General features: G+C 71.9%; 54 protein-coding genes, 1 other RNA gene and 3 riboswitches (1 of these 58 running past the window's edge). Of the genes, 33 read left to right on the forward strand and 22 right to left on the reverse strand.

From position 1 onward, the window contains the following. Positions 1–64: 64 nt before the first annotated feature. A complete protein-coding gene (gene yaaA / locus ACZYRU_RS11620) occupies positions 65–844 on the reverse strand; it encodes a peroxide stress protein YaaA (protein WP_488957255.1) in 780 nt (259 codons plus the stop codon). A gap of 24 nt (positions 845–868) precedes the next feature. On the opposite strand from yaaA, the gene ACZYRU_RS11625 reads away from it, so the two are divergent. Next, positions 869–2,302, forward strand: a complete 1,434-nt coding sequence (locus ACZYRU_RS11625; protein WP_488957256.1) for an RNB domain-containing ribonuclease — start codon at positions 869–871, stop codon at positions 2,300–2,302. 8 nt (positions 2,303–2,310) lie between these two features. Further along, on the forward strand, positions 2,311–2,844 hold the full coding sequence (gene cobU / locus ACZYRU_RS11630; protein WP_488957257.1) for a bifunctional adenosylcobinamide kinase/adenosylcobinamide-phosphate guanylyltransferase: 534 nt from the start codon (positions 2,311–2,313) through the stop codon (positions 2,842–2,844). 3 nt (positions 2,845–2,847) lie between these two features. Here the strand turns inward: cobU and ACZYRU_RS11635 are convergent, their stop codons facing one another. Genes ACZYRU_RS11635 through cobT form a run of 3 tightly spaced genes read right to left on the reverse strand, consistent with a single transcriptional unit; the run spans position 2,848 to position 5,508 of the window. Further along, positions 2,848–3,708 (reverse strand): hypothetical protein, encoded by an 861-nt coding sequence (locus ACZYRU_RS11635; protein WP_488957258.1) that lies wholly within the window; start codon positions 3,706–3,708, stop codon positions 2,848–2,850. After that, positions 3,701–4,468 carry an adenosylcobinamide-GDP ribazoletransferase gene (locus tag ACZYRU_RS11640; protein WP_488957259.1) on the reverse strand — a complete coding sequence of 256 codons (768 nt, stop codon included), beginning with the start codon at positions 4,466–4,468 and terminating at the stop codon, positions 3,701–3,703. Before ACZYRU_RS11640 ends, ACZYRU_RS11635 begins: the two co-directional genes overlap by 8 nt. Beyond that, positions 4,465–5,508, reverse strand: coding sequence for a nicotinate-nucleotide--dimethylbenzimidazole phosphoribosyltransferase (cobT, locus tag ACZYRU_RS11645; RefSeq protein WP_488957260.1), 1,044 nt, complete (start codon positions 5,506–5,508; stop codon positions 4,465–4,467). The genes ACZYRU_RS11640 and cobT overlap by 4 nt, the downstream gene beginning before the upstream one ends. Positions 5,509–5,606: 98 nt before the next feature. Here cobT and ACZYRU_RS11650 point away from each other — a divergent pair, with 98 nt between their 5' ends. Beyond that, the gene (locus tag ACZYRU_RS11650) at positions 5,607–6,131 is read left to right on the forward strand and encodes a 2'-5' RNA ligase family protein (protein ID WP_488957261.1); all 525 of its coding nucleotides are present in this window, start codon (positions 5,607–5,609) and stop codon (positions 6,129–6,131) included. Here ACZYRU_RS11650 and ACZYRU_RS11655 read toward each other — a convergent pair. After that, positions 6,115–6,429: a DMT family transporter gene (locus ACZYRU_RS11655; protein WP_488957262.1), complete on the reverse strand. Its 315-nt coding sequence runs from the start codon at positions 6,427–6,429 to the stop codon at positions 6,115–6,117. The genes ACZYRU_RS11650 and ACZYRU_RS11655 overlap by 17 nt on opposite strands. Positions 6,430–6,442: 13 nt before the next feature. Then, positions 6,443–6,507: riboswitch (guanidine-III (ykkC-III) riboswitch) on the reverse strand. Positions 6,508–6,726: 219 nt separating this feature from the next. Here ACZYRU_RS11655 and cspE point away from each other — a divergent pair. Then, a complete protein-coding gene (gene cspE, locus ACZYRU_RS11660) occupies positions 6,727–6,930 on the forward strand; it encodes a transcription antiterminator/RNA stability regulator CspE (protein WP_218234288.1) in 204 nt (67 codons plus the stop codon). Positions 6,931–7,002: 72 nt separating this feature from the next. Here the strand turns inward: cspE and ACZYRU_RS11665 are convergent, their stop codons facing one another. Beyond that, the gene (locus ACZYRU_RS11665; RefSeq protein ID WP_488957263.1) at positions 7,003–7,233 is read right to left on the reverse strand and encodes a hypothetical protein; all 231 of its coding nucleotides are present in this window, start codon (positions 7,231–7,233) and stop codon (positions 7,003–7,005) included. A 178-nt stretch (positions 7,234–7,411) separates the two neighbouring features. Continuing rightward, positions 7,412–8,209, reverse strand: a complete 798-nt coding sequence (locus ACZYRU_RS11670) for a DEAD/DEAH box helicase family protein (RefSeq protein ID WP_488957264.1) — start codon at positions 8,207–8,209, stop codon at positions 7,412–7,414. A gap of 89 nt (positions 8,210–8,298) precedes the next feature. Between ACZYRU_RS11670 and ACZYRU_RS11675 the strand changes: the two genes are divergently transcribed. From ACZYRU_RS11675 to glyA, 12 genes are all read left to right on the forward strand, one after another. Next, positions 8,299–8,829, forward strand: a complete 531-nt coding sequence (locus tag ACZYRU_RS11675; RefSeq protein WP_488957265.1) for a glycine cleavage system transcriptional repressor — start codon at positions 8,299–8,301, stop codon at positions 8,827–8,829. Between the two features lie 145 nt (positions 8,830–8,974). After that, positions 8,975–10,426, forward strand: a complete 1,452-nt coding sequence (locus tag ACZYRU_RS11680) for an APC family permease (RefSeq protein WP_488957266.1) — start codon at positions 8,975–8,977, stop codon at positions 10,424–10,426. Next, on the forward strand, positions 10,423–11,121 hold the full coding sequence (locus ACZYRU_RS11685) for an SDR family NAD(P)-dependent oxidoreductase (RefSeq protein ID WP_488957267.1): 699 nt from the start codon (positions 10,423–10,425) through the stop codon (positions 11,119–11,121). The genes ACZYRU_RS11680 and ACZYRU_RS11685 overlap by 4 nt, the downstream gene beginning before the upstream one ends. After that, positions 11,121–11,900 carry an SDR family NAD(P)-dependent oxidoreductase gene (locus tag ACZYRU_RS11690; RefSeq protein ID WP_488957268.1) on the forward strand — a complete coding sequence of 260 codons (780 nt, stop codon included), beginning with the start codon at positions 11,121–11,123 and terminating at the stop codon, positions 11,898–11,900. The genes ACZYRU_RS11685 and ACZYRU_RS11690 overlap by 1 nt, the downstream gene beginning before the upstream one ends. Before the next feature lie 31 nt (positions 11,901–11,931). Next, on the forward strand, positions 11,932–12,828 hold the full coding sequence (locus ACZYRU_RS11695; RefSeq protein WP_488957269.1) for a polysaccharide deacetylase family protein: 897 nt from the start codon (positions 11,932–11,934) through the stop codon (positions 12,826–12,828). A 19-nt stretch (positions 12,829–12,847) separates the two neighbouring features. After that, on the forward strand, positions 12,848–14,374 hold the full coding sequence (locus ACZYRU_RS11700) for a PucR family transcriptional regulator (RefSeq protein WP_488957270.1): 1,527 nt from the start codon (positions 12,848–12,850) through the stop codon (positions 14,372–14,374). A 138-nt stretch (positions 14,375–14,512) separates the two neighbouring features. Next, positions 14,513–16,135, forward strand: coding sequence for a GMC family oxidoreductase (locus ACZYRU_RS11705; RefSeq protein ID WP_488957271.1), 1,623 nt, complete (start codon positions 14,513–14,515; stop codon positions 16,133–16,135). A gap of 30 nt (positions 16,136–16,165) precedes the next feature. Next, positions 16,166–16,573, forward strand: coding sequence for a hypothetical protein (locus ACZYRU_RS11710; protein WP_488957272.1), 408 nt, complete (start codon positions 16,166–16,168; stop codon positions 16,571–16,573). After that, entirely contained in the window at positions 16,570–18,003 is a 1,434-nt protein-coding gene (locus ACZYRU_RS11715; RefSeq protein ID WP_488957273.1) for an aminobutyraldehyde dehydrogenase, read from the forward strand. Before ACZYRU_RS11710 ends, ACZYRU_RS11715 begins: the two co-directional genes overlap by 4 nt. 25 nt (positions 18,004–18,028) lie before the next feature. Next, a complete protein-coding gene (locus ACZYRU_RS11720; RefSeq protein WP_488957274.1) occupies positions 18,029–19,438 on the forward strand; it encodes a purine-cytosine permease family protein in 1,410 nt (469 codons plus the stop codon). Beyond that, positions 19,435–20,403 (forward strand): agmatinase, encoded by a 969-nt coding sequence (gene speB, locus ACZYRU_RS11725; protein ID WP_488957275.1) that lies wholly within the window; start codon positions 19,435–19,437, stop codon positions 20,401–20,403. The genes ACZYRU_RS11720 and speB overlap by 4 nt, the downstream gene beginning before the upstream one ends. Before the next feature lie 43 nt (positions 20,404–20,446). Continuing rightward, a riboswitch (glycine riboswitch) is annotated at positions 20,447–20,540 on the forward strand. Further along, positions 20,541–20,640, forward strand: a riboswitch (glycine riboswitch). It begins immediately after the preceding riboswitch. A gap of 26 nt (positions 20,641–20,666) precedes the next feature. Continuing rightward, positions 20,667–21,944, forward strand: coding sequence for a serine hydroxymethyltransferase (gene glyA / locus ACZYRU_RS11730; RefSeq protein ID WP_488957276.1), 1,278 nt, complete (start codon positions 20,667–20,669; stop codon positions 21,942–21,944). 76 nt (positions 21,945–22,020) lie between these two features. On the opposite strand, the gene ACZYRU_RS11735 is transcribed toward glyA, so the two are convergent. From ACZYRU_RS11735 to ACZYRU_RS11760, 6 genes are all read right to left on the reverse strand, one after another. Continuing rightward, the gene (locus tag ACZYRU_RS11735) at positions 22,021–23,673 is read right to left on the reverse strand and encodes an ABC-F family ATP-binding cassette domain-containing protein (RefSeq protein WP_488957277.1); all 1,653 of its coding nucleotides are present in this window, start codon (positions 23,671–23,673) and stop codon (positions 22,021–22,023) included. 193 nt (positions 23,674–23,866) lie between these two features. Continuing rightward, positions 23,867–25,672 (reverse strand): ABC transporter ATP-binding protein, encoded by a 1,806-nt coding sequence (locus tag ACZYRU_RS11740; protein ID WP_488957278.1) that lies wholly within the window; start codon positions 25,670–25,672, stop codon positions 23,867–23,869. Continuing rightward, positions 25,669–26,502, reverse strand: a complete 834-nt coding sequence (locus ACZYRU_RS11745) for an ABC transporter permease (protein ID WP_488957279.1) — start codon at positions 26,500–26,502, stop codon at positions 25,669–25,671. Before ACZYRU_RS11745 ends, ACZYRU_RS11740 begins: the two co-directional genes overlap by 4 nt. After that, positions 26,499–27,458, reverse strand: coding sequence for an ABC transporter permease (locus tag ACZYRU_RS11750; RefSeq protein WP_488957280.1), 960 nt, complete (start codon positions 27,456–27,458; stop codon positions 26,499–26,501). Before ACZYRU_RS11750 ends, ACZYRU_RS11745 begins: the two co-directional genes overlap by 4 nt. Position 27,459: 1 nt before the next feature. Beyond that, positions 27,460–29,400 carry an alpha/beta hydrolase family protein gene (locus ACZYRU_RS11755; protein ID WP_488957281.1) on the reverse strand — a complete coding sequence of 647 codons (1,941 nt, stop codon included), beginning with the start codon at positions 29,398–29,400 and terminating at the stop codon, positions 27,460–27,462. Then, positions 29,397–31,058: an ABC transporter substrate-binding protein gene (locus ACZYRU_RS11760; RefSeq protein WP_488957282.1), complete on the reverse strand. Its 1,662-nt coding sequence runs from the start codon at positions 31,056–31,058 to the stop codon at positions 29,397–29,399. Before ACZYRU_RS11760 ends, ACZYRU_RS11755 begins: the two co-directional genes overlap by 4 nt. Positions 31,059–31,157: 99 nt before the next feature. Here ACZYRU_RS11760 and ACZYRU_RS11765 point away from each other — a divergent pair, with 99 nt between their 5' ends. From ACZYRU_RS11765 to ACZYRU_RS11775, 3 genes are read left to right on the forward strand one after another with little or no spacing between them, the layout of a single operon-like run. Then, on the forward strand, positions 31,158–31,406 hold the full coding sequence (locus ACZYRU_RS11765) for a glutaredoxin family protein (protein ID WP_488957283.1): 249 nt from the start codon (positions 31,158–31,160) through the stop codon (positions 31,404–31,406). Next, positions 31,403–32,539, forward strand: a complete 1,137-nt coding sequence (locus ACZYRU_RS11770; protein WP_488957284.1) for a PLP-dependent cysteine synthase family protein — start codon at positions 31,403–31,405, stop codon at positions 32,537–32,539. The genes ACZYRU_RS11765 and ACZYRU_RS11770 overlap by 4 nt, the downstream gene beginning before the upstream one ends. After that, a complete protein-coding gene (locus ACZYRU_RS11775; protein ID WP_488957285.1) occupies positions 32,539–33,138 on the forward strand; it encodes a helix-turn-helix domain-containing protein in 600 nt (199 codons plus the stop codon). The genes ACZYRU_RS11770 and ACZYRU_RS11775 overlap by 1 nt, the downstream gene beginning before the upstream one ends. Positions 33,139–33,181: 43 nt before the next feature. Here the strand turns inward: ACZYRU_RS11775 and ACZYRU_RS11780 are convergent, their stop codons facing one another. The 6 genes from ACZYRU_RS11780 to rnpB all read right to left on the reverse strand — a co-directional run bounded on the left by ACZYRU_RS11780 (position 33,182) and on the right by rnpB (position 38,976). Beyond that, a complete protein-coding gene (locus ACZYRU_RS11780; protein ID WP_488957286.1) occupies positions 33,182–33,433 on the reverse strand; it encodes a DUF3099 domain-containing protein in 252 nt (83 codons plus the stop codon). Between the two features lie 5 nt (positions 33,434–33,438). Beyond that, a complete protein-coding gene (locus tag ACZYRU_RS11785; RefSeq protein ID WP_488957287.1) occupies positions 33,439–35,157 on the reverse strand; it encodes a DEAD/DEAH box helicase in 1,719 nt (572 codons plus the stop codon). A gap of 9 nt (positions 35,158–35,166) precedes the next feature. Continuing rightward, positions 35,167–36,369: an FAD-dependent monooxygenase gene (locus ACZYRU_RS11790; RefSeq protein ID WP_488957288.1), complete on the reverse strand. Its 1,203-nt coding sequence runs from the start codon at positions 36,367–36,369 to the stop codon at positions 35,167–35,169. A gap of 411 nt (positions 36,370–36,780) precedes the next feature. Beyond that, the gene (locus ACZYRU_RS11795) at positions 36,781–37,326 is read right to left on the reverse strand and encodes an AAA family ATPase (protein ID WP_488957289.1); all 546 of its coding nucleotides are present in this window, start codon (positions 37,324–37,326) and stop codon (positions 36,781–36,783) included. A gap of 371 nt (positions 37,327–37,697) precedes the next feature. After that, positions 37,698–38,498, reverse strand: a complete 801-nt coding sequence (locus tag ACZYRU_RS11800; RefSeq protein ID WP_488957290.1) for a nuclease-related domain-containing protein — start codon at positions 38,496–38,498, stop codon at positions 37,698–37,700. 114 nt (positions 38,499–38,612) lie between these two features. Continuing rightward, an RNA gene (rnpB, locus tag ACZYRU_RS11805) (RNase P RNA component class A) lies at positions 38,613–38,976 on the reverse strand. Between the two features lie 51 nt (positions 38,977–39,027). Between rnpB and ACZYRU_RS11810 the strand changes: the two genes are divergently transcribed. From ACZYRU_RS11810 to ACZYRU_RS11830, 5 genes are read left to right on the forward strand one after another with little or no spacing between them, the layout of a single operon-like run. Further along, complete coding sequence (locus ACZYRU_RS11810; protein WP_488957291.1) at positions 39,028–39,450, forward strand: tetratricopeptide repeat protein; 423 nt, start codon at positions 39,028–39,030, stop codon at positions 39,448–39,450. A gap of 43 nt (positions 39,451–39,493) precedes the next feature. Further along, the gene (locus ACZYRU_RS11815; RefSeq protein WP_488957292.1) at positions 39,494–39,691 is read left to right on the forward strand and encodes a hypothetical protein; all 198 of its coding nucleotides are present in this window, start codon (positions 39,494–39,496) and stop codon (positions 39,689–39,691) included. Positions 39,692–39,728: 37 nt separating this feature from the next. Continuing rightward, complete coding sequence (locus ACZYRU_RS11820) at positions 39,729–40,007, forward strand: hypothetical protein (protein ID WP_488957293.1); 279 nt, start codon at positions 39,729–39,731, stop codon at positions 40,005–40,007. Between the two features lies 1 nt (position 40,008). Next, on the forward strand, positions 40,009–40,614 hold the full coding sequence (locus ACZYRU_RS11825) for a TetR/AcrR family transcriptional regulator (protein WP_488957294.1): 606 nt from the start codon (positions 40,009–40,011) through the stop codon (positions 40,612–40,614). Positions 40,615–40,662: 48 nt separating this feature from the next. After that, positions 40,663–42,606 carry a glycoside hydrolase family 5 protein gene (locus tag ACZYRU_RS11830; protein ID WP_488957295.1) on the forward strand — a complete coding sequence of 648 codons (1,944 nt, stop codon included), beginning with the start codon at positions 40,663–40,665 and terminating at the stop codon, positions 42,604–42,606. A gap of 18 nt (positions 42,607–42,624) precedes the next feature. On the opposite strand, the gene ACZYRU_RS11835 is transcribed toward ACZYRU_RS11830, so the two are convergent. Both ACZYRU_RS11835 and ACZYRU_RS11840 read right to left on the reverse strand, forming a co-directional pair. Further along, positions 42,625–43,869, reverse strand: coding sequence for an NADH:flavin oxidoreductase/NADH oxidase family protein (locus tag ACZYRU_RS11835; protein WP_488957296.1), 1,245 nt, complete (start codon positions 43,867–43,869; stop codon positions 42,625–42,627). Beyond that, on the reverse strand, positions 43,866–44,726 hold the full coding sequence (locus tag ACZYRU_RS11840; protein ID WP_488957297.1) for an SDR family NAD(P)-dependent oxidoreductase: 861 nt from the start codon (positions 44,724–44,726) through the stop codon (positions 43,866–43,868). The genes ACZYRU_RS11835 and ACZYRU_RS11840 overlap by 4 nt, the downstream gene beginning before the upstream one ends. Before the next feature lie 83 nt (positions 44,727–44,809). Here ACZYRU_RS11840 and ACZYRU_RS11845 point away from each other — a divergent pair, with 83 nt between their 5' ends. The 5 genes from ACZYRU_RS11845 (at position 44,810) to ACZYRU_RS11865 (ending at position 50,456) form a co-directional block, all read left to right on the forward strand. Beyond that, positions 44,810–45,442: a TetR/AcrR family transcriptional regulator gene (locus ACZYRU_RS11845; protein ID WP_488957298.1), complete on the forward strand. Its 633-nt coding sequence runs from the start codon at positions 44,810–44,812 to the stop codon at positions 45,440–45,442. A 93-nt stretch (positions 45,443–45,535) separates the two neighbouring features. Beyond that, a complete protein-coding gene (locus tag ACZYRU_RS11850) occupies positions 45,536–46,759 on the forward strand; it encodes an MFS transporter (RefSeq protein ID WP_488957299.1) in 1,224 nt (407 codons plus the stop codon). Next, positions 46,714–47,280: an HhH-GPD-type base excision DNA repair protein gene (locus tag ACZYRU_RS11855; protein ID WP_488957300.1), complete on the forward strand. Its 567-nt coding sequence runs from the start codon at positions 46,714–46,716 to the stop codon at positions 47,278–47,280. The genes ACZYRU_RS11850 and ACZYRU_RS11855 overlap by 46 nt, the downstream gene beginning before the upstream one ends. A 152-nt stretch (positions 47,281–47,432) precedes the next feature. Beyond that, the gene (locus tag ACZYRU_RS11860) at positions 47,433–48,920 is read left to right on the forward strand and encodes an RNA polymerase sigma factor (protein WP_488957301.1); all 1,488 of its coding nucleotides are present in this window, start codon (positions 47,433–47,435) and stop codon (positions 48,918–48,920) included. Positions 48,921–49,043: 123 nt separating this feature from the next. Continuing rightward, the gene (locus ACZYRU_RS11865) at positions 49,044–50,456 is read left to right on the forward strand and encodes a cellulase family glycosylhydrolase (protein ID WP_488957302.1); all 1,413 of its coding nucleotides are present in this window, start codon (positions 49,044–49,046) and stop codon (positions 50,454–50,456) included. Positions 50,457–50,539: 83 nt separating this feature from the next. Here the strand turns inward: ACZYRU_RS11865 and ACZYRU_RS11870 are convergent, their stop codons facing one another. Further along, the gene (locus ACZYRU_RS11870; RefSeq protein WP_488957303.1) at positions 50,540–50,761 is read right to left on the reverse strand and encodes a DUF7455 domain-containing protein; all 222 of its coding nucleotides are present in this window, start codon (positions 50,759–50,761) and stop codon (positions 50,540–50,542) included. Between the two features lie 300 nt (positions 50,762–51,061). Here ACZYRU_RS11870 and ACZYRU_RS11875 point away from each other — a divergent pair, with 300 nt between their 5' ends. The 4 genes from ACZYRU_RS11875 to ACZYRU_RS11890 all read left to right on the forward strand — a co-directional run. Next, on the forward strand, positions 51,062–53,158 hold the full coding sequence (locus ACZYRU_RS11875) for a DNA gyrase/topoisomerase IV subunit B (protein ID WP_488957304.1): 2,097 nt from the start codon (positions 51,062–51,064) through the stop codon (positions 53,156–53,158). Between the two features lie 177 nt (positions 53,159–53,335). Next, positions 53,336–54,349, forward strand: coding sequence for a methionine ABC transporter ATP-binding protein (locus ACZYRU_RS11880; protein ID WP_488957305.1), 1,014 nt, complete (start codon positions 53,336–53,338; stop codon positions 54,347–54,349). After that, positions 54,346–55,026 carry a methionine ABC transporter permease gene (locus tag ACZYRU_RS11885; RefSeq protein WP_488957306.1) on the forward strand — a complete coding sequence of 227 codons (681 nt, stop codon included), beginning with the start codon at positions 54,346–54,348 and terminating at the stop codon, positions 55,024–55,026. Before ACZYRU_RS11880 ends, ACZYRU_RS11885 begins: the two co-directional genes overlap by 4 nt. Positions 55,027–55,078: 52 nt before the next feature. Continuing rightward, on the forward strand, positions 55,079–55,832 hold the 5' portion of the coding sequence (locus tag ACZYRU_RS11890; protein WP_488957307.1) for a MetQ/NlpA family ABC transporter substrate-binding protein. 182 nt of this gene lie beyond the right edge of the window; the window shows 754 of its 936 coding nt (coding positions 1–754); it begins with the start codon at positions 55,079–55,081; its stop codon lies off the right edge, out of view.

Raw genomic sequence — 55,832 nt, forward strand, 5'->3', positions numbered from 1 at the left:
GAAATGGTCGTGGATCAGGCGATTTCACGACCATTTCGTCCGGTACGACGGGAAACCCGGCCCCTCAGAGCTCGCTGACGACCACGTCGAGCTGGGTGCCCGTCTTGCCGGGAGCGCCCACCTCGACGGTCCAGCCCAGGTCCCGCAGCGCGTCGGCGAAGGCGGCCGGGCTGCGCGGGTCGGCGCCGTCCTCGAGCAGCGCCCGGACGATCCGGCCCTTGGTGGCCTTGTTGAAGTGGCTGACCACCTTGCGGGTGCCGTTGTGCTCGTGGAGCACGCGCACGGTCGCCACGCGCTTGGCGAGGTCGGGGCCGGGCTTCCAGAAGTTCGCGTACATCCCCGAGCGCAGGTCCACCAGCAGCCCGCGGCCCAGCGCCTCGGTCATCACCGCCGGCAGCGCCTCGCGCCACACCGCGGCCACCGGACCGAGGCCGGGCAGGGACGCGTCGCCGGAGAGCCGGTACGACGGGATCCGGTCCCCGAGCCGCACCATGCCGAACAGGCTCGACGCGACCGCCAGCCGCGAGGTCGCCCGCCGCTTCGCTCCGGCGGAGAGCGACGCGACGTCGAGGGCGTCGTACAGGACACCGGTGTAGATCCGGTCCGCCCGTGCCGTGGGCGCGTCCGGCAGTCCCGCGTTGCGCTCGACGAGGTCGGCCTGGCCTGCCGACAGGCCGAGCACCTCGGCCGCCTTGGCCGGATCCTCGCGGCACAGCGTGACCAGGGCGTCGAGCACCCCGCGGCGCGCGTCGGTCAGCGCGGGGGAGGACAGCGAGGGGAGGTCGAGCGGCTGGCCCCGCCGGGGGACCGCCTTGCCCTCGCTCGGCGGCAACAGGATCAGCACGGGCGCAACGATAAGGTCACCGACATGCCGAGCAATCTCGTGGTCCGGGTCAGGGCGAGCTCCCCCGAGATCCAGGCGGGTCTGGCCGCGATCGCGAAGGAGCTCGACCTCCCCGGCGAGTTCCCCGCCGAGGTGACCGCGGCCGCCGAGCTGGCCGCGGCCGACGTCGTGCTGCCCGAGCTGGACCGCACGGAGCTGCCGTTCATCACCATCGACCCCGCCGGCTCGATGGACCTCGACCAGGCGGTGCACATCGCGCGTGACGGCGACGGCTTCGTCGTCCACTACGCGATCGCCGACGTCGCCGCCTTCGTGACGCCCGGCGACCCGGTCGACGTGGAGGCCAACAAGCGCGGCGAGACGCTGTACGGCGCCGGCACGCGGATCCCGCTGCACCCGCCCGCCCTGTCGGAGGGCGCGGCGTCGCTGCTGCCCGACGAGGTCCGGCCGGCGCTGCTGTGGACGATCCGGCTCGACGCGGCGGGTGCGCAGGCCGACGTACGCGTGGAGCGGGCCCGGGTGCGCTCGACCGCCCGGTGGTCGTACGTCGACGCCCAGAAGGCGCTCGACGCCGGCACCGCCGGCGAGGTGCTCGAGCTGCTCCGCGAGGTCGGGACGCTGCGCGAGCAGCAGGAGGTCGCGCGCGGCGGCATCTCGCTGCCGCTGCCCGAGCAGGAGGTCGACGATGCCGACGGCGGGTTCCGACTGGTGTTCCGCGAGCAGCTGCCCGTCGAGCAGTGGAACGCGCAGATCTCGCTGCTGACCGGCATGGGCGCCGCGTCGCTGATGGTCGGCGCGCAGGTCGGGATGCTGCGGACCCTGCCGCCGGCCGACCCGCGCGACGTCGCCCGGCTGCGCCGGGTCGCCAAGGGCCTGCGGATCACGTGGCCCAAGGACATGGACTACCCGGCGTTCGTGCGCTCGCTCGACCCGTTGGTCTCCCAGCACCAGGCGATGGTCGTCGCGTGCACGCGGCTGCTGCGCGGCAGTGGGTACGCCGCCTTCGACGGCGAGCTGCCGGAGCAGACCCGCCACTCCGCGATCGCCGCCGAGTACGCCCACGTCACCGCGCCGCTGCGCCGCCTCGGCGACCGGTACGCCGGCGAGGTCTGTCTCGCGATCTGCGCCGGCACGCCCGTCCCCGACTGGGTGGCCGCGGCTCTGCCCGGCCTGCCGAAGATCCTGCAGGACTCCGCCCGCCGGGCCGGCTCCTACGAGCGGGCGGTCCTCGACCTGATCGAGGCCGCGGTGCTCGCCGACCGGGTCGGCCAGCAATTCGCCGGTGTCGTCACCAGCGTCCGTGACGACGAGGCGACCTCCGGCGTCGTCGTGCTCGCCGAGGTCGGGGTCGAGGCCCCGGTCACCTCCGCCACGCCGCTGCCGCTGGGCGAGGACGTCACCGTCACGCTCGCCACCGCCGACCTCGCGGCCCGCAAGGTCGCCTTCACGCTGCCGTGAGCCCAGCCGTGAGCCCTGCCGTGAAGGTCCTGGTCACCGGTGGCGTGAGGTCCGGAAAGTCCCGCCACGCCGAGTCCCTGCTCGCGGCCGCCCCGAGCGTCACCTACGTCGCTGCCGGCCCCGTGTACGACGACGCCGACTGGGCCGCCCGGATCGCCGCCCACCGGTCCAGGCGTCCCGACACCTGGTCGACCGAGGAGACCCGCGACGTGGCCGGTGTGCTTGCGACCGCTGGCGAACCGGTCCTGGTCGACTGCCTGGGCACCTGGCTCACCGGTGTCATCGACGACGCCGGGGTGTGGGAGGCGCCGGTCGAGAAGGTCGAGGAGCACGTTCTCGGGCACCTCGACGCGCTGATGATCGCCCTCACCGCGACCGGCGAGCAGGTCGTGCTCGTGACGAACGAGGTCGGCCTCGGCGTCGTACCCGAGCACCGGTCGGCACGGGTCTTCCGCGATCTGCTCGGCACGATCAACCAGCGGGTGGCGGAGGCGTGCGACGAGGTGCACCTCGTGATCGCGGGTCGGGTCCTGCGGCTGTGAGCGCTACGAGCGGACGAACGGCCGGCGTTCCAGCACCCGGCCGGACAGGTCCGTCGTCATCGTCCCGACTTCGTCGTAGGCGTTGCTGACGTTGAACTCCACCACGGCGCCGAGCACGCGGTCGTGGGTGAAGGAGAACATCAGGCTGTCGGGGTCCTCGACGCGGGAGGCGCGCCGAGCCTTCGCGAGGTTGGCGACGACAGCGGCGAGGTCGACCTCGCGCAGGTCGAGGACGCGTTGGTCCCTGCTCGTCACCCGCGACGGGTCGAAGACCGTGGTCCAGCGCTCGTCGGGATTCCAGGTCCACCACTGCAGGCGGCGCTTGGCGATCGGCAGGAGGGCGGCGTCGGCGCTGGCCCGCTGCCGGTCGGTGACCGAGAGGTCGTAGGCCTTCCAGGTGCCGTGGGTCGCGTGGTACTCCGCGAGCAGCACCTGCAGCCCTGCGACCGAGTGGAGGTCGATGTCGGTTGCCGCCGGCGTCGGCGTGGGTGTCGCGGACCTGGTGGGGGAGGGCGCCGCAGGGGGTGTTGACGTGGCCTCGATCGCCTCGGCTGCGGGCGGCGCGTCGTCGCGGCCGGTGAGGGCCACGGCGCCCGCGACCCCGGCCGCGACCAGGCCGACGGCACCGAGGAGCAGCCTCCGCCGGGTCGGGTCGGGCCCGGGCTCGGGCAGCGGCGGCGGTTCGGTCAGGTCCTCGACGAGGGCGGCCAGCTCGGCCAGGCTCGCGACCCGCACCGCCATGTCGGTGCGCTCGAGCTGGTCGTCCCGCGTGATCTCGCTGCGGGTGCGGGCCTCGGCGAGGGCGCGGACCACGGAGAGCCGCTCGGTGTTGGTCGGGGTGCGGGCGGGCAGGGGGTCAGGCACCCGCCAGTCCTATCAGGAGCACCGCGAGGGCGAGCTCGATCCCGGCGCCGAAGACGTCGCCGGTCACCCCGCCGAACCGACGCACGGCGTGGGTCGTCAGCACCGCGACGACCAGGGCAGCCGCGCCCACGGTCACCGGCCCACGGACCGGGTCGACCAGCGCGGCCAGGGCGGCGAGCCCGGCCCAGCCGACGACGGCGACCAGCAGCGGCACCTGCCGGGTGAAGGTCACGCCCAGCCCGTCCGGCCGGGCGGGCGGGGCCAGGGTGCAGGCGGTGATCCAGAGCGCGGCGCGCGAGGCGCACACCGCGGCGCCGGCCACGACGGCCGAGCGCACCTCACCGCCGTACGACACGAAGGCCGTCAGCGCAGCGGCCTGCGCCCCGAGCACGAGCACCAGCGCGGCGACGCCGGCCGGGCCCGCCGTACCGCTCTTCATGACGGCCAGCGACCGCTCCCGGTCGTACGACGACGTGAGCCCGTCCGCGACGTCGGAGAGCCCGTCGAGGTGGAGCGCGCGACTGCCGACAGCGAGGGCCGCGAGCGCGGTGAAGGCGACGGCCAGCGCGGGCAGGTCGAGGCGGCCACCCGCCCACACGACCAGCCCGACCACTGCACCCAGCGGCAGCACGGCGAGCGGGGCGAGCAGCAGCGCGCCGGTCGCGACGCCGGGGGAGACCTTCAGCACCGCGGGGACCCGCAGCGCTGTCAGCATCCCGATCGACAGCCGCAGGCTGCGGCCGACGACGGCGACGGTCATGCGTCCTCGGCGGGCGGCATCAGGTCGGCGAGCAGCGCGACGTCGCGCAGCAGCGCGACCGCCGAGCGGAGCACGGGTACGGCGGCCACCGCGCCCGAGCCCTCGCCCAGCCGCAGCCCGAGGTCGAGGACCGGCTCCAGCCCGAGCTTCTCCAGCGCGAGGGTCTGCGCGGGCTCGGTCGAGCGGTGGCCGGCGGCGAACCAGGCGGCGGCGCCGGGCGCGACCCGGTCGGCGTACAGGGCGCAGGCGACGGACATCAGGCCGTCCAGCAGGACGGGTACGCCGCTCTCGGCCGCCTCCACGAGGTACCCGACGGTCGCGACCAGGTCGGCGCTGCTCAGCGCGGTCAGTGCGTCCATCGGGTCGGCGATCCGGTCGCCGGCGCGGTCGAGGGCCTGCTGGACGACGACCTGCTTGTGGGTGAGGGCGGCGTCGTCGACGCCGGTGCCGCGGCCGGTGACCTCGACGGCGGGGAGACCGAGGGCTGCCGCGACCATCGCGGCGGCGGGGGTGGTGTTGCCGATGCCCATGTCGCCGGACAGCAGCAGCTGGGCCCCGGCGGCGATCTCCTCGCGCGCGACGGTGCGACCGGCCGCGAAGGCCTGCGCGGCCTCGTCGGCGGAGAGCGCGTCCTCGACGTGGATGGCGCCGCTGCTGCGTCGTACCTTGTGCGCCCGGACCTCGGCCGGGACCCCCTCGAGGTCGTCGTCGACGCCGAGGTCGAGCACCCGGACGTGCACGCCGTGCGCGGACGCGAGCGCCGAGACACCGGCCTTGCCCATCACGAAGGTGCGCACCATCGCCGGCGTGATGGCCGGCGGATAGGCGGAGACGCCGTGCTGCGCGACTCCGTGGTCGCCGGCGAAGATCACCAGCCGCACGTTGTCGAGCGGCTGCGGCGGTACGACGCCCTGCGCCGCGGCCAGCCACACGCCGAGGTCGCCCAGGCGGCCCAGCGCGCCGGCCGGGGTCGCCAGGCCGGCGAGACGCTCGGCAGCGGCGGAGCGGACGTCAGGGTCGGGTGCGGCGAGAGCGCTCATGGTGCCGAACGCTACCGCCGCCCGGCCCTCCGGCAGCGGCCCGCTCAGGTGAAGAGCATCACCAGCGGCACGGTCGCGGCGTGCCCTAGGGTCCGGACGTGGCCCACACCGTGCTCGTCGTCCCGGTGCCCGCGCTGGAGGGTTACGTCCGCGGCCGGTGGGAGCACTACGACGCCGCCTGGGTCTCACCGGACCCGGCGTTCACCCACGCCCACGTCACCGCCCTGGCGCCGTTCCGGCCCGAGCCGGACGAGGCCGATCTCGCGCAGGTCGCCGCTATCGCCCGCACGACGCCCGCGTTCGACTTCGTGCTCGACGAGGTCACCGCCTTCCCCGACGGCATCGTCCATGCCATGCCGTCGCCGGTCGCGCCCTTCGCGTCGCTGACCGACCGGCTGTGGCGCGCGTTCCCGGACTGCCCGCCCTACGCGGGAGAGTTCGCGGACGTCGTACCGCACCTCACGCTGGAACGTCTCGGCCCCGACGTGTCGGTGGACTCGGTCACCGGCGACCTCGCGGGACTCCTCCCGGTGCGGGCCCGGGCCGAGCGCCTCGAGCTGCACCGGTACGCCGAGCGCGACTGCCGCGTCCTCGCGAGCTGGCCGCTCAGTGCGCCAGCTTGAGCCCGATCACGCACCCGAGCAGCCCGAGCAGCAGCAGGACCCGCACCGTGCTCACCGGCTCCTCGCCGCTGACCATCGCGATCACCACCGTCAGCGCGGCGCCGATCCCCACCCACACGGCGTACGCCGTCCCGACCGGCAGGGTGCGCATCGCCCATGCCAGGCCGGCCATGCTGGCGGTCAGGGTCACGAAGAAGACCGCCGACGGAACCAGCCTGCTGAACCCCTCGGACCGCGACAGGGCCGTCGCCCACGCTGCTTCGAGGACCCCGGAGAGCACCAGCACCAACCACGCCACGACAGCCACATCCTTCGCGGCCGTCTTGTCGCGCTCCGGGTACGGCTCCCTCGTCCGGCAACCGGTCACCGGCTGTATGCCGATTGTATGCGCGCCGATCGACATCCGCCGCCCCCACACTGCTACGCTGGTGGTCGTTGAAGAGTGCTCCGCAAGGAGCGCTCCTGCTCTCTCGGTGGGGGCAGAACATCTTGTCGCTCTTGGTCTTCGGTTCAGCTGGGCATCAGGCAAGGGATGTCTTCAGCACCAACGGCCCAGCAATTCGCCGGGTCGGAACACGAAACCAAGGAGAAAATCATGGCTCAGGGCACCGTCAAGTGGTTCAACAGCGAGAAGGGCTTCGGCTTCATCGCCCCGGCCGACGGCACCCCGGACGTCTTCGTCCACTTCTCGGCCATCCAGGGCAACGGCTACAAGTCGCTCGACGAGAACCAGCAGGTCGAGTTCGACGTCACCCAGGGCCCGAAGGGCCCGCAGGCGGAGAACGTCCGCGCGATCTGACGTACCCCGTCTGAACGCTTCGCGAGGCCCCCGGCACTTCGGTGCCGGGGGCCTCGTCCGTCTGCTGGCGCGTCACCAGCGCGGCAGGACCGCCGTCGGCATCCCGCCGTGCACCGCGGTCGCCAGGTTGGCCGCGACCTCGTAGGCATCGGCGAACCGCGGGAACTCCGCGCGCGACACGAGCACCCGGCTGCGCACCTGCGCCACCCGCCCGGCCTTCACGTCGTCGTGGCGGCTGGTGAACACGTCGAAGGCGTAGACGTCGTACGCCTCGCGCTCCTCAGCCTCCGCCACCTCCGCCACGTCCCGCAGCCTAGGCCGCCGCTGGCCTACCCTCGTGCGTGGCCGATCTGACCGAACCCTGTCCCAACTGCGGCACCCTGATGCGGTGGGAGACCTCCCACGAGCGGTGTGACGGCTGCGGCTACATCCGGCCGTGCTGCGAGGGCGCACCCTGCCGCTGAGCCGGTCGGACCGCGGCTCAGACGTGACCGCTGAGCTGCGCCAGACGGGTGGCGAGCGCGTCCACCAGGGCATCGGCCTGCTTCGTGGTCAGCCCGTCGCCGTCGCCGAGACTCGAGACCGGCAGTACGTCGACCGACAGCCGGGCACCGCCGGCCAGCGCCCGCAGCTCGTCGACCTTGGCGCCGAACGGTGAGCCGCTGCCGGGGGAGTAGTACCTGACGACCTCGTCGAGGTCGTCGGCGAACAGGTCCGCCTTGGTGACGGCGATGACCAGCCACACCGGCTTGTCCCGGCGCACGGCCATCGACGCGATCCGGTGGGCGGTGATCGTCCAGTCCTCGAGCTCGGCGGCCAGCTGGTCCTCGCGCGAGGCGATGGCGGGGCCCGTCGTACCGCCGGCGCGGCGGGGTGTCGCGTAGCCGTTGGCCACGACGTGGATCACGCCGTCGACCGGCTCGTCGTGGAACACCTCGTCCAGGGCGCCGAGCCGGGTCGCGGCGTTGTCGCCGGGCACCACGAGGAACCGGAATCCGTGGAGGCGCCGCGAGCGACGGGTACGACGCTCCATCACCGCCGAGCCCACCTCCGCCGCGCCGCCGGCCGGGCTGCGGCGGGAGAGCCGGTCGGCGAGCTGGGTCTTGCCGACCCCGGTCATGCCCGTCACCGCGACGGTCGGGTAGCGGCGACGCAGCGCGCGGTTGACCCGCTCGGGCGCGGCGGCCAGGGCGCCGAGCACGCCGGTGGCGACCGTGGCGCTCAGTGCCGCCATCCCGGGCTTGCGCACGACCGTGCGGGAACGACCACTCGGCGACACGACGCCTCCTCCGGCTGCTGACGGTGTGGGTTCAGAGCCTACGTTCCGAGGGGGTGCCGCAAGGCACTCCTCACGGCCTAGCCTGACCCATGGCCACCTTCACGCTCACCTGCATCGGCGACGACCGCCCCGGACTCGTCTCGGACCTCTCGGCCCACCTCCACGCCCACGGCGCCAGCTGGAACCGCAGCCAGATGGCACGGTTGGCCGGCAAGTTCGCCGGGATCCTGCTGCTGGACGTCCCCGACGCGCGGGCCGACGAGCTCGTCGGTGACCTGGCCGGGCTGGAGGGTGTCGGTCTGCAGGTCACCCTCGCCCGCACCGACGCCCCGTCCGGGGAGCCGGCCCTGCTGGTCGACCTGGCCCTGCTGGGCGACGACCGTCCCGGCATCGTCGCCGAGATCTCCGCGGCGCTGGCGCGCGAGCGGGTGAGCATCCGCGACCTGGCCACCGACGTACGCGAGGCGCCGATGGCCGGTGGCCACCTGTTCGAGGTGCGCGCCCTGCTGGAGGCACCGCAGGGGACCCGGGTCGAGGACCTGCGCGCCACCCTCGAGGCCATCGCCGACGAGCTGATGGTCGAGATCACCCTGTCGGAGACCGCGGACGTCCCGGTCTGACCGTCCCTGAGCACCAGGGCCGTTTGTGCGAACGTATGAATGGCCGCGTGCGATCTGTTACCTCGTCGAGGCTGCCCCGGTGTGACCTCCGTCGCCATGATGGCGCCACCTGGTGCCCGCCGCGGGCGCCGCGGAGGAGGACATCGTGGGACCAGAGACCTCGCAACGCCCCGTCGCCGCTCCCGCAGGAGAGCACGCTGCATCGCACGACGTGCTCAACCGTGGGTTCGGGTTCCGCTCGGCGCTGTCCCTGGCCTTCGCGGACATCTCGCCGATCGTCGCGCTGTACGCGATCTTCGCGCTCGGCCTGTTCGCCGCCGGCCCGCGCTTCTTCTGGGCGTTCCCGCTCGTGCTGGGCGGCCAGATGCTGGTGGCGCTGGTCTTCGGTGAGCTCGCCTCGCGCTGGCCGTACGCCGGCAGCGTCTACCAGTGGGCCCGCCACGCCCGCGGCACGGCGTGGGGCTGGACCGCCGCATGGGCCTACATCTGGGGCCTGACCCTGACCCTGTCGACGATGGCGTACGCCGCCGCCGGCTTCCTCCTCGAGGCGTTCGACGTCGTCGAGCCGAGCCGGCTGCAGCTGATGGCCGTGTCGATGGCCATCATCGGTCTCGGCACCGCGGCCAACATGGTCGGCCGCCAGGTGCTCAAGGTGATGATCATCGCCAGCATCATGTGCGAGATCGTCGGCTCGGTCGTGCTCGGCATCGTGCTGCTGGCCTTCCACCGGGTCAACCCGGTCTCCACGCTCTTCGACGGCCTCCCGCACGCCGACGGCGGCACGCTGAGCACGATGCTCGTCGCGACCGCCTTCGTCGGCTGGGCGTTCCTCGGCTTCGAGTCGGCCGGGTCGATCGCCGAGGAGGTCGAGGAGCCGGAGCGCAACGTGCCGAAGGCGATCGTGTTCGGCCTGCTGCTCGTCGGCACGATCGTGATGTTCTCGGCCGTCGCCGTCATCCTCGCGATCCCGGACCTGCCCGCCGTCCTCACCGCGCAGACCGGCGACCCGGTCTCGGCGACGCTGACCACCCAGCTCGGCGCCTCGATCGCCAAGCCGCTGCTCGTCATGTTCGTGATCGGCTTCGTCTCGGCGTTCCTCGCCGTCCAGTCCGCGGTCTCGCGGGCGGTCTACGGCATGGCCCGCGACGGTGCCCTGCCCGGCGCGAAGGCGCTGTCGCGGCTCGCCGGCCCGGAGCGGATGCCGATCCGCGCGATCGGCCTGACCGCTGTCGTGTCCGCGCTCTTCCTGCTCCTCGCGGGCTCCGACCTCTACAACGTGCTGGTGAACTTCTCGGTCCTCGGCCCCTACATCGCCTTCGCCGTGCCGGTCTTCGCCGCCGCACTGCTCCGGCTCAACGGCCGCTGGGAGCCGGGCACCTTCTCCCTGGGCCGCTGGGGTGGGATCGTCACGTACGCCGCCGCAGTCTGGCTCGCACTCGAGATCGTCAACGTCCTCTGGCCGCGCACGCAGCCCGGTCAGCCCTGGTACATCAACTGGAGCATGGTGATCAGCTTGGTAGCGCTCGGCATCGTCGGCGTCGCGGTCTACGCGAGCCGGCGCGACAAGATCAGCGAGCCCGTGGGGGAGCGGTCGTGACCGGGCGGGACGCACGCGTCGCCGTCGTCACCGGCGCCGCCTCCGGCATCGGCGCGGCCGTGTGCCGCGCGCTGGAGGAGACCGGCTGGACCGTGTGCGGCATGGACATGCGCCGAGCCGACCACCTCGAGCACACGGTGGTCTGCGACGTGTCGGACCCGCACGCCGTCAAGGCGGGCCTGGCCCGGGTACAGGCCGAGGTCGGGCCGATCGGTGCCCTCGTCACGGCCGCCGGCCACTACGAGCTGGTGCCGTTCTCCGAGATCGGCGAGGACCGGTGGGCGCGGATGATGCGCGTCCACATCGGCGGCCTGCTCAACCCGGTCCGCGAGGTGCTGCCCGGCATGATCGAGCGCGGCGAGGGCGCGATCGTCGCGATCTCCTCCGAGCTCGGCATCGCCGGCACCGAGAGCGAGGCGCACTACTCCGCCGCCAAGGGCGCGATCCTCGGCTTCGTCCGCAGCCTCGGCGCCGAGGTCGCCGGGCACGGCGTCCGGATCAACGCGGTCGCCCCCGGCCCGACCGACACCCCGCTGCTGCCGGCGCCGCAGCGCACGCCGGAGTACCTCGCCTCCCTGCCCGCCCGCGCCCTCGGCCAGCCCGAGGACATCGCGCAGGCCGTGCAGTTCCTCGTCGACGAGGGTGGCTTCTGCTTCGGCGAAGTCATCTCGCCCAACATGGGAGCAGTGATCTGATGAGCGACTTCCAGCCCCCGCGCCACCAGGAGGGCCGCGTCGCGGTCGTCACGGGCGCCACCCAGGGCATCGGCCGCGCGATCGCGCTGCGCCTGGCCGCCGAGGGCGCGACGGTGGGCGTCAACGGCCGCGCCGACACCGACCAGATGCGCGAGGTCGTCGAGCTCACCGGCGGCTTCCCGGTGGTGGCCGACATGGCCGACGCCACCTCCGTGCGTACGGCGTTCGCGAAGGTCGAGCAGGAGCACGGCCCGGTCGACGTGCTGGTCTGCAACGCGGCGTACATGTCGATGAGCCCGCTCCTCGACCAGCCGCTCGACGACTGGTGGCGCAACATCGACACCAACCTGTCCGGCACCTACCGCTGCGTGCAGTCGGTGCTGCCCGGGATGCGCAGCAAGGGCCGCGGCAACATCGTGATCATCACCTCCGAGTGGGGTGTCGTCGGCTGGCCGAACGCGACGGCGTACGCCTCCTCCAAGGCCGGTCTGATCGCGTTGACCAAGTCGCTCGGTCGCGAGCTCGCGCCCGAGAACATCACCGTCAACGCGGTCGCCCCCGGCATCATCGACACCCCGCAGCTGCAGGTCGACGCCGACGACGCCGGCCTCACGCTGGAGGAGATGCACGTCGAGTACGGCAAGGCGATCCCCGCCGGCCGGATCGGCCGACCCGAGGAGATCGCCGCCACCGTCGCGCTCCTCGCGCGGCCCGGCCTGACGGCCTTCGTCGGCCAGACCCTGTCCGCCAACGGCGGCAGCACCCGCGCCCGCGCCTGACCCACTCGCACCACGCAACGAAGGGACTCCCATGACCTCGGGTGACGCCACCCTCCCCGCCGGACCGATCGCCTGGCCGGCCGGCTTCCGCGCCGCCGCCAACCTCGGCTTCGACCTCGACTCCGAGGACGTCGCGCTCACCATCGACCCCGGCACCCGCGACCGGCTGTCGGTGATGAGCCACCAGGCGTACGGCGCCCTGACCGGCGTCCCGCGGGTGCTGGACCTGCTCGACCGGTTCGACCTCAAGGCCACCTTCTTCGCGCCCGGCTACACCGTCGAGCGCTACCCGGACCTGCTCCGCCGGATCCGCGACGCCGGGCACGAGATCGCCCACCACGGCTACCTGCACGAGGCCATGGCCGGCCTGTCGTACGACGAGGAGGCGGCCGTCATCGACCGCGGGCTCGAGTCGCTGGAGAAGGTGCTCGGCGTGCGTCCCGTCGGCTACCGCGCACCGCTGTGGGAGACGTCGTACTCCACCGCCGAGATCCTGCTCGACCGCGGCTTCCTCTACGACTCCAGCCTGATGGACTCCGACCTGCCCTACGAGCTCGCCGAGCGACCGGGGGAGGGCGCCCGCTCGCTCGTGGAGATCCCGGTGTCGTGGGCGCTCGACGACTGGGAGCAGTTCGCGTTCGTGCCGGAGGTCTTCGGCCCCGGCGTGATCGAGGACCCGGCCAAGGCGCTGTCGATGTGGACGGGCGAGCTGACCGAGGCCTACCGCTACGAGTCCTGCTTCACGCTGACCGTCCACCCGTTCCTCAGCGGCCGGCTCGGCCGGATCCGGGCGCTGGAGTCGCTGCTGGAGACGATGGCGGCGATGCCGGAGTTGTGGGTCACGACCTGCGGTGAGATCGCCCAGCACGTGCGCAGCCTGGACCTCACCCCGCGGGTCTTCCCCCAGCCGGAGATCCCGGGGGCCTGACGAGCCCTATCCTCGCCCCATGGCGATCACCGTCGCGGACCTGCTCGAGATGCAGCACCTGCGGCTGCACCTGGTCTCGGGCAAGGGCGGCGTGGGCCGCTCGGTGTCCTGGACGCACGGCTCGGACCTGCCCGAGCCGTGGCGCTGGCTGACCGGCGGCGAGCTGCTGCTGACCAACGGCATGTCCTTCCCGGAGGGCGGCGCCGAGCAGCAGGAGCTGATCGAGAAGCTCGACGAGGCGGGCGCCAGCGCGCTCGCGATCGGCGAGAAGATGTACTGCCCTCCGCTCACCGACGAGCTGCTTGCCACCAGCGAGCGGCTCGGGCTCAGCGTGCTGTCGGTGGAGTACCCGATGCCGTTCGTGGCGATCTCCCAGGCGGTCGCCGCGGCCAACCTGCTCGAGCAGTCCGACCGGCTCGTGCGCACCGAGAAGATCTACCGGACCGTGCAGCGCATGGTCAGCACCCACGAGGGCACCTCGGTGCTGCGCGAGCCGCTGGCCCAGGTCCTCGGCTGCGAGGTGCACGTGTGCCACCGCGAGTCGGGGGAGCCGTGGTACCCCGAGGACCCGCGTTTCGACCCGGTGCTCGCCGACGCACTGCACGAGATCACCCGCGGTACGGCGGACCTGCGGGCCGGGGCGCTCGTCGTACCCCTGGCGGACGGGCGGGACCTGCGGCTGATCGACATCCCGACCCAGCAGGGCGCGCTGATGGTGCTGGTCTCCAAGGGCCGCAGCCCGGTCGACGCGATCCTCATGCAGCACGCCGTCACCGTGCTCGCCCTCGAGCTGTCCCAGAGCGTCGTGGCCAACGAGCACCGGCGGCGGATCGGCGCCGAGCTGCTGGCCCAGCTGCTCGAGGGTCGGGTCGAGGCGCGGGCCGCCGGCCGCCAGCTCAAGGGCCTCGGCGTCGACCCCGCGAAGTCGCGCCTGTACGCCGTCAGCGGCGACGACGTCGGCCGGCTGCGCGACGTCCACATCGCCCTGTGGCGCAACGGGATCGGCCACGTCGTCACCTACCGCTCCGGCGTGCTCTACGTGCTCGCGCCACCCGCCACCGAGGTGCAGGACGTGTTCCGCGCCGACCTCGGCCCCCAGGCCCTGATCGGCGTGAGCGCCCCGCTGCGCAACGTCGACCGGGCACCGGAGGCGCTGCGCGAGTCGGCGTGGGCGCTGCGGGCCGCGGAGGGCTCGGTCGGGCGCACCTTCCACTACGGCGACGCCAGCCCGATCGTCGGCGTCGGCGGGCTCGACGACGCCGCCGCGCTGGTCTCCCGGGTCCTCGGGCCGCTGCTGGAGTACGAGCGCGTCCACGACACCCCGCTGCTCGCCACCCTGGACGCCTTCCTGGGCCACCAGCGCTCCTGGCAGCGCACCGCCGACGCGCTCCAGGTGCACCGGCAGACGGTGCTCTACCGGATCCGCAAGGTCGAGGAGATCACCGGCCGCACCACCAGCGAGACCGCGGACATCGCCGAGCTCTGGCTCGCGCTGCGGGCGCAGTCCCTGATCGCGCCCGCGAAGGGGCCGGCAGCTCGTCCCTGACCCGCACCCGGTTGTGCGATCGCACGAAACCTCTCGTGCCGGGTGTGGCGGATCGTGGGCAGACCTGTGACCTGGGTCGCAGGCAGTCTGGTCACACCGGGAAACCGGGGACCACCGATCCGCAGAGGAAGTGTGAACGTGCAGGCAGCAGTCGAAGACGCCGACGTCCTGATCGTCGGCGCGGGCCCCTCGGGCGCGGTGGCGGCGTACGAGCTGGCCAAGCGCGGCTTCAAGGTCGTCTGCCTCGAGCAGGGCGACTGGAACCTCCCCGACGACTTCACCGGGGACAAGCCCTCCTGGGAGCTGGCTCGCCTCAAGCAGTGGCACCCCAGCCCCAACCGGCGCGGCAACGACGCCGACTACCCGATCAACGCCGACAACAGCCCGCTCGAGCCGCTGCTGTTCAACGGCGTCGGCGGCAGCAGCATCCTCTACTCGGGCCACTGGGTGCGCGCCCTCCCGTCCGACTTCCGGGTCAAGACGCTCGACGGGGTGGCGGAGGACTGGCCGTTCACCTACGAGGACCTGCGCCCGTTCTACGACGAGGTCACCCACCACATCGGCGCCTCCGGCCTCGAGGGCGACCCGTCGTACCCCGACGCCCACACCTTCCCGCTGCCGCCGCTGCCGATCGGCAAGGCCGGCCTGCGCGCGGCCCGCGGCATGGACAAGCTCGGCTGGCACTGGTGGCCGGCGCCCAACGCGATCTCGTCGCGTGCCTTCCGCAACCGCCCCGCCTGCCAGCGGTACGGCGCCTGCGAGTCCGGCTGCCCGGCCGGCGCCAAGGCCAGCGCCGACCTCACGTACTGGCCGGACGCGATCGCCGCCGGCGCGGTGCTCATCACCGGCGCCCGGGTCCGCACGCTGACCACCAACGAGAACGGCCTGGTCGCCGGTGCGGAGTACGTCGACCGCGACGGCCACTGGCACCACCAGCGCGCGGGCATCACGATCCTGGCCGCCAACGGCATCGGCACCCCGCGGATCCTGCTCAACTCGGCCAGCTCGGCGCACCCCGACGGCCTCGCCAACTCCTCCGGCCTGGTCGGCAAGCGGCTGATGATCCACCCCTACGCCTCGGTCTACGGCACCTACGACGAGGACCTCGAGAGCCACCTCGGCCCGGCCGGTCAGTCGCTGCAGTCGCTGGAGTTCTACGAGACCGACGAGTCCCGCGGCTTCGTACGCGGCGGCAAGTGGAACCTGATGCCGACCCCCGGCCCGCTCAACCGCGTGCTCTGGGAGCCTGGCACCGACTGGCGTGACGGCTTCGGCAGCAGCTTCCACGACAAGCTCAGCAGCACCTTCGGCCGCACCCTCGAGTGGGGCATCACCACCGAGGACCTGCCCGAGGAGAGCAACGAGGTCGTCCTGGACCCCGAGCTCACCGACTCCGACGGGATCCCGGCCGCCAAGATCAACTACCGGATCACCGAGAACAACGACCGGCTGCTCGACTTCCACATCGCCCGCGCCGTCGAGGCCCACGAGGCCGCCGGTGCGGTCAGCATCCACGTCGACCGCGTGGTCCGCGACAGCGGCTGGCACCTGCTCGGCAGCGCCCGGATGGGCGAGGACCGCACGGACTCCGTCGTCGACCAGTGGGGTCGCTCGCACGACATCCCGAACCTGTTCGTCCTCGACGGCAGCAACTTCGTGACGTCGACCGGCGTGAACCCGACCGCGACGATCATGGCGGTCGCGCTGCGCGCCGCCCGTCACCTCGCCGACAACCGGTCCAACCAGGTCTCCGCCTCCTGACGGCCACGACGGACAGCAAAGGACACCGTGATGCTCGAACCCACCGCCCGTGACCGCCTGGCCATCCTGGCCGACGTCCTCATCCCCGGCTCGGGTGCCTTCCCGTCCGCGTCGGCGGCCGGCGTACCCACCGACCTGATCGACCGCGCGCTCGGGTTCCGCCCCGACCTGGTGCCCGCCTTCACCCGGGCCCTCGACCTGGCCGACGGCCTGGATGCCGAGGCCGCGCTCGACCTGATCTCCACCACCCACATCGCCGAGTTCGAGGCGCTGTCGACGCTGGTCTCCGGTGCCTACCTGCAGAGCCCGCAGGTGCAGCAGGCGCTCAACTACCGCCCGGCCCCGCGCCAGGCCAACGACGACATCGACACCTACGTCGACATGCTGGAGGTCGTCGTCGACCGCGGCTTCGACATCCACGGAGCGGACCTGTCGTGACCGTCCTGTCCCACGTCATCGACGGCGCCGCCTGGGAGGGCGACGGACCTGCGACCCAGGTGGTCGTGGATCCGTCCACCGAGCAGGTCATCGCCCACGCCCGTCGCGGCACCGCCGCGGACGTCGACCGAGCAGTCGGCGCGGCCCGTCGTGCGAGTGCCGACTGGGGGCGGCGTACGCCGAAGGACCGCGCCGACGCGCTCCTCGCCATCGCCGCGGTGGTCGACGAGCACGCGGCCGAGCTCGCCGAGCTGGAGTCACGCAACACCGGCAAGCCGCAGGGCCTCGCCGCCGACGACGTCGCCGGCACCGCCGACACCTTCCGGTTCATGGCCGGCGCGGTCCGCGCGCAGGTCGCTCTCGCGGCGGGGGAGTACGTCGAGGGCAGCACCTCGACCATCCTGCGCGAGCCGGTCGGCGTGGTCGGCGCGATCACGCCGTGGAACTACCCGCTGCTGATGGCGGCCTGGAAGCTCGGGCCGATCCTCGCCGCCGGCAACACCTGCGTGCTCAAGCCCTCGGAGCAGACCCCGCTCAGCACGCTGCGCCTCGCCGAGCTGGTCGCCGACGTGCTGCCGGCCGGCGTCCTCAACGTCGTCACCGGCGACGGTGCCGTCGTCGGCGCCGCCATCGCCACCCACCCCGGCATCGACCTGGTCTCGGTCACCGGCAGCGTGCGCAGCGGCCAGGCCGTCGCCGCCGCCGCGGCCGCCACCCTCAAGCGGGTCCACCTCGAGCTCGGCGGCAAGGCACCGGTCCTGGTCTTCGCCGACGCCGACCTCGACGCGGTCGCCGACGGCATCGTGTTCGCCGGCTTCGGCAACACCGGCCAGGACTGCGGTGCGGCCTGCCGGGTGCTGGTCGACGCCGCCGTCCACGACGACCTGGTCGACCGCCTCGTCAAGCGGGTCGAGGCGATGGTCGTCGGCGCTCCGACCGACGGCGAGGACGTCGAGATGGGACCGCTCGTCTCCCGCGAGCACCACGCCCGCGTCGTCGCCGCCCTCGAGAAGGCGTACGCCGACGGCGCCCGTGCCGCCGTCGGGGGCACGGTGCCCGACCGGCCCGGCTTCTTCGTCGAGCCGACCGTGCTCGTCGACATCCCCGACGGTGCGGCCTGCACGACCGAGGAGATCTTCGGCCCGGTCGTCACCATCGAGACCTTCACCGACGAGGACGCGGCGATCGCCGCGGCCAACGCCACGCCGTACGGCCTCTCGGCCTCGGTGTGGACCGAGAACGCCCGCCGGGCAGCGGGCCTTCCGAGCAGGCTGGACTTCGGGACCGTCTGGGTCAACGACCACCTCGCCTTCGCCACGGAGATGCCGTGGGGCGGCTTCAAGTCATCCGGCTACGGCCGCGACCTGTCGGCGTACGCGCTCGACGACTACTCACGCACCAAGCACGTCATGGTCAAGCACCACGCGTGACCCTCAGCAGCGAAGGAACACCGCCATGTCGCAGGAAAGCACGCTCGTCGAAGGCCTGACGATCCAACCGGTGCCGGAGTCGCAGCGCACCGGCAAGGTCCAGCACCTGTTCTCCTTCTGGTTCACCGTCCAGATCATCCCGCTCGCCGTGGTGACCGGCCTCCTGGGGCCGACCATCTTCGGCCTCGACGTGGGCTCGACGATCCTCGCGATCGTCAGCGGCAGCCTCGTGGGCGCGGTGTTCATGGCGCTGCACTCCGCCCAGGGATCCAAGCTCGGCGTGCCCCAGATGATCCAGGCGCGGGCGCAGTTCGGCATGTACGGCTCGGTGCCGATCACCGTGATCGTGGTGCTGATCTACGTCGGCTGGATCGTGTCGCTGATGGTGCTGGCGCAACAGACTCTGGGCGCGGTGTTCACCGGGCTCGGCCACACCGCCGGCCTGCTGCTCAGCACCGCGCTGACCCTGACCGCCGTCGTGGTCGGCTACCAGCTCATCCTCCGCTTCAACCGCATCATGGTCTGGCTCTCGGGCCTGGCCCTGGTCCTCACCCTCGTCTACACCGGCATGGAGGCCGCTGACGGCGGCGCCAGCATCACCGCCGCGGGCGGCTCGTTCAGCTGGGCCGGCTTCCTCGGGATGGCCTCGGTGGTCGGTGTGTGGCAGCTGTCCTACGCGCCGTACGTCTCCGACTACTCGCGCTACCTGCCCTCGAGCACCGGCACCCGTGCGGCGTTCTGGTACACCTACGCCGGCACCGTGCTCGGTGTGATCGGGGCGATGACCGTCGGTGCCTTCCTGGTCGCGGGGCTCGGCGCGGACGGCGTGCTCGCCGACCTCGACAACATCATGCCGAAGCCGGTGTTCGTCTTCGTGATGCTGGCGTTCTTCCTCGGCGCGATCGACGCCGGTGTGATCAACATGTACGGCTCGTCGCTGTGCGTGCTGACCTGCATCCAGACCTTCAAGCTGAAGTGGGCGCCGCGCGCCTCGGCCCGTCACATCGTCGCCGGCGTGCTCGCGATCGCCGTGTTCGTCGCCTCCACGACCGTCTCCGACGACTTCATGGCCGACTACACGAACTTCATCCTGGTGCTCGCCTACCTGCTGGTGCCGTGGAGCATCATCAACCTGGTCGACTACTACCTGGTCCACAAGGGCCACTACGACCCGAGCTCCTTCAGCGACCCGAACAGCGGCTACGGCTCGTTCAACGTCCCCGCGCTGCTCAGCTACGTCCTCGGCTGCCTCGTCCAGATCCCGTTCATGTCGACCACGCTGTACGTCGGCGCGATCGCGAAGCAGACCGGCGCCGTCGACACCTCCTGGATCGTCGGGAGCATCGCCACCGCCTTCATCTACCTCGGACTGCTCCGCGCCTGGCGCCAGCAGCCGGCTCACGTCCTCACCCCCGAAACGGAGATCTCCGCATGAGCAAGCACCAGCCGATCGGCGCCCTCGAGGCGACGAAGGTCCCGCGGTACGCCGGTCTCGGCACCTTCGCGCGGATCCCGTTGATCGAGTCGGTGCCGGACTACGACGTCGCGATCCTCGGCGTCCCGTTCGACGGCGGTACGTCCTACCGGCCCGGCGCCCGGTTCGGCCCGATGGGCATCCGCCAGGCCTCGCGCCACCTGCGGCCCCGGTTCCACGTCGAGCTCGACACCGCGCCGCTGGACGAGATCCAGGTCGTCGACGCCGGCGACGTGCCCTGCACGCCCTTCAACATCGAGGAGGCCATGCAGCAGATCGAGGACATGGCCCGCGACGTCCACGGCCAGGCCGGCCGCCGCATCGTCACCCTCGGCGGCGACCACACCGTCGCGCTGCCGATGCTGCGGGCCGCGCACGCCCAGCACGGGCGGATCGCGCTGATCCACTTCGACGCCCACCTCGACACCTGGGACACCTACTTCAAGGCGCCGATCACCCACGGCACCGTGTTCCGCCGGGCCTTCGAGGAGGGCCTGCTCGCCGAGGACAAGTCGATCCACATCGGCATCCGCGGCCCGATCTACGACAAGATGGACCTCGTCGACGACGCATCCTTCGGCTTCCGGATCATCCGCGCCGGCGACCTCGACTTCCTCGGCGTCGAGGGGGCCGCGGAGCAGATCCGGCAGCGGGTCGGCGACGCTCCCGTCTACATCTCGATCGACATCGACGTGCTCGACCCGGCCTTCGCGCCCGGCACCGGCACGCCGGAGATGGGCGGGCTCAACAGCCGCGAGCTGCTGCACGTGCTGCGCCGGCTGGACGGGCTCAACATCATCGGCGCCGACGTCGTCGAGACGGCTCCCGACTACGACCACGCGGAGATCACCTGCGTCGCGGCGGCGACGGTCGCCTTCGACCTGGTCACCCTCATGAGCAAGACGCCCTCTTCCGTCGTGTCCTGAGGCGTGCCATCCTGACGCCGTCACAACTGAAGATCTGCCGTTCGTAGCCGAAGCAGGAGAGACCTCGCCACCGAGCGGGGCGCCGTAGGAGCAACTCTCCCCGAGAAACTCTCAGGCACCGTCACTGCTCGTGCGAGGCGACTCTGGAAAGACAGGACCTCCATGACCGGTCCTGCGCCCAAGGTGCAAGCCGCTGCCGCGGTGAAGCTCTCAGGCACCGATGACAGAGCGGGGAGGCCCACCACCACGACGGGAGCCTCCGCATGTCCACGAACGACGCCTTCGACCAGAACCTCGCCGACTACGACCCCGACGTCCACGCGGCGATCAGCGCCGAGCTCGCCCGCCAGCAGGGCACGCTCGAGCTGATCGCCTCGGAGAACTTCGCCCCGGTCGCCGTCATGGAGGCCCAGGGGTCGGTCCTCACCAACAAGTACGCCGAGGGCTACCCGGGCCGCCGCTACTACGGCGGTTGCGAGCACGTCGACGTCATCGAGCAGCTCGCGATCGACCGCGTGAAGGAGCTGTTCGGGGCCGAGGCCGCCAACGTGCAGCCGCACTCCGGCGCCCAGGCCAACGCCGCCGCCATGTTCGCGCTGCTGGACCCGGGTGACACGATCCTCGGCCTCGACCTCGCCCACGGCGGGCACCTGACGCACGGCATGCGGATCAACTTCTCCGGCAAGCTCTACGACGTCGTCGCCTACCACGTCGACGCCGAGGACTTCCGCGTCGACATGGCCGAGGTCGAGCGCCTCGCCCTGGAGCACCGGCCGAAGCTGATCGTGGCCGGGTGGTCGGCGTACCCGCGACAGCTGGACTTCGCCGAGTTCCGCCGCATCGCCGACCTCGTCGGCGCGTACCTCATGGTCGACATGGCCCACTTCGCCGGCCTGGTCGCGACCGGCCTGCACCCGAGCCCGGTCCCGCACGCCGACATCGTCACCACCACCACGCACAAGACGCTCGGCGGTCCGCGCGGTGGCGTGATCCTGTCGAAGGCCGAGCTGGCGAAGAAGATCAACTCGGCGGTCTTCCCCGGCCAGCAGGGCGGCCCGCTCGAGCACGTCGTCGCCGCCAAGGCGGTGGCGTTCAAGATGGCCGCCTCGCCGGCCTTCCGGGAGCGTCAGGAGCGGACCCTGGAGGGGGCCCGCATCCTCGCCGCGCGCCTCACCCAGCCGGACGTGGTCTCCGCGGGTGTCTCGGTGCTGACCGGGGGCACCGAGGTGCACCTGGTCCTCGTCGACCTGCGCGCGTCCGAGCTGGACGGCCAGCAGGCCGAGGACCGTCTCCACTCCATCGGCCTGACCGTCAACCGCAACGCCGTCCCCTTCGACCCCCGCCCGCCGATGGTCACCTCGGGACTGCGGATCGGCACGCCTGCGTTGGCGACGCGGGGGTTCGGTGCCGAGGCCTTCGCGGAGGTCGCCGACATCATCGCGGAGGCGCTGAAGCCGTCGTACGACGACTCGGTCGCTGCCAAGCTGCGGGACCGGGTCGCGGCGCTGGCTGCGGCGTACCCGCTCTACCCGGGGCTGTGATCTGTCCCTTGTGGAGTCATCTGCTCGCACGTCATGCGAGTGGATGACTCCACAAGGCGTCTTGTGAGGACCCGGGTCAGGCCAGCTGGGTGGCGGTGACCCGACCGTCGGCGACCTGCCAATGCTGGTCGAGCCGGACGTTGTCGAGCAGCCTGCGGTCGTGCGAGACCAGGAGCAGCGCGCCGTCGTACGAGTCGAGGGCCTGCTCGAGCTGCTCGATCGCCGGCAGGTCGAGGTGGTTGGTCGGCTCGTCGAGGACGAGGAGGTTGACGCCGCGGGCCTGCAGCAGCGCCATCGCGGCGCGGGTGCGCTCGCCGGGGGAGAGGCGGCCGACGAGGCTGGTGACCTGGTCGGCCTTGAGGCCGAACTTCGCCAGCAGGGTGCGTACGTCGGCCGGAGCCATGTCCAGCATGGCGTGCTCGAACGCGGTGCCGAGGGCCAGGTCGTCGTCGAGGCCGGTCCGGGCCTGGTCGATCTCGCCGACCGCGACCGAGGCACCCATGCTGGCCCGACCGGCGTCCGGGACGAGCCGGCCCAGGAGGAGGCGCAGCAGCGTGGACTTGCCGGCGCCGTTGGGGCCGACGATGCCGATCCGGTCGCCGGCGCTGACCTGCAGCGATGCCGGTCCGAACGTGAAGTCGCCGAGCTGTGCCGTTGCCTCGTCGAGGGTGGCGACGACCGAGCTGGACCGTGGCGCGGCGGCGATCGAGAAGCGCAGCTCCCACTCCTTGCGCGGCTCCTCGACCTCCTCCAGACGCGCGATCCGGGACTCCATCTGGCGGACCTTCTGCGCCTGCTTCTCGGACGACTCCGACTGCGCCCGGCGCCGGATCTTGTCGTTGTCGGGGGACTTCCGCATCGCGTTGCGCACGCCCTGGGAGCTCCACTCCCGCTGGACCCGGGCCCGGCCGACCAGGTCGGCCTTCTTGTCGGCGAACTCCTCGTAGGCCTCCCGGGCGTGCCGCCGCGCGATGGCGCGCTCCTCGAGGAAGGCGTCGTACCCGCCGTCGTACACGGCCACCTGGTGCTGCGCGATGTCGAGCTCGACCACCCGGGTCACGACCCGCGACAGGAACTCGCGGTCGTGGGACACGAGTACGACGCCCGCACGCAGTCCGCGCACGAACGTCTCCAGCCGTTCGAGCCCGGCGAGGTCGAGGTCGTTGGTCGGCTCGTCGAGGAGTACCAGGTCGAACCGGCTGAGCATCAGCACCGCCAGTGCTGCCCGAGCCGCCTGCCCTCCCGACAGGGAGGTCATCAGCGCATCCGGACCCACGTCCAGCCCGAGGTCGGCCAGCATCGGCGGCAGCCGCTCGTCGAGGTCCGGTGCGCCACTGGCCAGCCAGTGGTCGAGGCTGTGGGCATAGGCATCCGCGACGGCGGCTGACTCGTCACCGGCACCCAGCGCCGCAGCAGCCGCCTCCATCGCGTCGGTCGCCGACGCGGCTCCGGTGCGGCGGGCGACGTACTGACCGACGGTCTCGCCCTCGAGCCGCTCGTGCTCCTGGGGGAGCCACCCGACGAACGCGTCGGAGGGGGCCGTGGAGACCAAGCCGTCGAGCGGTGCGAGCTCACCGGCGAGACTCCGCAGCAGCGTTGTCTTGCCCGCGCCGTTGGCGCCGACGACCCCCACCACGTCGCCCGGTGCGACCGTGAGGTCGAGGGACTCGAACAGGGTGCGGTGAGCGTGGCCCCCGGCGAGGTTCTTGGCAACGAGGGTGGCGCTCATGGGGCGATCGTAGTTTCCCTGGTGCGACGGAATCCGGCGCCCCTCATCGGATACCGCTCGGGCGTCGGCGACGACCCGCCGCTGGCCAGGACCCGCAGAGTTGTCGACGAGATGGCCGCGCAGCGGTGACCGGTCCGACTCCGGTCTGGGCCGCAAGGGATCTGCGGTCGGCTGTGCCCTGGTGTCCGCGCGCTCAGCTGAGCCAGTGCCGGTCTTCGCGCGGGACCGCCTCGAGCAGCTCTTGTGTGTACGGGTGCGTGGGATCGTCCAGCACCTGGGAGGTGCTCCCCGCTTCGACGCACCGACCGCCGCGGAGCACATAGACGCGCTGCGTCGCCTGCCGGACGACCGCGAGGTCGTGCGTGACGAAGAGCAGGGCCATGTCGAGCTCACGGACGAGTCGGGCGAGCAGGTCGAGGACCTGGGCCTGCACCGAGACGTCGAGCGCCGACACTGACTCGTCGCAGACGAGCAGCTCCGGTTCGGGGGCGAGCGCACGGGCGATCGCGACGCGTTGGCGTTCCCCGCCCGACAGGGCCGCGGGCCGCCGCCGTGCGTGAGCCGGCGTCAGGCCGACGAGCTCGAGCAGCGCGGCGACGTCGGACGCGCCGTGCGGGCGCCCGAACGCCGCCAGCGAGTCCGCGAGCGTCGCGCCGACCGGGCGCACGGGATGCAGGCTCGAGTACGGGTCCTGGAAGACCATCTGGACGACGCCGCGCAGTCGGCTCGCCTCACCCGTGTCCAGGTCGCCCCACGACGGGAACGTCCGGCCGGACAGCTCAATCGTGCCGGCGGTCGGCGTCTCGAGCCCCACGACGCAGCGGGCGAGCGTCGTCTTGCCGGAGCCGGACTCGCCGACCAGGCCGACGGTCTCGCCCCGGGCGACGTGGAGGTCGATGTCCTCGAGCGCCGGCGAGGCGGAGCCGTGGAAGGACTTGCCGAGACCGGTCACGCGCAGCAGCGCCCGGTCGCTGGCGGCCACCAGTGCGGGCGGCACCTCGGCCTCGCGGCGGTCGCGGCGGTCGCGGCGCAGCGGCCCGAGCTCTCGGATGCGCACGCAGGCGCTGAGGTGGCCCGCATCGACCTCGACGAGCGGCGGCGGTCCGGTGGTGCAGACCGTGGTCGCGTGCGCACAGCGGTCTGCGAACGGGCAGCGGTCGGCCACCTCGTCGTGCGCCGGGACCGACCCGGGCGGCGCCGGCAGCGACGCGAGCCGCTCGTCGACCGGCGGCTCCGCATCGAGGAGCGCCGCCGTGTAGGGATGGCGCGGCTCGGCCTGGACCTGGGCCGTCGGCCCGACCTCCAGCATCCTGCCGGCGTACATCACCATCACGCGCTCGCACATCGAGAACGCGACGCGGAGGTCGTGGGTGATCATCACGAAGGACATGCCGCGGTCGTGCTGGATCCGGCGGACCAGGCGCAGGATCTCGCGCTGGGTGGTCACGTCGAGCGCGGTCGTCGGCTCGTCCGCGACGAGCACCTCGGGATCGCTGACCAGGGCGGCGGCGATGCCGACCCGCTGTCGCATGCCGCCCGAGAGCTGGATCGGGTAGCGGTCGGCGACGTCGGGGGAAAGGCCGACCTCCTCGAGCCGCCGGGCGACCTCCTCGCGTCGCCGACGCCGGTTGCGGCGTACTTCGCGCGGCATCCCGTCGGCGAGCTGGGCGCCGACGCGGCGCAACGGGTTGAGCATCGTGAAGGGGTCCTGCATCAGCAGCGCGATCCGGCGCCCGCGGAGCGGGCGCGCGAGCCGGGGGTCGGCGCCGATGACGGTGCCGGCGACCTCGACGTGCCCCTCGGCGACCAGCCCGGACGGCAGCAGGGCGAGGAGGGAGCGCGCGGTCAGGCTCTTGCCGGACCCGGACTCGCCCACGATCGCGAGCGACTCGCCGGGTGCGAGCGCGAGGTCGACGCCCGACACGAGGATCCGGTCGGTCCCGTCGGCACCGGGCATGCGCACCCGGAGCCCGCGTACGTCGACACAGAGTGCGGTCATCGTCGGAGTCCTCTCTCGTCGAGGCGCCGGTGCAGCCAGTCGCCGACGACGTTGACGGCCGCCGCGGTGACGATGATGGCCAGGCCGGGCGCGACAACGGCCCAGGTGTTGGAGAGCAGCAGGCTGCGGTTGTCGGCGAGCATGCGGCCCCAGTCGGCCGATCCGGGCGCGATGCCGAGACCGAGGAACGACAGCGACGACAGCGCGACGAGCGCGAAGCCGAAGTTGAGGAAGGCGTTGCCGGTGACGACCGGGGCGATGTTGGGCCAGATGTAGCGCAGTGCGATCGTCCGGTCGCGCAGGTTGGAGAGCCTGGCCGCCTCGACGTAGGGCCGCTGCCGCTGCTCGAGCACGGCGGCACGGACCACGCGCGTGTCGCCCGGCGAGAACAGCACGACCAGGGTGAGCACGGCGAGCAGGTAGCCGCCGCCGACCACGCCGGTGACGACGATGGCGACGAGCAGCGCCGGGAGGGAGAACATCAGGTCGGTCCAGCGCATCGCGACCTGGTCGACCCAGCCGCCGCGGTAGCCCGCGGGCAGGCCGATCAGGTGGCCCAGGAGCAGCGAGCCTGCGGCGATGAGCAGCGCGCCGAGCACGGAGCTGCGTGCGCCGACGGCGACCATCTGCAGGACGTCGCGCCCGAGGTCGTCGGTGCCGAGCGGGTGGGCGGCGCTGGGGCGCGAGACGCCGAGCAGCACGTCCTGCTGGGTGGCGTCGGGCAGGAGCAGCGGACCGATGAGCGCGGCGAGGAGGGCGAGCCCGGAGACGACCAGGCCCACGGCGACGACGGTGCCCGGCCACCGGCGGGGGCGCAGCGGCATGCTCATCGCTTCCTCCTCACGAGCGAGACCCGCGGGTCCGCGGCGGCGTACGCCGCGTCGACGGCGAGGTTGACCAGCGCGATCAGGATCGTGAGCAGCAGCGCCACTCCCTGCACGACGGGCACGTCCTTGAAGGTGACCGAGTCGACCAGCAGCGAGCCCAGGCCCGGCAGGGCGAAGACCACCTCGACGAGCACCGACCCGACCAGGATCGAGGTGAGGACCAGCCCGGTCGCCGTCAGGATCGGCACGGCGCAGTTGCGCAGCGCGTAGCGCAGCACCCGCACGCCCCCGAGGCCGCGGGCCCGGGCGAAGACGACGTAGTCCTGGTCGAGCTCACGCACGAGCGAGGTCCGGGTGAAGCGGACCAGCAGGCCGGCGCCGCCGATCGCCAGGGCGACCGCGGGGAGCACCAGGTGCCACCACCGGTCGAGTCCGCCGTCGCCGGCGCCGTACACGGGGAACCAGCCCAGTCTGACCGCGAGCAGGCCGAGCAACAGCAGGCCGACGGCGAACGGCGGAGCGCTCAGGCCCGCGACGCTCAGGACGACGATCCCCTGGTCGGCGGCGCGACCCCGGCGCAGCGCGGCGGCGACGCCTGCGGGGATCCCGAGCAGGAGCGCGAACAGCGTGCCGAGCGCCGTCAGCTGCAGGGTCAGTGCGGCCCGCGACGAGATCGCCACGTCGACCGGCTCGCCCGAGCGGATCGAGGTGCCGAGGTCGCCGTGGAGGGCACCGGCGAGCCAGTTCCAGTACTGCACGAGCAGGGGGTCGTCGAGGTGGTACTGCGCACGGATCGCGGCGCGGGTCTCCTCCGTGGCCGGACGGTTGCCGAGCAGCGTGTGCTCGACCGAGCCCGGGGCCAGGTAGACGAGGCAGTAGATGCCGAAGGAGAGGACCAGCAGCACGACCGCCGTGCCGGCCAGCCGGCCGAGCAGGAACCGGGCCCACGCGGTGGCCATGTCAGTCCTCCGTGCCTTCGAGCACGCCGTGGTCGCGCAACCACCTCGCGACCCGGGCCGCGGCGTCGCGACGGTGCGCGGGCTCGATCAGCTCGTGGCCCTCGCGCGGGTAGACGACCAGCTCGGTCCCCACTCCCGCCCGAGCCAGCTCGCCGAAGAGCTGCTCGGCCTGGGCGAGCGGGGTGACCCGGTCGAGGGCGCCGTGCAGGAACAGGGTGGGCGCGGCGCTGGAGGTGACCCGGTAGAGGGGCGAGGGCCCGACAAGGGCGTCTCGGCCGGCGGGCGAGCCGAGGTCGCCGGCCGGGTGGTAGACGGCGTCGTAGCCGCCCCCGATCGCGCTCGTCGTGACGAAGCCGAGCCAGTCGCTGACTCCCGACATCACCACGGCCGCGCGGAAGCGCGGCTGCGTCACGGCGGCCTGGGCGGACAGGTAGCCGCCGTAGCTCAGTCCCATGACCGAGGTCCGGGCGGGGTCGGCGACACCACGCTCCACCAGGTGGTCGACGCCGGCGAGCACGTCGGCCAGGTCGGCGCCGCCCACGTCGCCGCGGACCTGGGTCGCGTACGCCTGGCCGCGACCGCTGCTGCCCCGGGGGTTGGGCAGCAGGACCACGGCTCCGGCGGCAGCCAGGGGGAGGGCGAGCTGGTTGGACTCGGCCGGCGCGAACGCCGCCGACCACAGCCAGGTCGGGCCGCCGTGCAGGAGCAGCACGAGGGGCAACGGGCCGCGGGCCGCCGCGGGCCGCAGCACCAGGCCGTGCACCTCGGTCCCGTCGGGCGAGGTCCACGTCGCTCGCTCGGTGACGACCTCCGGCGCATGCTCGCGCAGCGTCGCGTTGTGGTCGGTGAGCCGCGTGGTGCCCGGCGCGTCCAGGGAGAGGGAGACGACCTCCGGCGGCTGTCCCGGCTCGTCCCAGACGGTGTACGCCGTGGCGCCGTCGGGGGCGACCGCGAGCGCGGGCTGTCCGGCGTCGCCGTGCATGCTGGCCAGCCGCGTCCAGCGACCGGTCACGGTGGCTGCTTCCCCCGGACCGGGGACGGCGATCCGACCGACCTGCACTCCGAGATCCTCCCAGCCGGCGAACCACAGCCGGTCCTCGTCGAGCCAGCCGACATCGGTGGTGTCGTCGAGGTCGGCGACGGTCCGCCAGGTGCCGGTGGACACGTCGTGGACGTGCACGACGCCCGAGACGATCGACTGACCCTCGATGACGGCGACGCGGTCGCCCGTCGGTGCGAGTCGGGGGCGGGCCAGCTGGCCGTCGGTCCGGTAGAGCTCGCGCATCGTCGCGCGGGCGGAGGTGAGTCCGTCGACGAGCAGGAGCGTGGGCCGGTAGTACCCGGCTGGAGCCGGGTCCTGGGAGGCCACCACGACGGCGCGGTCGCCGACCGCGTGGACGTCCCACGCCGACCAGCGACCCAGGTCGACGGGCGAATGGTTCACGGCACCGGCGTCGACCTCGACGCGGACCAGGCGGCGCAGGGGGAGTCCGCTGCCGCGCCGTACCTCGGGGTCCTCGGGGACGGCGCCGCGCACGCGCAGCCCGAGGTTCATGCCGTCGCGCTCGGAGCCGACGTCGGCGACCCGCAGCAGCGCGGTGCGTGGCCCGAGCGGCACGAGGTCCTCGATCGCGCCCACGAGCTCCGTGGCGACGATCGTCGAGCCGTCGCTGGCGAGCAACGAGAGCCGGGTCGGCTCGCCGTGCTCACCCAGGGTGACCACCCACAGCTCGTCGCTCCCGAGTGACCAGCGGACGAGCGTCGGCGCGGCCGGGAGCGGCCATTGCGTCGGTGCGGCGTCCGGCCGCGTCGGGTCCAGGACCTGGACGGCAGGGTCGGCGGTCACGCCGATGAGGGCGAGCCGGCGACCGGTGTGGTCGAGGGTGAGCGACGCGGGGTAGGTGAGCCCGACCAGCGCGTCGTGCAGGGAGAGAAGGCTCATGCGGGCTTGACGTGCTGGACCCACGGACCGAGGAAGAAGTACGGCCCGAAGTCCTCGGTCTGCAGGCCGGGACCGAACGCGGTCGCGGTCTTCCCCCACCACAGCGGCTGGTAGGGCACGTCCGCGGCCGCTTTGACCAGCGCCCGGCCGAGCAGGTCGCCGCGCGTGGCCGGGTCGGTCTCCGCGACCTCCTGGTCCAGCAGCGCGGTCACCTCGTCGTTGCGGTACTCCGCGAGGTTGGTGCCACCGGCCTCGGCGTACGCGCCGTTGAGCAGGAGCTGGACGTACTCGGCGGGGTCACCGGTGCCGGGGAAGTACCAGCCGAGCGAGATGCCCGCGTGCTTGCCGAGGTCCGCGATCCATTGCTCGAGCGTGATCTCCTGGACCTTCAGGTCGATGCCGATGCCCTTGAGGTTCTCCGCGAGCGTGAGCAGCGCGCGGCCGATCAGTGGTCCGCTGTTGGGGTAGGTGAGCGTCGCCGAGAACCCGTCGGGCGTGGAGGACTCCGCGAGCAGCGAGGCAGCCGCGTCGAGGTCGAATTCGACCTGCGGGATGCTCGCGTAGAGCTCGTCGACCTGGTTCTTGTCGAGCAGGCCGCCCCACTGCTCGGTCGTGGGGATCGTCAGCGCGACCTCGGCGTTGCCGCGCATCACGCTCTCCACGACGGCGGGGCGGTCGATGCAGTGGGCGACCGCGGTGCGGACCTTGAGGTCGGACCACGGGGCGACCGAGGTGTTGAAGGCCAGCGTCACCAGCGAGTTGTCGGTGGCGGTCTCGATGCTGACCCCGTCGATCGACTTCCAGTCCTGGACCTGGTTCGGCGGCACCGAGAGAGCGATGTCGACGGAGCCGTCGCGCATGGCCAGCAGCCGGGTGTTCTCGTCGGTGATGAAGTCGAGCCGGACCGTGGCGACCTCGACCTGGCCGCCCCGCCACGCGTCGTTGCGCTCGAGCACGACGTGGGAGTCGGGGGCGAACTCCGTGACGACGTACGGGCCGGTGCCCAGGATCAGCGCCTGCGGGGTGCCGACCTTGTCGCCGTGCTTGTCGAGGAAGCCGCGGCTCGACACCTGCAGCGTGCCGGGGCTGGGCACCCAGCCGAAGCCCGATGTCGGCGTCGAGAGGGTGAAGGTGATTTCGTCGTCAGCCGTCGCCTTCACCGATTTCATCGGTGCATAGGCGTAGGCCAGCGCGGAGGTGGACCCCTTGCGGCTGTTGACCTCGACCGAGGCGATCACGTCGTCGGCGGTGAGGGGCGTGCCGTCGGAGAAGGTGACGCCGGGGCGGAGCTTGTAGACGTAGGTGAGCGGGTCGGGCTGGGTCCACCCGGCGGCGAGGGACGGGGCGAGGGCGCCCTCGGCGTCGATGGCCGCCAGCCCCTCGAGGCAGAGCAGGGCGATGACGTAGTTGATGATGCCCGCCTCGCGCGTCACGTCCAGGGTGCTGATCGACGAGGGGAGGGCGACGGTGAGGGTGTCCAGCCTGCCGCCGGTCCCGGCGCTCCCCTTCTTCTCGTCCGGGGTGCAGGCGGCCAAGGCCGGGCCGGCGACGGCGAGGCCGCCGGCCAGGCCGAGTACCTGGAGGAGGCGGCGCCGGCTGAAGCCAAGGCTCTCCGACGTGGCAGGGCTGGTGGACGTGGCGCGGGCGAACGGGGTCATGGGGCCTGCCTTGGAGGAGTCGCGTTTACCAATTGTTCCCGATTGGGTTCGTACGATATACAGCAGTACATCGCTCGTCAATGAGGTGCAGGAGATTCCATGAGCCAGCAACCGATCGTCTACTCCGCCACCTGGTGCGGGCACTGCACCCGACTGAAGTCCCAGCTCGACCGCGCGCAGGTGGCCTACGTCGTGGTCGACGTCGACGAGCACCCCGAGTACCTCGACCGGCTCGCCGAGCTCAACGGCGGCTCGTGGCTGATCCCGACGGTTGAGCTGCCCGACGGCACCGCGCTGGTCAACCCACCCGCGGCGGCCGTGGTGGCGGCGCTGGCGGACGGCTCGTGACGACCTCGCCGGACCGGGCCTGGGTCCACGAGGCGGTCCGGCGGATCGAGGCCGACGCCAACCGCTCGGCCGACACCCACCTCCACGTGCTGCCGTTGCCCGAGGACTGGGGCGTCCGCATCTACCTCAAGGACGAGTCGGTGCACCCCACCGGCAGCCTCAAGCATCGGCTGGCGAGGTCGCTCTTCCTCTACGCCCTCTGCAACGGGTGGCTGGGGCCCGACAGCGTCGTCGTCGAGGCCAGCTCGGGGTCGACCGCGGTCTCTGAGGCCTATTTTGCTCGGCTGCTCGGGCTGCGCTTCGTCGCGGTGGTGCCGCGGTCGACGTCTCAGGAGAAGATCGAGCTGATCGGCTTCTACGGGGGTGAGTGCCGCTTCGTCGACGACGCCACCACGGTCTACGCCGAGGCCGCGCGGATCGCGGGGGAGTGCGCCGGCCACTACCTCGACCAGTTCACCTACGCTGAGCGCGCGACCGACTGGCGCGGGAACAACAACATCGCGGAGTCGATCTTCCAGCAGCTGGCGCTCGAGCTGCACCCGGTGCCCGCGTGGGTCGTCGTGGGCGCCGGCACGGGCGGGACCGCGGCGACCATCGGTCGCTACCTGCGGCACCGTCGCCTCGACACGCGACTGAGCGTTGTCGACCCGGAGGGATCTGCGTTCTACGAGGCCTGGCGTGACGGCGACGTGACCGTCACCGGCGCCGGGTCGGCCATCGAGGGCATCGGCCGGCCGCGGGTGGAGCCGTCGTTCGAGCCGAGCGTCGTCGACCACATGGCGCGGGTGCCCGACGCCGCGTCACTGGCGGCCATGCACTGGTGCAGCGAGGCGATCGGTCGCCTGGTCGGCGGCTCCACCGGCACGTCGGTCTGGGGCGCGCTGGTGCTCGCCGCGCAGATGCGTCGCGCGGGCGTGCAGGGGAGCGTCGTGACGCTGATCTGTGATGGCGGCGACCGCTACCGCAAGACCTACTACGACCCGGACTGGCTCGCTTCGTCCGGGCTCGACCTCGCGACGTACCGGGCCGCGCTGGACGCGTTCGTGGCCGGCCACGCCGACGACCTGCCCGTCCTGGAGCAGGCGCACCGCCCCGGATCTGTGCGAGCATCGGGTCCGACAGGAGGTGGGTGATGAGCAGTCGCCATGAGCCGCAGCCGGACCTCGCCGGGAGCGGTGCGGGTGAGGACGCGGCGAAGGAGGCGCTCGCCGGCAATGTCCGGCGGCTGCGCTTGGCGCGTGGCATGAGCCTGCGCGACCTCGCCGACGCGACCGGCTCGAGCAAGGGCCTGCTCTCCCAGGTCGAGCGTGGACTCGCGAACCCGACGCTCGGCGTGCTCACCCGGATCTCGGACGCCCTCGACGTCACGCTGCACGAGCTCGTGCGCAGCCCCCTGCTCGCGCCCGAAGTCGTCTCCGGCGACTGGGGTGACCTCGCTGCAATCGAAGACGTCGAGGTCCGCACCCTCTTCACCTCCTTCGAGCGCCGCCGTCTCGAGATCTCCGAGTCGGCCGTGCCTGCGGACCACTCCAGCTCCAAGAGCTCCCACGGGCGCGGCTCGGTCGAGTACGCCTACGTGCTCGACGGGTCGGTCGTCGTCGCCTCCAACGGTTGGAGCGTCGCTTTGTCGCGAGGCGACGGGCTGCGCTTCTCCGCGGAGTTCGAGCACGTCTACACCGGCGGACCCCAGGGCGCCCGGCTGCTCACCGTCGTCGCGTTCACCGACGACTGAGCGGACGGGGCGCCCGGGCGCCGGCTGAGAGTGCCCCGAGCCGTCAGTGGTCCTCGCCCCAGTTGGCGATGACCACCGCGATGGGAGGGAGCAGTGCCGCGACCACCGACATGGCGACGGCGGCCGTCGTCGACCACAGCCGGACCACGTTCCAGGCGAGCACGATCAGCAGCAGGCACAGGCCCATCAGGGCGAAGTACCACCGCTTGCGCCGGCGCAGCCGCTCGCTCTGCGAGCTGCGCACCTCGCTGATCGTGTACCGCTTACGTCGTCCCATCGCCTTCCACTCAACCACGTGGGTCAGGCGCCGTCCTCGGTCAGCGCGGCCGACGGCAGCCAGTCGGCCCCGAGCAGCTGGGCGAGGTCGGCGAGTCCGGTCGTGTCGCTGCCGACCGTGTCCGAGGCGGCGGCGATCCGCTCGACCATCACCTTGCCGACCTGCTCCTCGACGGTGCCCTCGGCGTACGCGATGTGCCACGGCGAGACCTGGTGGTCGCGGTGGGTACGGCCGGTCACCTGTCGTCCGGCGATGCCCGAGAAGCGCGCCTGGTGGAACACGCCGACCCGCGGCTCGGTGCTCGCCTGCCGGCCGTCGGCGAGCGTCTCGCCCGCGTGCAGGCTGATCGAGGCGACCGTGGTGAAGACGCAGACCTTCGCCTCGCCGGTCTGGAACCGTAGCCGCTCCGCCTCGGCGTCGAACCGGTCCCGGCCGTAGATCGAGGCGACCTCGATGCCGGAGTCGCGCAGCCGGTCGGCGATCGGGTCGGCGGCGGTCGCGACGAACTCGACCGAGCAGGCCACCTGCCGCTCGGCCCGGACCTGCTGGGCGATCCAGTCGACCGTCGAGTCGACGCGGATCAGCCCTGCCTTCTGCCGGAACCGCAGCAGCGCCGCCCGGCCCTTGGCGACGTTGCGGCCCCGGCGGGCGATGTCCATCTCGCGGCAGAACTCACCCCACTCGGCCTCGTACGTCGTCCGCTCGGCCGGCGTCAGCGCCACCGGCATCCCGGAGATCGGCACCGGCCCCCACGGCGCCGCCCGGTGCAGCATCGCCGGCGGCCGCTCCTCGGCGAGCCAGCCGCGCACGAGCTTCAGGTCCGCAGCCCGTCGTGCGGGATCGGTGGTCCAGGTCGCGCCGTACCGTCCCTGGTCCACCGCGACCCCGTGGCGTTCCAGCGCCTCGGCGAACGTGGCCCCGGGCTGGGTGGCCGTCGTCCACTCCTTCATCGACTCGCCGAGCACCTGCGCGTACGCCGGCGCGAGGTACGGCAGCTCGAGCGGCGTGTGGCCGGGCGTCGCGGTCGTCGCGATGACGAACGGCGCCTTGTCGTGGGGCTTCGCGTGCCCGGAGATGCGGGTCCAGTGCTTCCACCGCTTGGTCGTCGTACGGCGCAGCGCGTGGGCCTCGTCCGCGATGATCACGTCCCAGGTGTGGTCCTTGACCTTTTCCAGCCGGTCCCACGTGATCACCACCCACTCGAGGCCGCCGTCGCCCAGCGCCGTGATCGTGCGGCACCAGTGGCCGATCGTGATCGCGGCCGGCCGGTCGGCGACGACCAGCACCCGCCGCGCACCGCGAAGATCGCCGACTGCGATCGCCCCGAGCACCGCGGAGATCGTCTTGCCCACGCCGGGCTCGTCGGCCAGCAGGAACAGCCGCCCTCCCGCGGCAGCTCGTTCCGCGATCGCGTCGGCCGCCTCGAACTGGATCCTGCGCGGCTCGAGCGCATCGGTCGGCTCGGGGTTGGGGACCGGATCGTCGGGGTTGAGGGTGTTCTGGACGAACCGGCCGAGGGTGTGGGGGCCGGGCGCGTAGGGCTGGAGGTGCGTGGGAAGCCGGCTGCCGACGTACAGGTGCGTCTTGACCGCCGGGTGCCAGGTGGCGCCGTCGACCTGTGTCCCGTACGGCACGTCGAGCACCCACACCCGCTCGCCCGGCCCGGCGACCGGCAACGGCCGCGTCCCGGTCCGGCGCGGGCCGCTGCGTCGACGGGCGCTGGATCGGCGAGTGCTGGCCACTCCCGGACGTTATCGGGAGTGGACTCCCGGACCGGTGTCCGGCACGCCGTCGTACGCCGGCAGCTCGGGACCCCCGACCGCGCGCTCGATGAGGGCGGTGAAGTCGTCCATCTCGGGCCCGGCGCTCGGCTCCTTGCCCTGGCTGGTGGAGGTGAGCATGTCCACGTGCATCCGGCCGATCTGCTGGTTGGCCTCCACGTAGTCGCGCATCCGTTCCCGGTAGGCGGCGAACCCGGCCTCCGGGTCCCAGCCGGCCGCGGCCAGCTCCCCGGCGAGCAGGTAGGCGCCGACGAGAGCGAGCCCGGTGCCCGCGCCGGACATCGGCGACGCGCTGAACGCGGCGTCGCCGAGGAGCCCCACCCGTCCGGTGTGCCAGTCGTCCATCACGACCTGCGCGACCTGGTCGAGGTAGAAGTCGGGAGTGTCGTCCAGGTGCTCCAGGATGCGCGCCGTCTCCCAGCCGAAGCCGGCCATCTGCTCACGCAGCAGCCGTTTCTGGGCCGCGACGTCGCGGTGGTCGATCTCGAAGTCGGCGGCGGGGAAGGACAGCATGGCGATCGCCCTGGTGGCGTCGGGCACGGGACGCAGCCCAGCCCAGCGGCCCGCCTCCTGGTAGTCGTACATCCAGCCGTCCAGCCCGAAGTCGTTCGGCACGGTGAAGAAGGCCAGGACCAGGCCGAGGTGGCGGAGGAACTGCTCGCGCGGCCCGAACACCATGCCGCGCAGCGCCGAGTGCAGGCCGTCGGCACCGATCACGAGGTCGAAGTGCCGCCTGTTGCCGCTGGCGAAGGTGACGTCCACGCCGTCGGCGTCCTGCGTGAGCTCGGCGATCCGGTCGCCGAAGAGGTAATCGACCTGCTGGCTCGTGTCGTCGTACAGGACCTGGGAGAGGTCGCCGCGCAGGATCTCGATCTCGGAGACGTAGCCGTCGCCGTCGTGGTCGTCGGCGCGGTACGTCTCCAGCACCGTGCCCTCGGCGTCCACCGAGTAGGCGCCGGCAGTGTTCGTGCACGCCGCTCGCACGGCCGCGTCGAGGCCCATCCGCCGGATCACCTCCTTGGCCACCCCACGCGCATCCACGGCCTGACCGCCCGGCCGCAGCCCCGGCGCCTGCTCCACCACCGTCACCTCGGCACCGCGTCGGTGCAGCCAGTGGGCGAGCGCCGGACCAGCGATGCTCGCGCCCGTCACCAATACCTTGATGTCGCTCATCGTGCCCCTCTTCGTCTCGTCGGCTGACGCTGGTCTGACTGGAGGATCGGCTGGGACTCATCGGTGCCCGGAAATGGGTGAGGCCTCCCCACCTCTGGTTGCATCCTCAACCATGGTTGTGATCTGCGCCACACTGCTCTAGAACTGTCATCGGTGCCGCCCGAGGCCACTCGCTTACGCAGCCGAGTGGCCCGGGCACCACCCGCCTTGGTTCCGTCCGCACGCTGTTCGCGGCGGGTGTGGGCATCTCGGGATGGGCTGGTCGAGTCGGTCGAGTTTCGACGGACCGCCAGGCGGTGGTGCTCGACCCCACTCTCGTGGCAGATCCGGGTGGGCCGTATGCGGCGGTATGAAGCACTTCCTCCCAGTTGGACTCGAGATGGCACTAACGCCGTTTAGCCGCCCAGGCGGTCAAGTCCGAAGGGACACGACGGCTAGTTCGAGCGTGGCCAAGCGGGTGTCTGGCGCACCTGCCACTTCGACTACCTCCGCCCCTCCGGTCAGGGCTTCGTCGTCTGCGAGCTCGAGCAAGGCGTCGTTCATTGCTGAGCGGAGATCCGGATCTTCGTCCTCGGATACGTCGATGCGATGGACAGGATCCAAGTTGAGCAGGACAACAAGATCGACCTTCCTCATCGCCTCGATGCACAGGTCGACTCCGCGACGGAAATGGTCGGGCGAGCGCGTGGGTCGCCCCAGTTGCTCGAGCGCGTCTAGGTAGGCAAGGAAGTCCAACGGGCCGCGCTCAGCAATCACTGGCCCATCGGAAAGTTCGAGAAGCCGGGCGGCTGTGACCTCCAACTGCTGGAAGAAGATGCCGGCGCCTGCATCGGTCCGGTACTCGTCAAGCGTCTCGAACGGGTCCGGCAGAATCTGGAACTGCGGTTGCGCTGTCGTGAATGCCTCGATGAGGGAGGTCTTCCCGCTCGCGTGAGTTCCCGACACCACAATGATCATGTGCGGATACTACGAACGCCTTCGTGTTCGACCCCGAAGCCATGTCGACCGAGCCTGTGACGCACGGGCGCGCGGCATCGCCTCGTCCAGGGTGAGCACGGCGAGGTCATCGCTCGCGCCTCGGCAGGGGTGGGACGGAGTGCTCTGGGATCGGCTCTGCTCTCTCATCCGCCCTCTTGCGGTCCTCTCCGCCACGAGCTGAGCACGGCGATCGGCCCGGTGCATGGTGAGTTGGTCATGGCTCGGGCAGCGCGAAACGCCCGAAATCTGACCACGGCTCGGCTCGTGGCCACGCTTCGCGACGTACGGAAGCACGAGTGGCCTCCAATCCGCCGGTTGACAACAGAGGGGAGCCAGACTGACGCTCGGCATCAGGCTGGCGACAGGGCGCCCGCCAGCGTCCGATGAACATTCGCGACCACAGAAGCGTGCGGACCTCCGGCGGCGAGCAACGAGGCGAGCCTCTTCGGCCAGCACACCTCGACGCCGCGCGTGGTGAACGCCCCGCCGATCATCGGCCAGTCGGCGTCGATGAAGCAGAGGACACCCGTGATGGGGACGACGTCGTCGACGATCGACCTCACGACCTCGACCTGCGTGAGGACACCGTCGACCAGCCTGGTCCGGTCCCGGGACCCGACCATGAGCTTCTCCACTCGCGGCCGGACGAGACCGCCCTCAACCCGCAAGGCGGGGCGCTGGCCGACGTACCGCTTGGCGTCGATCACGTACACACCGGTCGGGGCGACGGCGATGTGGTCGATGTTGGCGCGGGTGCCGGGGATGCGGCGGTCGTGGAGGACGCGGAGGCTGTCGGAGGCGAGCCCGTCGAGGCGTTGGCCGAGACGTTCCTCGCCCAGGGCGCCCGAACTCCAGGCGGCGGTCGACTGCGGGTCGTTGCTGAGGGCGAGGATCAAGCCGCCGAGCTTCGGGTGCTTGGTGCGGATGCGGTCCTCGCGCTTGGCGCGGCGGCGTTCGTGCTCGCGTCGGGCGGACGCGCCCGCGATGCCGGACTCGACCGGCATCGCGGTGGCGGAGCAGGTCAGGCATCGCACGGTCCGGAGGGAGCGCTCGTAGATGGCTTCGGCGCAGGCGTCGAGAGCGGCGCCGCAGACACGGCAGGTGCCGGCGTACCGGAGCCTCATGCGCTTCTCGTCCGGAGCATCGCCCATCAGGCGACGGTAGCCACGAGTCGCGGACCGTGGGTCCGGTTCCGTCGAGCTGGGTCGTCCGGGCGTCTCGATACGCCCTCGCCCGGGGGCTCGGGCTACTCGACGAGCTTGGAGGGGACGGGCTGGCCTGTAAGCCGGGTTCTGTGATCGGCGACCATCCATCTAGGGCTGCCGTTGCCGACAGCCTCGAGCGACCTACCCGCACACTCGGACGAGCCGCCCTCGAACGTGTGCTGTCTGGTCTTGCTCCGGGTGGGGTTTGCCTAGCTGCGTCGGTCACCCGGCGCACTGGTGGGCTCTTGCCCCACCGTTTCACCCTTACCCCGCCCACGAGGGGCGAGGCGGTCTGTTCTCTGTGGCACTGTCCCGCGGGTCACCCCGGGTGGGTGTTACCCACCACCCTGCTCTGTGGAGCCCGGACTTTCCTCGGGATCCGACGCCTCACGGCGGTGGATCACGCGGTCGCCCGGCCAGCCCGTCCAGCGTCACTGTAGGGAATGTCCAGCGTCGTTGGACAGTTGAGGGGCACATGAACGAGATGCCCGAGATCAAGGTGCTGCCGCCGATCATCTTCCCGGGTACGACGGCACGCCACGAAGCGGCGTACCGAACCGCCCACGACTTCCTCTCCCGACGCGCGCCGCGCGAGGCGCTGCAGGTGCTGGAGCCGGCCCTCGAGGAGGAGCCGGAGAACCGGGGGCTGCGGTCGCTGCGGGCGTGGGCGTACCTGATGCGTGCGCAGCTGCAGAAGGCGACCGACGAGCTGACCGGGCTGGTGGCCGACGACCCGGCCGACGCCTGGAGCCGGCACGCCCTGGGGCGCGCGCTGGAGCGCCAGTCGAAGTACGACGACGCGCTGCCGCACCTGCGCCTGGCGGCGGCGATGACCGGCGATGCCGAGCACGAGTACGACGTGCTGCGGGTCGAGCGGCTGGCGGGGCGGATCTCGTGACGGTTGCTACGCAACCTCCTCGATCACCGGATAGGTTCGGGGCATGTCCGCGGACAACGAGTACTGGTTCTGCCTGACCCACCACCAGGTCGAGGGCGTGGAGGGCTGTCCCAACAAGGACCGCCTCGGTCCGTACCCCACCGAGGCCGAGGCCGCCCGGGCGCTGGAGAAGGCCGCCGAGCGCACCGAGGCCTGGGAGCACGACCCGGACTGGAACGACAACGCCGACGAGGACAAGTAGCCCCTTGGTGTTCGCCCGCCGCCGCCGGGTCCGTCCGGTGGCGATCGACCCTGCCACCGGACGGCGGATCTCGCCGTGGCCCTTCGTCGGCCTGGTGCTGCTGGTCTCGTCGTTCTTCCTGTACGCCGCCTCGGGCCTGCTCGCGCCGGCGTGGGCGGTCGTCGTCCTGCTGCTGACCTGGCTGGTCATGTTCGTGCTCTGCTTCGTCTGGTGGACCTCCCACCCGCGGTGGACGGTCGTCCTCGGGATCGTCTCGTTCGTGTGGTGGTGGGTCGCCGTTACCGCCGGCGGGATCTTCCTGGACTGGACGGCCTGAGGTGGCAGAGCCGCGGCGTCGCCTCGCGCCGGAGGTACGACGCGCACAGCTGATCTCCGTCGCCGAGGACGTGTTCGTGCGGCACGGCTACCAGGGCACGGCCGTCGAGGACATCGCGGCGGCGGCGGGGGTGACCCGCACGCTGGTCTACAAGTACTTCGCCGACAAGGACGAGATCTACCTCGAGTGCCTGCGGGCCGCGCGCGACGAGCTCGACCGGGCCGTCGTCACGGCGGCTGGGGGAGAGGTCGAGATCGAGGCGCGGCTGCGCGCCGGGTTCACGGCGTACTACGCGTTCGTCCGCGACCGGGGTACGACGTGGGAGGTGCTCTTCGGCGGCGGGGCAGCGGTCGCGGGCAAGGTGGCCGCGTCGGCTGCCGAGCACCGGTACCAGACCGCGGAGGTGATCGCCGGGTTGGTGCGCGACGCGGCCCCGCACGTCGCCGAGGAGGCCGCGTCGGCGTACGCCCACGCCATCTCGGGTGCCGCCGAACAGCTCGCCAAGTGGTGGCGCCGGCACCCCGACGTCGACCTCGCGACGATGGTCGAGCGAACGATGGACGCGCTGTGGACCGGGCTCGCGACGATCGCAGAGTGGGACAAATGACCCAGATGGGGTGACGCAGGTCACTGGAACCTGTTACACCTGCGTGCCATGCGTCGTCCCACTCCCGCCGCCTGGCTCTCCGCCCTGGCTCTCGCGGCCGCCACCCTCGCCGCGGTCGTCCCGACCCCGGACGCCCATGCCGCACCCGCAGCCACCGTCCCCCAGCCCGTGCCCCAGTCCGTGGCCCTCACCGGCCCCGAGCTGGCCGCCTCCTGGACCCCGCCGCTGAGCACCCGTGGCCGGTACGTCGTCGACGCGACCGGCAAGCGCTTCAAGCTCGAGTCCGGCAACTGGGAGGGTGCCCAGGGCACCTGGAACGGCAGCGGCGACGCCGCGGTCGACGCCAACCACAGCGCGGGCATCAATGCCCACGACATGCCCAAGGGCCTCGACCGGGTTCCGCTGGCCACCCTGATGGCCGACTTCCACAGCCTGGGCATCAACAGCATCCGGCTGCCGTTCTCCAACGCGATGCTGCACCTGACTGCACCGGTCCCCGACAGCTCGGTGGCTGCCAACCCGCAGCTGCGCGGCCTCACGCCGCTGCAGGTCTTCGACAAGGTGATCGAGGCGCTGACCGCTGACGGCTTCGCGGTCATCCTCAACAACCACACCACGACCGCCCGGTTCTGCTGCGGCCTCGACGGCAACGAGCGCTGGAACAGCAGCCAGACCACCCAGCAGTGGATCGACGACTGGGTGTTCCTCGCCAACCGCTACAAGGCCAACCCGCGCGTCGTCGGCGCCGACCTGCGCAACGAGGTCCGTCGCGACACCTGGGACGACCCGAACTGGACCACCGGCGACGACCACGACCTCTTCAGGGCCCACGCCCTGGCCGGCCGCGCGATCCAGCGCGCCAACCCCGAGCTGCTGCTGATCCTCGAGGGCATCAACTGGTACGGCATCCCGCTCGACGGCTTCGACCACGGCCGCCCGCAGCTCAAGCCGGTCGCGAACCTCTCGCACACCTTCACCCGCACCGACATGGTCGTCTACTCGGCCCACTTCTACGGCTACACCGGTCCGCGCCACACCGGCGCGACCGGCACCGGGGAGACCCACGACTGGCGCTACCGGGAGTACTCGCCGGCCGACCTCGCGCAGATCGTGCGCAACGAGGCGTTCTTCGTGCACACCGCCAACCAGCACTACACGGCGCCGGTGTGGATCAGCGAGTTCGGCGTCGGGGGCCGCGGGCAGACCAACGCCCAGGAGATGGCCTGGTGGAGCACGTTCATCGACATCCTGATCGCCAACGACGCCGACTTCGCCGTCTGGCCGCTCGTCGGGTGGACGACCAACGGCGTCCCGAACGACTCCTGGGCGCTGCTCAGCTACGCCGCCGACGGCACGCGGCAGAGCATCAACGACGAGGCCGACTGGCGACGTGCGGCGTGGCAGCGGCTCGTCGACGCGCCCTCGACCCAGGGCGCCATCGCCACGCCGGCGCGGTGGAACATGCTCGACACCGACTACGCCGACGACAACGCCTCCGCCCTCATGGCCACCCGCCCCGACTGGGACAGCGGCGCCTCCAAGGGCGCCTGCCCCGACACCGAGCGGCTCCAGGGCATCGCCCGCAGCAGCGGCCGTGCGCTGTGCACCGACCAGCGCCAGTCCCTGGTCACCGACGTCCGCGTCGTCGTCAAGGACGAGCGCTACGTGACCAACGGTGACTGGGCCTCGGGCTACAGCAAGCTGCAGTGCCCGGCCAACCACGTCGCGGTCGGCTTCAGCGAGCGCAGCCGGGCGATGTCCGGCCTGCTGTGCGCCAAGGCGAGCACCACGCTGTCGACGTCGGGTCGCAACGTGTGGCTGGACCGCGGCGACAACCGTCCCGCCGGTGGCGGCTCGACCGCCAGCGACTGGGCGCCCGGCTACTACAAGGGGCAGTGCGCCGACAACGAGTACGTCGCCGGCGTCGCCTTCACCTGGAAGTGGTCGCACGGGGGCGTGCCCGACGCGCTCCTGTGCCGACCGCTTCCCTGAGGCAGGAGTCCGGGGGCGTCAGCCGCGCTTCGCGCGGAACGCCCCCGGCCCGTTGCGCAGGCCGAGCCAGAGCGCGGCCTCGGCCCACGAGCGGCCGGGGTCGGGCTCCTTGCCGGCGCCGAGCCGGTGCAGCTGGTCGGTGTGCCACGACAGGTCGAGCGCGCCGTCGAGCTGCTTGAGGTTCGCGACCTTGCCGAGCACCGGGCGCAGCCCGGCCTTCACGTTCGAGCTCGGCAGGGTGGCGAGTCCCTCCTCGAGGATCGCGCGCGGCGCCTCGGGCAGCAGGCAGGTCGGGCGGCCCAGGCCGACGATGTCGCAGTCGCCGGACGCGACGGCGGCCTCCATGGCGGCGGTGGAGCGGAACCCGCCGGTCACGGCGATGGGTACGTCGCCCGCGAGGTCGCGCACGGAAGCGGCGTACTCCAGGAAGTAGGCCTCCCGCGCGGCCGTGGAGGCGGCCATCGTGCCCATCATCGCGGGCGCCTCGTAGGAGCCGCCGCTGATCTCGATCAGGTCGATCCCGTCGGCGACGAGCGCGCGGACGACCTCGCGGGACTCGTCCTCGGTGAACCCGCCGCGCTGGAAGTCCGCGGAGTTGAGCTTGATCCCGACGCCGAAGCCGCGGGAGGTGGTGGCCCGGATCGCCTTCAGGATCTCGAGCACGAACCGCCGACGCCGCTCGGCGTCGCCGCCCCACGCGTCGTCGCGCTGGTTGGTGCGCGGGGAGAGGAACTGGGTGACGAGGTAGCCGTGCGCGCCGTGGATCTGCACGCCCGCGAACCCGGCCTGCTCGGCGACCGCGGCGGCGGTGGCGTACCGGTCGACGATCTCGCGGATCTCCGCGTCCGCCAGGGCTCGGGGCTTCGAGGCGCCGGGCACCTTGGCCTGGATCGCGCTCGGCGCGACCGGTCGGTGGCGGCCGACGAGCGCGTTGGCCTGGCGGCCCGGGTGGTTGACCTGCATCCACAGCGGAGTGCCGCCGTCCTGGAAGCCGGACGCCCACGCGCGCAGCCGGTCGAGGTGGCGGTCGTCCTCGATGACGACGTTGCCGGGCTCGCCGAGGTGGCGGCGGTCGACCATGACGTTGCCGGTCACGACCAGCCCGTAGCTGCCGCCGGCCCAGCGCGCGTACAGCCGCTCGAGCCTCTCCGACGGCCCGCCGTCGCGCTCGCCGAGCGACTCGCTCAGGGCCGACTTCATGAACCGGTTGGCCAGCTTCTGGCCGTTGGGCAGGGCGATGGGGGAGCCGAGGTGCGTGGTCATGCGGAGACCTTCTTCCGGGATGCGGGAGCAGCAAGGGTGGCGGTGAGGCGGCGGGAGACGGCCGCGAACGGGCGCTGGTACGACGCCCCGAGGGCCCGCACGACCAGGTCGACCGCGACGGCGTCGGCGCCGATCAGCACCTTCGGCCGGCCGCGCCGCACGCCGCGAAGGATGGTGCGCGCGGCGGCCTCGGGCGTCGTACGGGTCAGCTTCTCGTTGAAGACCCGCGCGATGCCGGAGGTGTCGGCGGCGTTGCTGGCGGTGGCGTTGTTGACGATGTTGGTCTTGATCCCGCCGGGGTGGACGCAGGTGACGCCGACCGGCCGGCCGGAGATGAGCAGCTCCTGGCGCAGTGCCTCGGTGAACCCGCGCACCGCGAACTTGGCCGCGTTGTAGGAGCTCTGGGTCGGGACGCCGAACAGGCCGAAGATGCTCGACACGTTGACGACGTGGCCGTCGCCGGAGGCGGCGAGGTGGGGGAGGAACGCCTTGGTGCCGTGCACGACGCCCCAGAAGTCGACGTCGACGACCTTCTCGATGTCCTCGTAGGGGCTCTCCTCGACGGTGCCGAAGATGGTGATGCCGGCGTTGTTGACGACCAGGTTGACCGCACCGAAGTGGGCGGCGACCGCGTCGGCCCACGCGTGCACGGCGGCCCGGTCGCGGACGTCGAGCACGGTGCTGTGCGGCTGTGCGCCCTGCTTCTCCAGCAGCAGTGCCGTCTCGGCGAGGCCGTCGGCGTCCCAGTCGCTGATCGCGACCCGGGCGCCCTCGGCGACGAGCTGGAGGGCGAGCGCGCGGCCGATGCCGGACCCCGCGCCGGTGATGGCGGCGACCTTGTCCTGGAAGTCCTTCATGGCCGGGAACCTAGTTCCCAGTCAGGTGACTTGACAAGTCACCTGACTTGCAAAGTCGGCGAGACCTGCGCCACGATCGGCCCATGGCAGCGGCGACGAGGGCGACGGCGACAGCGGGGCGACGGCAGGTCGACCGCCGCGCCGCGACCACCGAGCGCCTCCTCGACGCGACCATCGAGTGCCTCGCCGAGGACGGGTACGTCGCCACGACCACCCGTCGCGTCGCCGAGCGCGCGGGCGTGAGCCAGGGCGCCCAGCAGCACTACTTCCCGACCAAGGCCGCCCTCGTCGACGCCGCGATGCTGCGCCTCGTCGAGCAGCTCCTCGCCGACGCCGCCACTCGCGGCCTCGACGTCGGTACCGAGCAGGAGCGGGCCGGAGCACTGCTCGACATGATCTGGGAGATCCACAACCTCCCGGTCACACCGGCGGTGCTCGAGCTGTTCAACGTGGCGCGCACCGAGCCGGTGCTGGCAGCGCGGGTCGCCGAGATCGTGTGCAGCGGCATGAGCGAGATCCAGGGGATCGCGGCCGCGCTGCTGCCGTCGTACGCCGGCCGGGAGGGGTTCGCCGACCTCATCCAGATCGCGATGGCCACCGTCCGCGGCACCGTCGTGGTCGCCAACATCCCCGGCGCCGCGGACGCGTACCCGGGCTGGCCGGTGCTGCGCGCCCACCTCCTCGCGAGCCTGGAGCGGCTAGGCTCACCCGCATGACCTCCCGGAACCACTAGGACTCCGCTGCGGCCGGTCGCCTCGCGCCGGCCGCGTCCTCGGCGTCCCCTCACCCCTTCTGTTCCGGAGGATCCCATGTCCGGCGTCACCGACGCCGGGAGCACCCGCCTGCTTCTCGCCGGCCCCGCGGTCGCGCGCACCTTCGCGTGCGCGCTGCTCGGCCGGCTGGCGTACGGCGTGCTCCCGCTCTGCTTCCTGTTCACCGTCCGCGACGCGACCGGCTCGTTCGCGATCGCGGCCACCTGCTCGGCGACCCTCGGGCTCGCCACCCTCGTCATGCCCGTCCAGGCCCGGCTGCTTGACCGGCTCGGCCAGCACCGGGTGCTGCCCGTCGCGGCCTCGTGCTGGTCGGTCCTGCTCGTCTGTGCGGTTGCGCTGACGCACGGCGACCACCCGGCCCTCGTCTGGCTCGGGCTGTCGCTGCTGCTCGGCGTCTGCGGGCCGCTGCTCGGGCCGTCGATGCGTGCGCAGTGGCGCGAGATCGCACCCGAGGGCCCACAGCGCCGCCGGGCATACGCGCTGGACTCGGTCGGCGAGGAGTCGCTGTACCTGGTCGGGCCGATCGTCGCCGGCGCTGTCCTGGCCGTCGGCCCCGCCTGGGCCGGGCTGCTCGTCGCGGCCGGGCTGGTCTGGTGCGGCACGCTCGCGCTGGTCACCTCGCCGTACGGGCCGGCGGCCCGGGCGGTCGTCGCCGCTCCCGCCTCGCGCCGGAGCGGACCTGCTGGGCTGAGCGGGCTGGTCCTCGCGCTGCTGCTGTTCGGCGCCGGCAGCGCGGCCACCTTCGTCGGCATCGCCGCCCTGGCCGTCCGGGCCGGCCGACCCGGACTCGCCGGGCCCGTCGAGGCGGCGCTCGCCGTCGGTGCGGTGACCGGCGGGCTGCTCTGGGCCCGGCGCGGCCGTAGCCATCCCGCCGACCGGGTGCTCGCGCTGCTGGTCGCCGGTCTCGCCCTCGCCCAGCTCACTGTCGCCCTCGCCGGCAGCCTGCTGGTGGCCGCCGTCGTGCTCGCGGTCGGCGGCCTGGCCACCTCGCCGGTCTTCGTGGTCGCCTACGCCGCCGTCGACGAGCGGGTCCCGGCCGGTCGTCGTACCGAGATGTCGACCTGGGTCAACGTCGGCGTCAACAGCGGCGGCGCACTCGGTACGGCGGGCGCCGGGCTGCTCGCCGGCGGGGGAGCGGCGCTGCCGTTCCTCCTCGCCGCCGGGCTCTCGGCCGGCGCTGCCGGGGTCGCGCTGGCGTGGGGCAGGATGTCCCCATGGCCATCCACATCACCGACGACGCCGCCGCCGACGAGCTCCTGAGCTCCAACCCGTTCGCGCTGCTCGTGGGGATGATGCTCGACCAGCAGTACCCGATGGAGCACGCCTTCATGGGCCCGCAGAAGGTCGTCAGCCGGTTCGGGAGCTTCGACCCGGCGGCGATCGCGACCGCCGACCCGGAGGAGTTCGCGGCGCTGTGCTCGACCACGCCGGCGATCCACCGGTTCCCGGGCTCGATGGCGGCGCGGCTGCAGGAGCTGGCGCGCATCGTCGTGGAGCAGTACGACGGCGACGCCTCGCGGCTGTGGTCGGAGGCTGCCGACGGGAAGGACCTGCTCAAGCGGATCCAGGCGCTGCCCGGGTTCGGGGCGCAGAAGGCCAAGATCTTCACAGCGCTGGTGGCCAAGCAGCTCGACGTACGGCCGACCGGGTGGGAGAAGGCGGCGGGCGACTACGCGCTCGACGGCTTCCGCTCGGTCGCCGACGTGGTCGACACGGTGTCGCTGCAGAAGGTGCGCGACCACAAGAAGGCGGCCAAGGCCGCCGCCAAGGCGAAGGCGTAGCGCGAGCGCGTTCCTGAACGCGCGCCAAGCCGCCGCTGAACAGGCCCTGAACGCCCCGATGCGCAAGGGGCTGGGACCCCCGTGGCAGAATGACCGCAGCGGTCTTGACACCTCCGGTCTTTGCCGCGCCCTAGAACCGTCAGCATCGAGAGGTGTTCGTGTCCTCGAACCATCGTTCGGTCCCGCCCGCCCTGCTCAGCCACCCGTCGATCGCCGCGCTCATCGAGCGCGCCGAGCCGGTCGGCCGGGTCGCCGCGGAGGACCTCCGCCAGGCATTCGCCGCCGCTGAGGTCGCCCCGGCCCAGCTCAAGGGCCTGATGGCCCACCTGTCGGGTCTCGGCATCTCCGTCGAGCTCGGCGCGCCCGTCGAGCAGCGCGCGGTCGCCGCGGCCGCACGCAAGACGGCGTCGGCGACCGCGACCACCGCCAAGAAGGCGGCCCCGGCACCGGCCAAGAAGGCCGCGCCCGCCCCGGCGCCGAAGGCCCCGGCGAAGAAGGCGGCGGCCGCGAAGGCGGCCGACGAGGACGCTTCGGTCGACCCCGGCGAGGTCGAGGCCGCTCCGGTCGTCGGCCCCGACGGCAAGAAGGTCCTGGCCGACATCCCCGACGAGCAGTTCGAGAAGGACGTCGCCGCGGACCCGACGATCAAGGAGGACGAGAAGAACGCGTCCTTCATCGTCTCCTCCGCCGACGAGACCGACGAGCCCGCTCAGCAGGTCATGGTCGCCGGCGCGACCGCGGACCCGGTCAAGGACTACCTCAAGCAGATCGGCAAGGTGCCGCTCCTCAACGCCGAGATGGAGGTCGAGCTCGCCAAGCGGATCGAGGCCGGCCTGTTCTCGGACGAGAAGCTCGGCAAGGGCGGCAAGCTCTCGCCGAAGGTGCAGGAGGAGCTCGAGTGGATCGCGGAGGACGGTCGCCGCGCCAAGAACCACCTGCTCGAGGCCAACCTGCGACTCGTCGTGTCCCTCGCCAAGCGCTACACCGGCCGCGGCATGCTGTTCCTGGACCTGATCCAGGAGGGCAACCTCGGTCTGATCCGCGCGGTCGAGAAGTTCGACTACACCAAGGGCTACAAGTTCTCGACGTACGCCACCTGGTGGATCCGGCAGGCGATCACCCGCGCCATGGCCGACCAGGCCCGCACCATCCGCATCCCGGTGCACATGGTCGAGGTGATCAACAAGCTCGCCCGCGTCCAGCGCCAGATGCTGCAGGACCTCGGTCGCGAGCCCACCCCGGAGGAGCTCGCCAAGGAGCTCGACATGACCCCGGAGAAGGTCGTCGAGGTCCAGAAGTACGGCCGTGAGCCGATCTCGCTGCACACCCCGCTGGGCGAGGACGGCGACTCCGAGTTCGGTGACCTGATCGAGGACTCCGAGGCCATCGTCCCGGCCGACGCGGTGTCGTTCACCCTCCTGCAGGAGCAGCTGCACGCCGTCCTCGACACGCTCTCCGAGCGCGAGGCGGGCGTCGTCTCGATGCGCTTCGGCCTGACCGACGGCCAGCCGAAGACGCTCGACGAGATCGGCAAGGTCTACGGCGTCACGCGCGAGCGGATCCGCCAGATCGAGTCGAAGACGATGTCCAAGCTGCGACACCCGTCGCGCTCGCAGGTCCTGCGCGACTACCTCGACTGACAGCTCCACCTGCGGCGGCCCCACCGGATCCCGGTGGGGCCGCTGCCGTTTTCGGCGAGACCTCTGGACAACTCGTGGTCCCCTCCGTCACGCTGGGCGCGCCGCAAAACCTGAGGAGTGTTCATGTTTGCTCGCGCCGTCGCCCTGGCCGTCCTCGCGCCCGTGCTCGCCCTGCCCGTCGTGCCCCGCGCCGATGCCGTCGAGCCCGACCCGACGCCGGTCACGAGCGCGACCAGCGCGACCAGCGAGATCCGCACCCCGCTGCGCGTCGACGGCCGCCGCCTGCGCGACGCCGACGGGCGCGACGTCTTGCTGCGCGGCATCAACCTGGGCCGCAAGAGCGCGCCGTTCCTGCCCGACGTCACCGACGCCGACTTCGCCCGGATCCGCAGCCTCGGCCTCAACCACCTGCGGCTCTACACCTCGTGGGAGGCCGTGATGCCGAGTCCGGGGCAGGTCGACACGGCGTACCTCGCCCGCTTCCGTGATCTCGTCGATCGGGCCGCGGCCGCGGGCCTGCTGGTGACCGTCGACATGCACCAGGACGTCTACGGCCGGCCGGTGGGCGGCGGCGCGCCGCAGTGGGCCTACCGTCCCGGCCTGTGCCCGATGCTGCCGCTCGCGCAGCTGACCGGCGCCTGGGGAGCCGACTACTTCTCGCCGGCCGTCGACTGCGCGTTCACCGCCTTCTGGACCTCCGCGGACCTCCAGCGCTCGTTCACCGACGCCTGGGTCGCGGTCGCTCGAGCGGTGGGCGACGCCCCCAACGTGGTCGGCTACGACCTCTTCAACGAGCCGTTCCCCGGTCTGCTGCCGCCCGTCGTCTTCGAGACGATGTACCTGTTCCCGAGCCAGGGTCGCTGGCTCAAGGCGATCCGCACCGTCGACCCGGACGCCGTCGGCTTCATCGAGCCCAACGTGATCAAGTCCGAGACCGTCGTCGAGATCCCGCCGGTCGGCATGATGCCGCCGAACTCGGTCTACTCGCCGCACCTGTACGGCCCCTGGGACCTGACCGCCGACGTCGCGCTGCTCGAGAAGACCCGGATCCTCGCCGACGCCTCGGTCGCCTCCTCGCGCCTGGCCGCATCGCTGGCCGGCGTCCCGCTGTGGATCGGGGAGTGGGGCGTCTTCTCCGGGGCCGGGGGCGCCGCCGGGTACGTCGACCACGTCTACGACATGGCCGACAGCGCCCTGGCCGGAGCGGCTCTGTGGGAGTACACGTCCCCCGGCTACGGTCCGTTCCGCGCCGACGGCGGCCCGACCCCGATCCACGACGCCGTCCGGCGGCCGTACCCGCAGGCCGTGCCCGGCACGTTGACCAAGGTCCACTACGACAGCGCCACCAGTGCGCTGGACGTGGCGTGGACCGGCGGCGCCGGCGGTACGGCGTCCCTCCAGGTCCCGGCCGGCACCTACCCGGGCGGCATCCAGGTCAGCGGCGCCACCGCCTGGACCTGGGACCCGGCCACCGGCGTGCTGGACGCCACGGTCGCGCCGGGGGCGGGCGTGCTGCGCGTCGTACCCCAGGGCTGAGTGGGGTCCCTGGGTCCGACCGGCAGACCGTGAAAAAGGCCGAGGCCCCGAGCTGGTGCTCGGGGCCTCGGCGCAGGTCCGGGTCAGTCGGCGACGGGCGCCGGCTTGTCGGTCAGCTTGTGGGTCTCGTCGTGGAACGCCACCGCGATGTCCTTGAGCGCATCTCCGTGCTCGCGGGCGTGGTGCGCGCAGAAGAGCAGCTCTCCGCCGGACGTGAGCTCTACGCGGAGGTAGGCCTGGGCGCCACAACGGTCGCAGCGGTCCTCCGCGGTCAGCGTGGCGCTGGGAGCAACAGCAGTCGTCATCTCGGGGCCTCTCTTTCGTGCGATCACCACCCTCAGCGGGTGGACGTCCGGATCAACGTAGCGACTGGATCAAAGATTCCCGTCTCCATGTGGTCCATTCCACTTTCGCGTTCCCTCTCATCCAAGCACCTGATGGGGGAAGCTTCTGTGATTTTCCACTGCCCGAAACAAGCTTGTGACCATCCGATCGGCCGGACCGGGTGACCCGTCCGGGTTCTGCCATCCTCCTCCGGTCGTAGACCGTGTCCCTGTGCGAGCGCCCGGCGTGTCGCGGGTAGATTCGTCTCCTCAGCCGTACCCGTGATCCACCGTGAGGAGCCGGTCATCGCCGACAACACCTACAACGCAGCCCACCTCCTGGTCCTCGAGGGCCTCGAAGCCGTGCGGAAGCGTCCCGGGATGTACATCGGCTCCACCGACACCCGCGGCCTGATGCACTGCCTGTGGGAGATCATCGACAACGGTGTCGACGAGGCACTCGGTGGCTTCGCCCGGACCGTGGACGTGACGCTCCACCCCGACGGCTCCGTCGAGGTGTACGACGACGGGCGCGGCATCCCGACCGACAAGGAGCCCAAGACCGGCCTGACCGGCGTCGAGGTCGTGGCGACCAAGCTGCACGCCGGCGGCAAGTTCGGTGGTGGCTCGTACGTCGCCACCGGTGGTCTGCACGGCGTCGGCCTCTCGGTCGTCAACGCGCTGTCGAGCCGGATGGACATCGACGTCGACCGCTCGCCGGCCAGCCAGGGCATCAGCTTCCAGCGCGGCGTCCCCGGCATCTTCGACGGCGAGGGCCCCGGCGCGTCGTTCACCCCGCAGCCCGGCCTGACCCGCAAGGGTGGCCGCGTCGCCAAGGGGAAGTCCGGCACCCGGGTCCGGTTCTGGCCGGACCGCCAGATCTTCACCAAGGACGCCGACTTCGTCCTCGACGGGCTGATCGGGCGCGCTCGGCAGACCTCGTTCATCGTCCCCGGCCTCGAGCTGGTCATCAGCGACCAGCGTGCCGCCGACAAGGCCGAGTGGACCGAGGAGAGGTTCCGCCACGACGGCGGCATCGGCGAGTTCTGCGACTACCTCGCGACCGGCGAGCCGGTCACCGAGGTGCTCCGGCTGCAGGGCAGCGACGTGTTCACCGAGACCGTCCCGCTGCTCGACGACAAGGGCCACATGACCCCGCAGGACGTCGAGCGCGAGCTCACCGTCGACGTCGCGGTGCGCTGGGGGAGCGGCTACGACTCCGAGCTGCGCTCCTTCGTCAACGTGATCGCCACCCCCAAGGGCGGCACCCACGTCTCCGGCTTCGAGAACGCGCTCACCAAGACGTTCAACGAGTCCATGCGCGCCTCCAAGGCGCTCAAGGTCAACGACGACGACGTGATCAAGGACGACATCCTCGAAGGCATGACCGCGGTCGTCACGGTCCGGCTGGCCGAGCCGCAGTTCGAGGGCCAGACCAAGGAGATCCTCGGTACGCCGGCCGCGCGGACCGTCGTACGCAAGGTCGTGGCGAAGGAGCTCAAGGAGTTCCTGACCTCGACCAAGCGGGCCGAGAAGGCGCAGGCCAAGCTCCTCATGGAGAAGGTCGTCGCGGCGTCCAAGACCCGGATCGCGGCACGCCAGCACAAGGAGACCCAGCGCCGGAAGAACGCGCTGGAGTCCTCGACGCTGCCCGCCAAGCTCGCCGACTGCCGCTCCGGCGACAACGAGCGCACCGAGCTGTTCATCGTCGAGGGTGACTCCGCGCTCGGCACCGCCAAGCTCGCCCGCAACGCCGAGTTCCAGGCGCTGCTGCCGATCCGCGGAAAGATCCTCAACGTCCAGAAGGCGTCGGTGGGCGACATGCTCAAGAACGCAGAGTGCGCCTCGATCATTCAGGTCGTCGGCGCCGGCTCCGGGCGCACCTTCGAGCTCGACGCCCGCCGCTACGGCCGGATCATCTTCATGGCCGACGCCGACTCCGACGGCGCCCACATCCGGACCCTGCTCGCGACCCTCTTCTTCAAGTACATGCCCGACCTGGTCAAGGCCGGCCGCGTCTACTCCGCCGTCCCACCGCTGCACCGCATCGAGATCTCCAACCCCAAGAAGGGCCAGGAGAAGTACGTCTACACGTACTCCGACGACGAGCTGCAGCGCAAGCTGGCCGAGCTCAAGAAGAAGAACGTGAAGTGGAAGGACCCGGTCCAGCGCTACAAGGGTCTCGGCGAGATGGACGCCGACCAGCTGGCCGAGACCACGATGGACCCGCGCCGTCGTACCCTGCGCCGGCTGACGGTCGACGAGCTCGAGGTGGCCTCCGAGGTGTTCGAGCTGCTCATGGGCAGCGACGTCGCGCCGCGCAAGGAGTTCATCATCCAGGGGGCGTACGAGGTCGACATGGAGACGCTCGACGCGTGAGCCTCGACGACCCGGTGGACGCGTCCCTGCGCGGCTTCCGGGTTCCGCGCTGACGCTCCGACCGGATTCGCCGACGGTGGCATCGGCGGAACCATGCGGGTTCTGTGGCCCAGGTCTCTAGCGGGATCACTCAAAGTCCATAAAGTCAGTCGAGATTGATTCGACGACAGGACTGCCATGATCGAGATCTCCGGACTGACCAAGAGCTACGGCTCGACCACCGTGCTGGACGGCATCGACCTGCGGGTCCCGGACGGCCGCATCGCGGCGGTCGTGGGCCCGAGCGGGGCCGGCAAGAGCACCCTCGCGCGCTGCGTCAATGCCCTGGAGCGCCCGTCCAGCGGCAGCGTCACGGTGCGCGGGCAGGACCTCGCGGCACTCTCCGGCAAGGAGCTGCGCCGCGCCCGCCAGCAGATCGGCACCGTGTTCCAGTCGGCGAGCCTGCTCCGCCGGCTGACGGCGGCGCAGAACGTCGCCCTGCCGCTGCGCCACCAGGGCGTCGCCGACTCCGAGGTGCGCCGCCGGGTCGGGGAGCTGCTCGAGCGCGTGGACATGCTCCACCGGGCCAACCACTACCCCTCCCAGCTCTCCGGCGGCCAGCGCCAGCGCATCGGCATCGCCCGCGGCCTGGCGCTCCAGCCGTCGGTGCTCCTCTCGGACGAGGCGACCTCGGGCCTCGACCCCGACTCGACCCGGGCGATCCTCGCGCTGCTGACCGAGCTGCGCGACGACCTGGGGGTGACGATCCTCGTGATCACCCACGAGATGGACGTGGTGCGCGGCATCGCCGACCACGTGGCCCAGCTCGACCACGGCCGGATCGTCGAGCAGGGCCCCGTCAACGAGGTCGTACGACGCTCCGACTCGCCGCTCGCGCAGGCCCTGCTGCCCATGCCGCCGGTGCTGCCCGCGCCGGGACTGCGGCAGTGGCGCCTGCGGCTCGCGGGCGACGTAGCGCCGACCTGGCTCACGCGGGCCGGCCGCGACCTCGGCACGGACGTCGCCGTCCTGGCCGCCCTGGTGGAGGAGGCGGACGCGGTTCCGGTCGGGCGCCTGGTCGTCGGCCTGCCGCCCCACCTCGCGGCGGACGCCGTCGTCGCGACCTTCCGCCGGCTCGGGGTGGTGGCCGAGACCGACGCCGCGCCGGGTGCCGCGCCCGCGGCCCTGGTGGACCGGGAGCCGGCCGCATGAGCGCCACGGTCCCGCTGATCGCCACGCCGTGGCCCGACGTCCCCGACCTACTGCTGCCCGCGTTGGGCGAGACGGCGCGCATGGTCGGACTGGTGATGGCGATCGTCGTCCTGCTCGGCGGCCCCCTCGGGCTCCTCATCTTCAACACCTCGCCGCTCGGGCTCACGCCGAACCGGAGCGCCCACGTCACGATCAGCTGGATCGCCAACCTGGGCCGGTCACTGCCGTTCCTGGTGCTGATGGCCGCGATCATCCCGGTCACCAAGCTGGTGTTCGGCACGACCATCGGCTTCAAGGCGGCGCTCATCCCGATGGCGGTGGCCGGCGTCGCCTTCTTCGCCCGGCTGACCGAGAACGCCGTGCGTGAGGTCCCCGGCGACCTGCTCGACGTCGGTCTCGCGACCGGCTCCAGCAGGTGGCAGATCATGGCGGGCATCCAGCTGCGCGAGGCGCTGCCGGGCCTGGTCGCCGGGTTCACCCTCAATGTCATCGCGATGATCGAGTACTCCGCCATCGCCGGGGCGATCGGCTCCGGCGGCATCGGCTACCTGGCGGTCAACTACGGCTATCGCCGCTTCGACAACACCATCATGATCGCCTGCATCGTCCTGCTCGTCGCTCTCGTGCAGCTGATCCAGTTCACCGGCGACCGCGCCGTCCGCGCGCTCACGCACTGACGCCGACGCGCCCCCGCGCCGTCGTCGCCCTCCTCGAAAGGAAAGTACGCCCATGTCCACCACCCGTTCGACCCCCGAGACCCGCACCCCGGACGACCGTCCCGACATCGACCTCGGCGGTGGCCGCAGCCGCCGCCGGCTGATCCTCGCCGTCGTCGGCGTCGTGCTGATCGGCGTCGCCGTCGCGCTCGTGCTGCGCGGCACGGGCGACGGCGAGAAGGCCGTCGCCGGGAGCCACTTCTCCGACGACTTCTCGATCGCCTACCAGGCCAGCTCCGCCTCGGAGCAGGCGTTCCTGGAGTACCTCGACAAGGAGATCGCGCCCGACTACGGCGTCCGCATCGACGGCGTCGGGATCGAGGACGGCAACCAGCTCGACCAGGCCACGGCCGACGGCAAGTACATCGCGAACATCTACCAGCACAAGCACTGGCTCCAGCAGGTCACCGACTCCACGGGGATGGAGCTGACCGCGCTCGGGCCGGTGTTCCAGTGGTCCTACTCGATCTACTCGGCCCGCTTCGGCTCACTCGAGGAGCTCCCGGACGGCGCCACCATCGCGCTGCTCAACGACCCGGCCAACACCGCGCAGGCGCTGTGGATCCTCGAGCGGGCCGGCGTCCTCACCTTCAAGGACGGCGTGAACCCCTGGGCCGCGACCGAGCAGGACATCGCGAGCAACCCGCGGGGCTTCCGGTTCACCTACATGGAGTACGGAGCCGGGCCGCGCACCCTGGACTCCGTCGACGCCGTCGTCGACTACAACATGTCCTTCGTCGACGCGGGCACCCCGGACGACCAGCGGA

The organism is Nocardioides sp. F233 (assembly GCF_057813895.1).

Bases quoted from the DNA above. Each gene is read 5' to 3' on its own strand.
- ACZYRU_RS11790 (WP_488957288.1), bottom strand. From the start codon at position 36,369: ATGAGCGACATCAAGGTATTGGTGACGGGCGCGAGCATCGCTGGTCCG.
- ACZYRU_RS11675 (WP_488957265.1), top strand. From the start codon at position 8,299: ATGGCCACCTTCACGCTCACCTGCATCGGCGACGACCGCCCCGGACTC.
- ACZYRU_RS11870 (WP_488957303.1), bottom strand. From the start codon at position 50,761: ATGACGACTGCTGTTGCTCCCAGCGCCACGCTGACCGCGGAGGACCGC.
- ACZYRU_RS11840 (WP_488957297.1), bottom strand. From the start codon at position 44,726: ATGAAGGACTTCCAGGACAAGGTCGCCGCCATCACCGGCGCGGGGTCC.
- ACZYRU_RS11745 (WP_488957279.1), bottom strand. From the start codon at position 26,502: ATGAGCATGCCGCTGCGCCCCCGCCGGTGGCCGGGCACCGTCGTCGCC.
- ACZYRU_RS11720 (WP_488957274.1), top strand. From the start codon at position 18,029: ATGTCGCAGGAAAGCACGCTCGTCGAAGGCCTGACGATCCAACCGGTG.
- ACZYRU_RS11640 (WP_488957259.1), bottom strand. From the start codon at position 4,468: ATGACCGTCGCCGTCGTCGGCCGCAGCCTGCGGCTGTCGATCGGGATG.
- ACZYRU_RS11845 (WP_488957298.1), top strand. From the start codon at position 44,810: ATGGCAGCGGCGACGAGGGCGACGGCGACAGCGGGGCGACGGCAGGTC.
- ACZYRU_RS11830 (WP_488957295.1), top strand. From the start codon at position 40,663: ATGCGTCGTCCCACTCCCGCCGCCTGGCTCTCCGCCCTGGCTCTCGCG.
- ACZYRU_RS11865 (WP_488957302.1), top strand. From the start codon at position 49,044: ATGTTTGCTCGCGCCGTCGCCCTGGCCGTCCTCGCGCCCGTGCTCGCC.
- ACZYRU_RS11750 (WP_488957280.1), bottom strand. From the start codon at position 27,458: ATGGCCACCGCGTGGGCCCGGTTCCTGCTCGGCCGGCTGGCCGGCACG.
- ACZYRU_RS11775 (WP_488957285.1), top strand. From the start codon at position 32,539: ATGAGCAGTCGCCATGAGCCGCAGCCGGACCTCGCCGGGAGCGGTGCG.
- ACZYRU_RS11710 (WP_488957272.1), top strand. From the start codon at position 16,166: ATGCTCGAACCCACCGCCCGTGACCGCCTGGCCATCCTGGCCGACGTC.
- ACZYRU_RS11795 (WP_488957289.1), bottom strand. From the start codon at position 37,326: ATGATCATTGTGGTGTCGGGAACTCACGCGAGCGGGAAGACCTCCCTC.
- ACZYRU_RS11700 (WP_488957270.1), top strand. From the start codon at position 12,848: ATGGCGATCACCGTCGCGGACCTGCTCGAGATGCAGCACCTGCGGCTG.
- ACZYRU_RS11850 (WP_488957299.1), top strand. From the start codon at position 45,536: ATGTCCGGCGTCACCGACGCCGGGAGCACCCGCCTGCTTCTCGCCGGC.
- ACZYRU_RS11815 (WP_488957292.1), top strand. From the start codon at position 39,494: ATGTCCGCGGACAACGAGTACTGGTTCTGCCTGACCCACCACCAGGTC.
- glyA (WP_488957276.1), top strand. From the start codon at position 20,667: ATGTCCACGAACGACGCCTTCGACCAGAACCTCGCCGACTACGACCCC.
- ACZYRU_RS11755 (WP_488957281.1), bottom strand. From the start codon at position 29,400: ATGAGCCTTCTCTCCCTGCACGACGCGCTGGTCGGGCTCACCTACCCC.
- ACZYRU_RS11695 (WP_488957269.1), top strand. From the start codon at position 11,932: ATGACCTCGGGTGACGCCACCCTCCCCGCCGGACCGATCGCCTGGCCG.
- ACZYRU_RS11800 (WP_488957290.1), bottom strand. From the start codon at position 38,498: ATGGGCGATGCTCCGGACGAGAAGCGCATGAGGCTCCGGTACGCCGGC.
- ACZYRU_RS11740 (WP_488957278.1), bottom strand. From the start codon at position 25,672: ATGACCGCACTCTGTGTCGACGTACGCGGGCTCCGGGTGCGCATGCCC.
- ACZYRU_RS11810 (WP_488957291.1), top strand. From the start codon at position 39,028: ATGAACGAGATGCCCGAGATCAAGGTGCTGCCGCCGATCATCTTCCCG.
- cobT (WP_488957260.1), bottom strand. From the start codon at position 5,508: ATGAGCGCTCTCGCCGCACCCGACCCTGACGTCCGCTCCGCCGCTGCC.
- ACZYRU_RS11690 (WP_488957268.1), top strand. From the start codon at position 11,121: ATGAGCGACTTCCAGCCCCCGCGCCACCAGGAGGGCCGCGTCGCGGTC.
- ACZYRU_RS11880 (WP_488957305.1), top strand. From the start codon at position 53,336: ATGATCGAGATCTCCGGACTGACCAAGAGCTACGGCTCGACCACCGTG.
- cspE (WP_218234288.1), top strand. From the start codon at position 6,727: ATGGCTCAGGGCACCGTCAAGTGGTTCAACAGCGAGAAGGGCTTCGGC.
- ACZYRU_RS11760 (WP_488957282.1), bottom strand. From the start codon at position 31,058: ATGACCCCGTTCGCCCGCGCCACGTCCACCAGCCCTGCCACGTCGGAG.
- speB (WP_488957275.1), top strand. From the start codon at position 19,435: ATGAGCAAGCACCAGCCGATCGGCGCCCTCGAGGCGACGAAGGTCCCG.
- ACZYRU_RS11765 (WP_488957283.1), top strand. From the start codon at position 31,158: ATGAGCCAGCAACCGATCGTCTACTCCGCCACCTGGTGCGGGCACTGC.
- ACZYRU_RS11735 (WP_488957277.1), bottom strand. From the start codon at position 23,673: ATGAGCGCCACCCTCGTTGCCAAGAACCTCGCCGGGGGCCACGCTCAC.
- ACZYRU_RS11855 (WP_488957300.1), top strand. From the start codon at position 46,714: ATGGCCATCCACATCACCGACGACGCCGCCGCCGACGAGCTCCTGAGC.
- ACZYRU_RS11835 (WP_488957296.1), bottom strand. From the start codon at position 43,869: ATGACCACGCACCTCGGCTCCCCCATCGCCCTGCCCAACGGCCAGAAG.
- ACZYRU_RS11625 (WP_488957256.1), top strand. From the start codon at position 869: ATGCCGAGCAATCTCGTGGTCCGGGTCAGGGCGAGCTCCCCCGAGATC.
- ACZYRU_RS11885 (WP_488957306.1), top strand. From the start codon at position 54,346: ATGAGCGCCACGGTCCCGCTGATCGCCACGCCGTGGCCCGACGTCCCC.